The sequence below is a fragment of the Oceanobacillus sp. AG genome (genome assembly GCF_009746545.1).
GTDB classification, from domain to species: Bacteria; Bacillota; Bacilli; order Bacillales; family Amphibacillaceae; genus Oceanobacillus; species Oceanobacillus indicireducens.
This window is the reverse complement of the sequence record NZ_WOWT01000016.1, coordinates 1-57,671: the sequence shown is the minus strand read 5'-3', so window position 1 is coordinate 57,671 and position 57,671 is coordinate 1. Positions and strand designations below refer to the sequence as shown.

The 57,671-nt window shown below is 38.9% G+C and carries 49 protein-coding genes, 3 pseudogenes and 2 riboswitches (1 of these 54 running past the window's edge); of the genes and pseudogenes, 39 read left to right on the top strand and 13 right to left on the bottom strand.

The window, feature by feature from the left end:
- The 5 genes and pseudogenes from GN217_RS10075 to GN217_RS10055 all read left to right on the top strand — a co-directional run.
- Nucleotides 1-159 carry the 3' end of a GntR family transcriptional regulator gene (locus GN217_RS10075; protein ID WP_232334401.1) on the top strand. 567 nt of this gene lie to the left of the window's left edge, so the window shows 159 of its 726 coding nt (coding positions 568-726); its start codon lies beyond the left edge, outside the window; the stop codon is at nucleotides 157-159.
- On the top strand, nucleotides 152-1,729 hold the full coding sequence (gntK, locus tag GN217_RS10070; RefSeq protein ID WP_156856587.1) for a gluconokinase: 1,578 nt from the start codon (nucleotides 152-154) through the stop codon (nucleotides 1,727-1,729). The genes GN217_RS10075 and gntK overlap by 8 nt, the downstream gene beginning before the upstream one ends.
- Nucleotides 1,730-1,758: 29 nt before the next feature.
- The gene (locus tag GN217_RS10065) at nucleotides 1,759-3,108 is read left to right on the top strand and encodes a GntP family permease (protein WP_156856586.1); all 1,350 of its coding nucleotides are present in this window, start codon (nucleotides 1,759-1,761) and stop codon (nucleotides 3,106-3,108) included.
- A 31-nt stretch (nucleotides 3,109-3,139) separates the two neighbouring features.
- Nucleotides 3,140-4,563, top strand: a pseudogene (gene gnd / locus GN217_RS10060) (decarboxylating NADP(+)-dependent phosphogluconate dehydrogenase).
- Between the two features lie 151 nt (nucleotides 4,564-4,714).
- Nucleotides 4,715-5,494: a Cof-type HAD-IIB family hydrolase gene (locus GN217_RS10055; RefSeq protein WP_156856558.1), complete on the top strand. Its 780-nt coding sequence runs from the start codon at nucleotides 4,715-4,717 to the stop codon at nucleotides 5,492-5,494.
- A gap of 145 nt (nucleotides 5,495-5,639) precedes the next feature.
- On the opposite strand, the gene GN217_RS10050 is transcribed toward GN217_RS10055, so the two are convergent.
- The 3 genes from GN217_RS10050 to GN217_RS10040 form a co-directional block, all read right to left on the bottom strand.
- Complete coding sequence (locus tag GN217_RS10050) at nucleotides 5,640-6,971, bottom strand: CitMHS family transporter (protein WP_156856557.1); 1,332 nt, start codon at nucleotides 6,969-6,971, stop codon at nucleotides 5,640-5,642.
- 151 nt (nucleotides 6,972-7,122) lie between these two features.
- The gene (locus GN217_RS10045) at nucleotides 7,123-7,836 is read right to left on the bottom strand and encodes a response regulator (protein WP_156856556.1); all 714 of its coding nucleotides are present in this window, start codon (nucleotides 7,834-7,836) and stop codon (nucleotides 7,123-7,125) included.
- 4 nt (nucleotides 7,837-7,840) lie between these two features.
- The gene (locus GN217_RS10040) at nucleotides 7,841-9,475 is read right to left on the bottom strand and encodes an ATP-binding protein (protein WP_156856585.1); all 1,635 of its coding nucleotides are present in this window, start codon (nucleotides 9,473-9,475) and stop codon (nucleotides 7,841-7,843) included.
- Nucleotides 9,476-9,968: 493 nt separating this feature from the next.
- Here GN217_RS10040 and GN217_RS10035 point away from each other — a divergent pair, with 493 nt between their 5' ends.
- The 7 genes from GN217_RS10035 to GN217_RS10005 all read left to right on the top strand — a co-directional run bounded on the left by GN217_RS10035 (nucleotide 9,969) and on the right by GN217_RS10005 (nucleotide 14,826).
- The gene (locus GN217_RS10035) at nucleotides 9,969-10,925 is read left to right on the top strand and encodes a tRNA dihydrouridine synthase (RefSeq protein ID WP_156856555.1); all 957 of its coding nucleotides are present in this window, start codon (nucleotides 9,969-9,971) and stop codon (nucleotides 10,923-10,925) included.
- A gap of 25 nt (nucleotides 10,926-10,950) precedes the next feature.
- Nucleotides 10,951-11,484, top strand: a complete 534-nt coding sequence (locus GN217_RS10030) for a GNAT family N-acetyltransferase (protein WP_156856584.1) — start codon at nucleotides 10,951-10,953, stop codon at nucleotides 11,482-11,484.
- A gap of 41 nt (nucleotides 11,485-11,525) precedes the next feature.
- The gene (locus GN217_RS10025; protein WP_156856554.1) at nucleotides 11,526-11,924 is read left to right on the top strand and encodes a VOC family protein; all 399 of its coding nucleotides are present in this window, start codon (nucleotides 11,526-11,528) and stop codon (nucleotides 11,922-11,924) included.
- 150 nt (nucleotides 11,925-12,074) lie between these two features.
- Nucleotides 12,075-12,239: a hypothetical protein gene (locus GN217_RS10020; protein ID WP_156856553.1), complete on the top strand. Its 165-nt coding sequence runs from the start codon at nucleotides 12,075-12,077 to the stop codon at nucleotides 12,237-12,239.
- Between the two features lie 155 nt (nucleotides 12,240-12,394).
- Nucleotides 12,395-13,519, top strand: a complete 1,125-nt coding sequence (locus GN217_RS10015) for a YibE/F family protein (RefSeq protein WP_156856552.1) — start codon at nucleotides 12,395-12,397, stop codon at nucleotides 13,517-13,519.
- Nucleotides 13,516-14,298: a YibE/F family protein gene (locus GN217_RS10010; RefSeq protein WP_156856551.1), complete on the top strand. Its 783-nt coding sequence runs from the start codon at nucleotides 13,516-13,518 to the stop codon at nucleotides 14,296-14,298. The genes GN217_RS10015 and GN217_RS10010 overlap by 4 nt, the downstream gene beginning before the upstream one ends.
- A gap of 321 nt (nucleotides 14,299-14,619) precedes the next feature.
- Nucleotides 14,620-14,826, top strand: coding sequence for a bifunctional hydroxymethylpyrimidine kinase/phosphomethylpyrimidine kinase (locus GN217_RS10005; RefSeq protein ID WP_232334400.1), 207 nt, complete (start codon nucleotides 14,620-14,622; stop codon nucleotides 14,824-14,826).
- 108 nt (nucleotides 14,827-14,934) lie between these two features.
- Here GN217_RS10005 and GN217_RS10000 read toward each other — a convergent pair whose 3' ends face one another.
- The gene (locus GN217_RS10000) at nucleotides 14,935-16,521 is read right to left on the bottom strand and encodes an esterase/lipase family protein (RefSeq protein WP_156856549.1); all 1,587 of its coding nucleotides are present in this window, start codon (nucleotides 16,519-16,521) and stop codon (nucleotides 14,935-14,937) included.
- Nucleotides 16,522-16,973: 452 nt separating this feature from the next.
- Between GN217_RS10000 and GN217_RS09995 the strand changes: the two genes are divergently transcribed.
- Nucleotides 16,974-17,144 (top strand): hypothetical protein, encoded by a 171-nt coding sequence (locus GN217_RS09995; protein ID WP_156856548.1) that lies wholly within the window; start codon nucleotides 16,974-16,976, stop codon nucleotides 17,142-17,144.
- A 46-nt stretch (nucleotides 17,145-17,190) separates the two neighbouring features.
- Nucleotides 17,191-17,640: a transposase family protein gene (locus GN217_RS09990; RefSeq protein ID WP_198042630.1), complete on the top strand. Its 450-nt coding sequence runs from the start codon at nucleotides 17,191-17,193 to the stop codon at nucleotides 17,638-17,640.
- 168 nt (nucleotides 17,641-17,808) lie between these two features.
- Here the strand turns inward: GN217_RS09990 and GN217_RS09985 are convergent, their stop codons facing one another.
- The 6 genes from GN217_RS09985 to GN217_RS09960 all read right to left on the bottom strand — a co-directional run bounded on the left by GN217_RS09985 (nucleotide 17,809) and on the right by GN217_RS09960 (nucleotide 25,624).
- Complete coding sequence (locus tag GN217_RS09985; RefSeq protein WP_370459762.1) at nucleotides 17,809-18,507, bottom strand: ECF transporter S component; 699 nt, start codon at nucleotides 18,505-18,507, stop codon at nucleotides 17,809-17,811.
- A complete protein-coding gene (locus GN217_RS09980; RefSeq protein ID WP_156856546.1) occupies nucleotides 18,471-20,123 on the bottom strand; it encodes an ABC transporter ATP-binding protein in 1,653 nt (550 codons plus the stop codon). The genes GN217_RS09985 and GN217_RS09980 overlap by 37 nt, the downstream gene beginning before the upstream one ends.
- Entirely contained in the window at nucleotides 20,105-20,983 is an 879-nt protein-coding gene (locus GN217_RS09975) for an energy-coupling factor transporter transmembrane component T (protein WP_156856545.1), read from the bottom strand. The genes GN217_RS09980 and GN217_RS09975 overlap by 19 nt, the downstream gene beginning before the upstream one ends.
- Nucleotides 20,984-20,997: 14 nt before the next feature.
- Nucleotides 20,998-21,924 carry a DUF4430 domain-containing protein gene (locus GN217_RS09970; RefSeq protein WP_198042629.1) on the bottom strand — a complete coding sequence of 309 codons (927 nt, stop codon included), beginning with the start codon at nucleotides 21,922-21,924 and terminating at the stop codon, nucleotides 20,998-21,000.
- Between the two features lie 143 nt (nucleotides 21,925-22,067).
- Entirely contained in the window at nucleotides 22,068-24,527 is a 2,460-nt protein-coding gene (locus GN217_RS09965) for a DUF4430 domain-containing protein (RefSeq protein ID WP_156856543.1), read from the bottom strand.
- Between the two features lie 145 nt (nucleotides 24,528-24,672).
- A riboswitch (cobalamin riboswitch) is annotated at nucleotides 24,673-24,857 on the bottom strand.
- 305 nt (nucleotides 24,858-25,162) lie between these two features.
- The gene (locus tag GN217_RS09960) at nucleotides 25,163-25,624 is read right to left on the bottom strand and encodes a GNAT family N-acetyltransferase (RefSeq protein ID WP_156856542.1); all 462 of its coding nucleotides are present in this window, start codon (nucleotides 25,622-25,624) and stop codon (nucleotides 25,163-25,165) included.
- A gap of 426 nt (nucleotides 25,625-26,050) precedes the next feature.
- On the opposite strand from GN217_RS09960, the gene GN217_RS09955 reads away from it, so the two are divergent.
- From GN217_RS09955 to GN217_RS09880, 17 genes are all read left to right on the top strand, one after another.
- Nucleotides 26,051-28,324 carry an ATP-binding cassette domain-containing protein gene (locus GN217_RS09955; RefSeq protein WP_156856541.1) on the top strand — a complete coding sequence of 758 codons (2,274 nt, stop codon included), beginning with the start codon at nucleotides 26,051-26,053 and terminating at the stop codon, nucleotides 28,322-28,324.
- A 126-nt stretch (nucleotides 28,325-28,450) separates the two neighbouring features.
- On the top strand, nucleotides 28,451-29,326 hold the full coding sequence (locus GN217_RS09950; RefSeq protein WP_156856540.1) for a YitT family protein: 876 nt from the start codon (nucleotides 28,451-28,453) through the stop codon (nucleotides 29,324-29,326).
- Between the two features lie 279 nt (nucleotides 29,327-29,605).
- Nucleotides 29,606-30,295 (top strand): GTP pyrophosphokinase, encoded by a 690-nt coding sequence (locus GN217_RS09945; RefSeq protein ID WP_198042628.1) that lies wholly within the window; start codon nucleotides 29,606-29,608, stop codon nucleotides 30,293-30,295.
- 399 nt (nucleotides 30,296-30,694) lie between these two features.
- Nucleotides 30,695-31,237 (top strand): NADPH-dependent FMN reductase, encoded by a 543-nt coding sequence (locus GN217_RS09940; RefSeq protein ID WP_156856538.1) that lies wholly within the window; start codon nucleotides 30,695-30,697, stop codon nucleotides 31,235-31,237.
- A gap of 780 nt (nucleotides 31,238-32,017) precedes the next feature.
- A complete protein-coding gene (locus GN217_RS09935; RefSeq protein WP_156856537.1) occupies nucleotides 32,018-32,860 on the top strand; it encodes a Rossmann-like and DUF2520 domain-containing protein in 843 nt (280 codons plus the stop codon).
- Nucleotides 32,857-33,684 carry a 3-methyl-2-oxobutanoate hydroxymethyltransferase gene (gene panB, locus GN217_RS09930; protein ID WP_156856536.1) on the top strand — a complete coding sequence of 276 codons (828 nt, stop codon included), beginning with the start codon at nucleotides 32,857-32,859 and terminating at the stop codon, nucleotides 33,682-33,684. Before GN217_RS09935 ends, panB begins: the two co-directional genes overlap by 4 nt.
- Before the next feature lie 27 nt (nucleotides 33,685-33,711).
- Nucleotides 33,712-34,560: a pantoate--beta-alanine ligase gene (gene panC / locus GN217_RS09925; protein WP_156856535.1), complete on the top strand. Its 849-nt coding sequence runs from the start codon at nucleotides 33,712-33,714 to the stop codon at nucleotides 34,558-34,560.
- A gap of 269 nt (nucleotides 34,561-34,829) precedes the next feature.
- A complete protein-coding gene (locus GN217_RS09920) occupies nucleotides 34,830-35,102 on the top strand; it encodes a hypothetical protein (RefSeq protein ID WP_156856534.1) in 273 nt (90 codons plus the stop codon).
- A 453-nt stretch (nucleotides 35,103-35,555) separates the two neighbouring features.
- Nucleotides 35,556-37,019: an MDR family MFS transporter gene (locus tag GN217_RS09915; RefSeq protein WP_156856533.1), complete on the top strand. Its 1,464-nt coding sequence runs from the start codon at nucleotides 35,556-35,558 to the stop codon at nucleotides 37,017-37,019.
- A 62-nt stretch (nucleotides 37,020-37,081) separates the two neighbouring features.
- A riboswitch (SAM riboswitch) is annotated at nucleotides 37,082-37,185 on the top strand.
- 177 nt (nucleotides 37,186-37,362) lie between these two features.
- The gene (locus GN217_RS09910) at nucleotides 37,363-38,460 is read left to right on the top strand and encodes a 5-methyltetrahydropteroyltriglutamate--homocysteine S-methyltransferase (protein ID WP_156856532.1); all 1,098 of its coding nucleotides are present in this window, start codon (nucleotides 37,363-37,365) and stop codon (nucleotides 38,458-38,460) included.
- 423 nt (nucleotides 38,461-38,883) lie between these two features.
- Nucleotides 38,884-39,540: a class I SAM-dependent DNA methyltransferase gene (locus tag GN217_RS09905; protein WP_156856531.1), complete on the top strand. Its 657-nt coding sequence runs from the start codon at nucleotides 38,884-38,886 to the stop codon at nucleotides 39,538-39,540.
- Between the two features lie 34 nt (nucleotides 39,541-39,574).
- Nucleotides 39,575-40,531 (top strand): PLP-dependent cysteine synthase family protein, encoded by a 957-nt coding sequence (locus tag GN217_RS09900; protein ID WP_156856530.1) that lies wholly within the window; start codon nucleotides 39,575-39,577, stop codon nucleotides 40,529-40,531.
- A gap of 169 nt (nucleotides 40,532-40,700) precedes the next feature.
- Nucleotides 40,701-41,831, top strand: coding sequence for a bifunctional cystathionine gamma-lyase/homocysteine desulfhydrase (locus tag GN217_RS09895; RefSeq protein ID WP_156856529.1), 1,131 nt, complete (start codon nucleotides 40,701-40,703; stop codon nucleotides 41,829-41,831).
- A 234-nt stretch (nucleotides 41,832-42,065) separates the two neighbouring features.
- Nucleotides 42,066-42,437, top strand: a complete 372-nt coding sequence (locus GN217_RS09890; RefSeq protein ID WP_156856528.1) for a hypothetical protein — start codon at nucleotides 42,066-42,068, stop codon at nucleotides 42,435-42,437.
- Nucleotides 42,438-42,453: 16 nt separating this feature from the next.
- The gene (locus GN217_RS18970; RefSeq protein ID WP_232334399.1) at nucleotides 42,454-42,666 is read left to right on the top strand and encodes an RNA polymerase sigma factor; all 213 of its coding nucleotides are present in this window, start codon (nucleotides 42,454-42,456) and stop codon (nucleotides 42,664-42,666) included.
- Complete coding sequence (locus GN217_RS18965; RefSeq protein WP_232334398.1) at nucleotides 42,648-42,944, top strand: RNA polymerase sigma factor; 297 nt, start codon at nucleotides 42,648-42,650, stop codon at nucleotides 42,942-42,944. Before GN217_RS18970 ends, GN217_RS18965 begins: the two co-directional genes overlap by 19 nt.
- Entirely contained in the window at nucleotides 42,941-43,177 is a 237-nt protein-coding gene (locus GN217_RS09880; protein WP_156856527.1) for a hypothetical protein, read from the top strand. Before GN217_RS18965 ends, GN217_RS09880 begins: the two co-directional genes overlap by 4 nt.
- Before the next feature lie 243 nt (nucleotides 43,178-43,420).
- Here GN217_RS09880 and cyoE read toward each other — a convergent pair whose 3' ends face one another.
- Nucleotides 43,421-44,290 carry a heme o synthase gene (cyoE, locus tag GN217_RS09875; protein WP_156856526.1) on the bottom strand — a complete coding sequence of 290 codons (870 nt, stop codon included), beginning with the start codon at nucleotides 44,288-44,290 and terminating at the stop codon, nucleotides 43,421-43,423.
- Between the two features lie 494 nt (nucleotides 44,291-44,784).
- Between cyoE and GN217_RS09870 the strand changes: the two are divergent.
- A pseudogene (locus GN217_RS09870) lies at nucleotides 44,785-46,067 on the top strand (IS4 family transposase).
- 217 nt (nucleotides 46,068-46,284) lie between these two features.
- Nucleotides 46,285-47,496 (top strand): annotated as a pseudogene (locus tag GN217_RS09865) (transposase).
- Between the two features lie 48 nt (nucleotides 47,497-47,544).
- On the opposite strand, the gene GN217_RS09860 reads toward GN217_RS09865, so the two are convergent.
- Together GN217_RS09860 and GN217_RS09855 are read right to left on the bottom strand one after the other, a co-directional pair.
- Nucleotides 47,545-48,249, bottom strand: a complete 705-nt coding sequence (locus GN217_RS09860; RefSeq protein WP_232334403.1) for a thioesterase II family protein — start codon at nucleotides 48,247-48,249, stop codon at nucleotides 47,545-47,547.
- A gap of 1 nt (nucleotide 48,250) precedes the next feature.
- Nucleotides 48,251-48,946 (bottom strand): 4'-phosphopantetheinyl transferase family protein, encoded by a 696-nt coding sequence (locus tag GN217_RS09855; protein WP_156856524.1) that lies wholly within the window; start codon nucleotides 48,944-48,946, stop codon nucleotides 48,251-48,253.
- Between the two features lie 318 nt (nucleotides 48,947-49,264).
- On the opposite strand from GN217_RS09855, the gene GN217_RS09850 reads away from it, so the two are divergent.
- From GN217_RS09850 to GN217_RS09825, 6 genes are all read left to right on the top strand, one after another.
- Nucleotides 49,265-50,749 carry a class I adenylate-forming enzyme family protein gene (locus GN217_RS09850; protein WP_156856523.1) on the top strand — a complete coding sequence of 495 codons (1,485 nt, stop codon included), beginning with the start codon at nucleotides 49,265-49,267 and terminating at the stop codon, nucleotides 50,747-50,749.
- A 61-nt stretch (nucleotides 50,750-50,810) separates the two neighbouring features.
- Nucleotides 50,811-51,542 (top strand): 3-oxoacyl-ACP reductase family protein, encoded by a 732-nt coding sequence (locus GN217_RS09845; protein ID WP_156856522.1) that lies wholly within the window; start codon nucleotides 50,811-50,813, stop codon nucleotides 51,540-51,542.
- Nucleotides 51,543-51,621: 79 nt separating this feature from the next.
- Nucleotides 51,622-51,864, top strand: a complete 243-nt coding sequence (locus GN217_RS09840) for an acyl carrier protein (protein ID WP_156856521.1) — start codon at nucleotides 51,622-51,624, stop codon at nucleotides 51,862-51,864.
- Between the two features lie 23 nt (nucleotides 51,865-51,887).
- The gene (locus GN217_RS09835) at nucleotides 51,888-53,108 is read left to right on the top strand and encodes a beta-ketoacyl-[acyl-carrier-protein] synthase family protein (RefSeq protein ID WP_156856520.1); all 1,221 of its coding nucleotides are present in this window, start codon (nucleotides 51,888-51,890) and stop codon (nucleotides 53,106-53,108) included.
- Nucleotides 53,109-54,287, top strand: coding sequence for a beta-ketoacyl synthase N-terminal-like domain-containing protein (locus GN217_RS09830; protein WP_156856519.1), 1,179 nt, complete (start codon nucleotides 53,109-53,111; stop codon nucleotides 54,285-54,287).
- 60 nt (nucleotides 54,288-54,347) lie between these two features.
- Nucleotides 54,348-57,560: a non-ribosomal peptide synthetase gene (locus tag GN217_RS09825; RefSeq protein ID WP_156856518.1), complete on the top strand. Its 3,213-nt coding sequence runs from the start codon at nucleotides 54,348-54,350 to the stop codon at nucleotides 57,558-57,560.
- The last annotated feature ends 111 nt before the right edge of the window (nucleotides 57,561-57,671 follow it).

Sequence of the window (57,671 nt, the reverse complement as noted above, 5' to 3'; positions counted from 1 at the left end):
CTGGAAAATCATGAACTTATTATTGAAGCGCTGTCCACGAAGGATAGCAAACTGATGGACAAAGCATTTTACAATAATTTCGGTGATGTACAGAACCGGGTGGAAGAACTGTGGACGAATGCGGAAATGATGAAGAAAGCGAGAGATTATGATGGATGAAAATAGATTTATGCTTGGTGTTGATATTGGAACAACGAGCACGAAAGCAGTTTTATTTCGAGAGACTGGAGAAATTATTGCTGAGGAAAATAATGGTTACAAACTGCATACCCCTGATATTTTAACGGCAGAACAAGATCCCGAGGAAATATTCCAAGCCGTTGTATTGTCAATTGCAAATGTCATGCGCCGCTCGAAGATAGACCCGGAAAAACTATCATTTATTTCGTTCAGCAGTGCGATGCACAGCGTTATTGCTATGGATGAAAATGATCGACCGCTGACACCTTGTATCACTTGGGCAGACAATAGAAGTTCTGAATGGGCAGAGAAGATAAAGGAAGAACATGATGGGCATGATATCTATTTAAAAACAGGGACACCGATCCATCCAATGTCTCCACTCAGTAAAATTGCCTGGATAGAACATGAAAAAATAGAGATAGCACGTAAAACGAAGAAATATATCGGAATCAAAGAATACATTTTCCATAAATTCTTCGATGAATATGTCGTTGACTATTCAATAGCCTCAGCTATGGGAATGATGAACCTGAAAACGTTGACATGGGAAGAACGTGCCCTTTCAGTTGCTGGTATAGACGAATCCAAGCTATCGCGTCTCGTTTCGACTCAAGAGATTTTTACAGGTTGTCATCCGGTATTAGCGAAAGAGATGGGAATTTCGGAGTCAACTCGCTTTGTCATCGGTGCAAGTGATGGTGTCCTGTCAAACATTGGTGTGAATGCTATCGGTGAGGGAGAGGTTGCTGTCACGATTGGCACGAGTGGAGCAATCAGAACGGTCATTCCAGAACCGAAAACAGATGCAAAAGGACGTATCTTCTGTTATGCCTTGACAGAGGATCATTGGGTTATCGGTGGTCCAGTCAACAATGGCGGGATGGTGTTGCGCTGGATTCGCGATGAGCTTGCCGCAAGTGAAGTGGAGACTGCCAACCGATTGGGGATTGATGCATACGATGTCTTGACTCGGATTGCTGATGGTGTTGAACCAGGTGCAAATGGGCTCCTGTTCCATCCATTCTTAGCTGGTGAACGAGCGCCACTATGGAGTGCAGATGTTAAGGGGTCCTTTATTGGCCTGACATTGAATCATAAGAAAGAACACATGATACGTGCTGCTTTGGAAGGAGTTATTTTCAATCTATACACTGTATTTTTAGCTTTGACGGAAGTTATGGATACACCGGTCACTTCCATTAAGGCAACTGGCGGGTTTTCCCGTTCAAAAGTATGGCGGCAGATGATGGCCGACATATTTGATCAAGAGGTAATCATTCCGGAAAGTTATGAATCATCCTGTCTTGGAGCATGTTTATTGGGGCTTTACGCTGAAAAGAAAATAAACTCTTTTGATGTTGTCCAAGATCTGATTGGTGCAACTTATAAACATACACCAAACGCAGCTAACGAAGAAGTATATCGTAAACTTATTCCGATATTCATCAATATATCGAGAGTTCTCGAACAAGAATACAAGAATCTTTCGGAGTACCAGAAGAATACACAAAAAAATGACGAAGGTCATTTAAATAAGAAATATTAGGAGTGAATCACATGTCTTTAGCTGGAAATATGTATCCGTTGCTCATTGTTGCTTTGGGAGTTATTGTCCTACTGATCCTTATCATGAAACTGAACTTGAACACATTTATTTCTTTAGTTATCGTTTCCTTCTTGGTGGCTCTTGCTTTAGGTATGCCACTCGGCGATATCGTTGATTCGATTGAAAGTGGGATGGGCGGAACACTTGGCAGCATCGCGTTAATCTTTGGATTCGGTGCTATTCTTGGTAAGCTTGTTGCAGATGCCGGGGGTGCTCAGCGGATCGCGATGACTTTGATCAATCGGTTTGGCGAAAAGAATATCCAGTGGGCTGTAGTGATTGCATCATTCATCATTGGTATTGCTTTATTCTTTGAAGTAGGTCTTGTGTTACTTATTCCTATTGTCTATCAGATTGCAAAGCAGTTAAGAGTTTCCATTCTTTACTTGGGAATACCGATGGCCACTGCCTTGTCGGTTACTCACGGGTTCTTGCCGCCACATCCAGGACCGACGGTGATTGCTCAGCAGTATGATGCAAATATTGGTATGGTGCTGGTGTATGGGTTCATTATTGCGGTTCCTACTGCGATTATAGCAGGTCCATTATTCACTAGAGTAGCAAGAAAGTTAGTCCCGGAAGCTTTTGAAAAAACAGGCGACATCAAGGCTGTCGGTGAGGTTAAGGAATTCAAACTGGAAGATACTCCAGGTTTCGGTGTAAGTGTTATGACAGCTTTATTCCCGGTTATTTTAATGGCATTAGCCACAATTGTCCAGTTATTGGAGGACATTTGGAATATACCAGGCAACGTGTTTATCGATATTATCCACTTGATTGGTGAACCGACGACAGCACTGTTGATTTCAGTTCTGATTGCAGTGTATACGATGGGGGTTGCCCGGCAAATTCCGATGAAGCAGGTTATGGCCTCTGCGGAAGAATCGATCCGTTCCATTGGAATGATGCTCTTAATCATTGGGGGTGGCGGAGTATTTAAGCAAGTATTGATTGACGGCGGAGTTGGTGATGCAGTAGCAGATATCTTTGCAGGCAGCAATTTATCTCCGCTCATATTAGCTTGGCTTATTGCAGCCATCTTAAGAATTGCACTTGGTTCAGCTACAGTCGCGGCATTGACGACAGCTGGATTGGTCATCCCCTTGATGCAAGGGTCTGATGTCAACCTTGCGCTGATGGTTCTCGCAACTGGAGCGGGTAGTGTCATCGCTTCCCATGTAAACGATGCGGGATTCTGGATGTTTAAGGAGTTCTTTGGTTTGACGATGAAAGAGACATTTTCAACTTGGACCTTGCTTGAAACAATCATTTCGGTAGTCGGGTTAGGTTTCATTTTACTATTAAGTATCTTTGTGTAAAATACTTAAATAATGAAAGGACTTGTAAATATTGCGTCATTCAATCGGTATATTTGGTCTAGGAGTATGGGATCAAGCCTCGCAAAAAACATGCTGAATAATGATGAACGTGTTGCGCTTTACAACTATACTCCTGATTTGACGAAGCGATTTATTGAGGATTTCCCTCATCAGAATGCGGCGGCATATAAAGATTTGGAACAATTTATTGATTCATTGGAGAAACCAAGGAAAATATTTCTGATGGTGACAGCAGGAAGTATTACAGATTCAGTCATCAACTCGATTGTCCCTTTACTTGATAAGGGCGATATTATTATGGATGGTGGAAATGCCAACTTTCAAGATTCAACAAGACGGTTCCATTCATTGAAGAAATTAGGTATCAATTTCCTGAGTGTTGGAGTATCTGGCGGAGAGACCGGTGCATTGAATGGACCTGCTCTGATGCCGAGCGGTGAAAAGGATGTATATGATAAAGTGGCGCCGATCCTTGAAAAGATAGCTGCAAAGGTCAATGGTAAACCTTGCTGCTCCTATATCGGGACAGAAGGGTCAGGCCATTACGTGAAAATGGTCCATAATGGCATCGAATATGCCGACATGCAGCTAATATCGGAAGCTTACCAAATTCTGCGGAAAATCATCGGTCTTGATGTCAAAGAGATAGCAGATATATTTGCTGAGTGGAATGAATGGGAATTGAAGAGTTATCTAATAGAAATTACGAGCGATATATTGAATTATGATGATCCGGAAACATCTCAGCCAATTATCGATGTTATACTAGATAAGGCTGGACAGAAAGGCACTGGGAAGTGGACAAGTAAAGATGCGTTAGATATTGGTGTTCCTGCTTCGATTATTACGGAGTCGGTTTTTGCGAGATATCTCTCTTCTTTAAAAGATGAACGTGTGGAAGCGGCAAACTATTTAGCTGGACCGAAAATGGCATTGGAGATTTCGGATAAAGATTATTGGATCAATCTTGTCAAAGAAGCATTATTCATGGGGAAAATCTGTACGTATGCTCAAGGATTTATGCAATACAAGCAAGCCGCTGAACATTATGGATGGGACTTGCAGTTGGACGAAATCGCACTCATTTTCAGGGGAGGCTGTATTATCCAGGCTGAATTCCTCGAGTCAGTAAGTCAGGCATTTCAAGCCGATCCGGAATTGAAAAATATATTGCGGGCGCCTTATTTTCAGGAAAAGGCGAATAATTATGAGGGGGCATTAAGAAAGGTTGTCATGAAAGCGATGGAAAACGGATTGTCCATTCCGTGTCTAAGTTCTTCTTTATCATTTTATGATGGCTATCGTTCTCCAAGGAATGGAGCTGAATTGATTCAGGCACAACGGGATTACTTTGGTGCCCATACGTATAAACGTGTCGATAAAGCAGGCGTTTTCCATACGGAATGGGGAACAGATCCCATGAGCAGGGATTAGAAAACCTTTTGAATTTACGCTTAAACGACCACCAGCTTTAGCAGGTGGTCGTTTAAGAAGAAGTTGATTAAAAGAGGGACAGTTTGAACCTCTTATGACTGAAGTCACGAGTGTTCTTATTTCTAAATACAGGTGAAAGGAGGACGAGAGAGTGACTGAACAAAGCGTAATTTTCTTTGATATAGATGGGACATTGCTTGACCATCACAAAGAGTTGCCAGCCACAGCAAAAGAAGCAATATTTCAATTAAAAGAAAAAGGTCATGTAGTCGCGATTGCTACAGGAAGGGCTCCATTTATGTATGCTGATTTGCGGGAAGAGTTGGGGATTCATTCTTATGTGAGCTATAACGGACAATACGTCGTTTTAGAGGGGGAAGTGATCTATACGAATCCTTTAAATAAGTCTTCTCTGTTAAACTTTACAGAGAAAGCTCTACACAATAATCATCCCGTTGTGTATATGGATCACGAAGATATGCGGGCGAATGTCCCGGAACATCCGTATATTAACGAAAGTATTGCCAGTTTAAAAATTAATCAATTCCCAACGCATGACCCTTATTATTATCAAGATCGTGCGCTGTACCAAACGCTGCTATTTTGTGCAGAAGGAGAGGAAGAACAGTATGAAAGGGAATTTAAAGATTTTGATTTTGTAAGATGGCATCCTGTATCAGTAGACGTCGTTCCGAAGGGCGGATCGAAGGCTATAGGGATTAAAAAAATGGTTGAAAAACTTGGGATCCCGCGCGAAAGACAATACGCCTTTGGAGACGGATTGAACGATTTGGAAATGTTAAGTTCGATTGAAAATAGTGTTGCGATGGGAAATGCAGAAGAAGTGATAAAGTTAGCTGCAAAATATGTTACGCACTCCGTTGATGATGATGGTATCTATCATGGTCTGAAGATGACAGGCTTGTTGTGATTTAGTTACTGAAAAAAATTAGTGAAGTATGCGAACTAAAGATTATGAAGTACAGCATATCTCATTAACAAGAATATATAAGGATACGGATTAAAAAAAACGAAGTCTGCCTAAAGCGAGACTTCGTTTTTAAACTTTACCTGTATTATATAGCAATAACTCCAACCAACACAGCAACAATTAACAACACAATACTAATTCCCCACATCCAGAACAAGGAATAACGGATGTGTTTCCCCATCTCGAGTCCAGCGAGTCCAAGTGCAAGCCAAAGTGCGGGCGAGAAGGGACTGACGAATGTACCGACAATATTTCCAATTATCATGGCGTAGGCTGTAGACAATGAATCAATGCCAAACCCGACAGCCATTTGGTCAGCAACAGGGAGTAACGCAAAATAATAGGCGTCTGTACTTAATAATAAATCGAATGGCACCCCGAAGAAACCAATGATTAAATGTAAATATGGTGCGATGAATGCCGGAATGATTGTTACTAAATCAGCTGCAATCGCGTTAAGCATTTCCGTTTCTGTTAAAATACCAAGAAATGACCCGGCAGCAAGGATAATCGTTGCCATAGTGAGGGCGCTAGGTGCATGTTCCTTTATCCGGTCTGATTGCTGTTTTACATCTGGATAGTTCAGCGGAAGTGCAATACTAAGCCCAATCATGAATGCGAATCCTGCTGGAATAATTCCCCAGACAAGAACACCGATAACAGATAGAAAAAGAATCGCATTAACCCAGATTAACTTTGGTCGTGCGAGTGATCCTTCCACTTTTGACTGATCCGAATCCCCATTCACTTTGTCTACTGCAGCCGCTGCTTCTTCTGCGCTTACCAAGCCATACTTTTTACTGATTATTTGTTGTTCCCTTATACCGAGAAATACTGCAAGAATAACCATTAAAACGATTCCAATTGCCTGAATTAAAATTAAGGGACGCCACAATTCAGTTACATCAACGTTTAATACCGAAGCGGTTCGTCCTAATGGTCCTGCCCAGGGCACCATGTTCATAATACTCGCGCTACCGCCAATCAACAGCAGTAGTAAATATGGATTCATCTTCAAATGTTTATACAATGGGAGCAGGGCAGGAATTGTAATGAGAAATGTGGATGCCCCAGCACCATCGAGATGAGCGATTGCAGCGATAATGACCGTACCGACACTCACGGTAATAACGTTTCCTTTTGTCCATTTAATCAAGGTACGGATTAATGGATCGAATAAACCCGCGTCTTGCATCACACCAAAGAATAGAATCGCAAAAATAAACATAGTGGCAACATTCATGACGGTTAGAATTCCCTTAGAGAAAAAGTCACCAATTTCAGCAAAGCCAAATCCTGCAATCACAGCAGCGATTAATGGTACAAGTACCATCGCTACGACAGGTGTTACCTTGTTGGTAATTAATAATAATACGATAATCAAAATAGTTAAAAATCCAATGATGCTCAAACTCAAATTTTTCTCCCCCTGACCATATGCAAGCTGTCCTTATGCGTTGTAAGCGCTTGCATATTAATGTAGCTTTCCGTAAGATTAGCTTTTTAAAAATTTACCATACAGAAAGAGGGAAAGAAATATTTCTTGCATAAAAAGAATAATTTATATATTACTCATTTTGTTCATAAATTTCACGGAGGAAGTATTTTCGCTCTGGGCGGCCGACCGTTCCATATTTCAACCTCATTTCTATTTGCTTGATACTAACGAGGTATTCTAAGTAACGGCGAGCGGTGGAGCGGCTCATGCCGATTTGCTTACTAAGTTCGACGGCAGTAATTCCCCTTGTAAGTTCTGTTTCTAGTAAGGTTGTAATTTCATTTAACGTAATAGCATCAATCCCTTTAGGTAAGTTCTCGCTATTATGCTTAGGAAGGGACTTAGGTAAAATATAAGTGTCAATCTCATCCTGGCCTAGCACTTCTTTAGATTCAAGAAAACTTCTTCTTTCTTTAAATCTGTTTAATGTCCGCTCGAATCTATCCATATCTACCGGTTTTATAATGTAGTCAAACACCCCGCCCCGCACCGTTTCTTGGATCGTGTTCACTTCATCAGCTGCGGTGACAATGATAATATCCGTATTTCTATATGTACTACGGTTCTCCCAGAACAAATCAAGACCTTCTACGTCAGGAATGTAAATATCTAGTAGCACAATATCGGGAACATTGCTGCTCTCTTTGAGAAAGTTTAATGCTTCCTCGCCGGTCTTGACGGAAGCACGAACGATAAATCCTTCCGTGTTTTCGATAAACTGCTTGTGAATATTTGCAATCCGAAAGTCATCTTCAACAATTAAAACCTGATAGTTCTCTTTCACCTTGTCACTCCTTTCTTTTCGGTATCATGATGACGAAGCAAGCTCCACCCATGTCACCATCTTCCAGGATGATTTCACCGTTGATCCGCTGGATTGCTTGATTGGACAAAGCAAGACCAATCCCGCGATTCGTTCCATTTTTTGTAGAGAAGCCCTGGTCGAAAACTTTTGGAATATGTGAGGCTTTAATACCTGGACCAGAATCTTCTACTTCTATTAGGATGTCCTCACCTATATCTGTAAAAAATACTGATACCTTTCGCTTCTCTGGGGCCTCATTTTTCACCGCTTCAATCGCGTTCTCTATCAAATTACCAAGTACGGTTAACAATACATCCTTTTCTATTTCAGAAAAACGATAGGATAACTCACTATCGGGATGAACACTCAACTTCACCCCAAGCTCATTCGCCTGATTCCATTTCCCTTGTAAAATCGCATGGATAATCGGATCGGTGAAGTGATCGGTTAAAAATTGATCCCATTTATCCCTTGTCTCCCGATTTCTTTTTATAAAGTCAATCGCTTCGTCATACTGCTTCAGCTGCAGCATGCCGAGAATCGTATATAATTTATTGGAGAATTCATGGTTTTGTGCCCGCTGCGCATCGGCATATTGCTTCACCCTTGATAACTCATGAATAACTCCTTCGAGTTCCGTCTTGTCACGGAATGTTAGTACTGTCCCGATTTTCGCGTCTTTTTGATACATTGGTGTTTGGTTCACGAGTAACACATTTTTACCCATTACGACCTCGATGTCGTGCATGCACTTGTTGTCTCTAAGCAAGCTTGGCACATTGAACTCGGGGAAAATAGCTTGAATAGATTTACCGATATAATGATCCTCGGTAAACGGTTCTTGTAATAAATGTAGTGCGGAAATATTCATCATCGTAATGCGAGCCTTATTATCGATAGCAATAATTCCTTCATGTGTCGATTGTAAAATGGCTTCCTTTTCAATCATTAAGTTTGAGATTTCTTCCGGTTCCAGATTGAATAATAGTTTTTTAATATAGGTCGCAATCAGAATTGCTCCAATGATTCCGAGTAAAATAATAATTGAAATCGTAAGCCATAACTCGTAATTTTGCTTTTTGATAATTTCCCGAATGTCATCAATCATAAATCCGACCGAAACAATTCCAATAATCTCACCGTCCTCAGAGTAGACAGGGGTTTTTCCTCGAATGGATTCGCCTAGTGATCCTTCTGCTTCCGATATGTATGATTCTCCATGTAATAAAGCCCGGTCATTATCTTCACCGACCATTTTTTTGCCAATCTTCGCGGAATCGGGGTGGAAGTAGCGGACGCTTTCTGTGTTGCCAATAACAATAAATTCTGCTTCTGTAACGTCTTGAATTGGCATCACAATTTCTTGAATAACCGCTGCAGGATTATCCGATTGAAAAGCCTCTCTTAGTTCGGGAATAGTTGCGATCGTCTTCGCAACACTGAGTGCCCGCTTACCAACCTGATCCTCAGTCGTATTTGAAATAAAGTCATGAAGAAAGAAGGCAAAGACAATAAAGATACTGATAATCAAAATGCTGATTAGCATAATCATCTTTGCTTTCAAATTAAACCGGATCCTTGGCCGATTTTGTTTAGTTTGATGAGGAATTGGATTCATTGTTTTGACTCCATCCATTTTAAATATATTTCTATTAGTTTATCACGTATTAACGGTCTGTAATACCCCCACCTCTAAACAAGAGGGAGAGCCAAAATGTTAAGGTGGGGGATATACAGTCCGTAAATACCTGATTCTGTTTAACTAACATTCAGTGGGGGGGAAGGAAATCTCCACTGAATGAGTTTCACTTTATCATATTAGGAAGTGTGAGAGCTTTTAAGACATGAAAAAGCAACTCCAATGGAAGTTGCCTTTTCATTTAGGAACCGAAAATAGTTTGCAGTTCAATGAACAGATCGTCAAAAATATTTTAGTCTTAATATATAGTTTAATTCAAGAGTCAAATAATGTCTAAAACAACTCGGTTTACTCTAGTTGAAAATAGAGACTTAAACGTGGTATAAGTGTAAAGGTAATGAAGATATTTTTTGATTTTTTACGGACAAGGGAATTATTTTCTCGACTCCGATGATGAAAGGACTTTAATACAATGGATAATTTTTGGCATGAACTACCGAAGCCGTTTTTTATATTGGCACCGATGGAAGATGTGACGGATGTTGTATTCCGTCATGTGGTGAGTGAAGCAGCACGGCCTGACGTGTTTTTCACGGAGTTTACGAACACAGAAAGCTATTGTCACCCAGACGGGAAGCAAAGTGTTCGTGGTCGTTTGACATTTACGGAAGATGAACAGCCGATTGTCGCTCATATATGGGGGAATAAACCGGAACACTTCCGCGAAATGAGTATTGGCATGGCTGAAGCAGGATTCCGCGGAATTGATATCAACATGGGTTGTCCGGTTCCGAACGTTGCAGCAAACGGAAAGGGAGCCGGCCTGATTCGTCATCCGGAAGTTGCTGCCGAAGTAATACAAGCAGTGAAAGCAGGGGGCCTTCCCGTTAGTGTGAAGACACGGCTTGGTTATACGAGAGTTGAAGAGTGGCGTGACTGGCTGACACATATCTTTGAGCAGGATATCGTGAACTTGTCCATTCACTTACGTACTAGAAAAGAAATGAGTAAGGTGGATGCACACTGGGAGATGATTCCAGAGATTAAAAAACTTCGTGATGAAATTGCTCCAAATACACTGCTTACCATCAATGGTGATATTCCCGATCGTCAAACTGGCTTGGAGCTTGTAGAAAGGTATGGTGTGGATGGGGTCATGATTGGGCGCGGAATTTTCAAGAATCCGTTTGCTTTTGAAAAAGAAAAGAAAGATCACAGCCCGGAGGAATTGCTCAATCTGCTAAGGTTGCATCTCGATCTCTTTGATAAGTATTCGGAAATCGAGCCGCGTTCCTTCAAACCGCTCCGTCGTTTCTTTAAAATTTATGTTCGGGAGTTCCGTGGCTCGAGTGAATTAAGGCATGAATTGATGAGTACGGAAACAACAGATGAAGTGCGGGTATTGCTTGATCGCTTTCAATTAAATTGACGCTGGAAAATTGGAGTGTTACATGATGAATTTTACTATAAGGCAGGAAGATGCCGGGGATTACGAATTAACCGAGAAAGTTGTGCAGCGTGCATTTGTTGATGCAGAATATAGTGATAAAAGGGAACATAAGCTAGTCTCAAGAATTAGAAAAAGCAATGCATTTATTCCCGAGTTATCGCTAGTTGCCGTAGATGCAAATGAAGAAATCGTAGGGCATATTTTGTTATCCAAAATAAAAATTAAAAATACTGAACAAAATATAGAATCCCTTGCTCTTGCGCCGGTCTCTGTCTTACCCGATTATCAAAATAGAGGGATAGGAAGACAATTAATTCTTGAAGCTTTGAAGCGAGCGAAAGAGCTTGAATATCAGTCGGTTATTGTCTTGGGTCATCCGGAATACTATCCGAAATTCGGATTTAGGAAGGCATCTGAATTGGAAATAAACGCCCCTTTTGACGTTCCAGATGAAGCGTTTATGGTTATTGAATTAAAGGAGAAGGCACTCCAACGGTTTTCGGGAACCGTTGAATATCCGAACGTGTTCTTGGAATAATTAGACCAAGCCAACAAAAAGTTTCAAGGGGTTGATTATGAATGACGAAAGTTACACCATTTCTCATGTTTCAAGATGGTAAGGCGGAAGAAGCGATGAATTTCTATACATCACTAATCAAGGATTCTGAAATTACAAGTATTACCCGATACGGGGCGAATGAACCCGGTGGTGATGAAGGAACGGTCATGCAGGCAACCTTCACTTTAAAAGAGCAAACGTTCATGTGCATTGACAGCAATATCAAGCATCAATTTACTTTTACCCCATCATTCTCAATTTTCGTTGATTGTGACACAGAAGAGGAGCTTACCAGCCTATATGAAGAGTTACTGGAAGGTGGACAAGCGCTGATGCCACTTGATAATTATGGTTTCAGCCGGAAATTTGGATGGATTAATGACCGGTTTGGAGTTTCTTGGCAAATCAATCTTCCATAAATAGAAAGCCTGATTGCTAATAATCGGGTTTTTTTGGAACGAGAACAGATAAGAACCCGATTAAGAGTGCTTTGATTCAAGTAACGAATTTAGGAATAATTGTTATATACATGAGAAAAACGTGTGTATAAAAGAAGGAGTGAATTGATAATGGGAGAAAATATCGATGTGAGGCTGGAACCAGTTGATGTATCAAGCTTAACGGTAAAAGAAATGGAAGCAGAATTGGAAGGAGGATATGCAGATTATATACAGGGAAATACAAAATTTGCTGCAGAAGTTTTTGCGAAAATTCATAAAGAGTATAAGACGTAATACAAGAATGGGATCAAACAATAGTTATGAAAAATCTAAAAGCATACGACTCGAGTGAGTCCCCAAGATATGAAACCTCCATTTTTTCTTTAAATGAAACATTGCCACCCATAAAGCGAATTTGATATACTTAGTTTCATTCTGGAGGGACTTAAATGAACCTGAAAAATATAACCTATAAACAAGTTATTTTTTATATAAGTCTGGCGGTTCTTTTAATCGGATCGCTTCTATTTGTGAACAATAATTATTCCTTTTACGACCGACCAATAGCTAAAGTAATGGAAGCACATTTGGAAGAATCTAACGACGTAGTTGATGCTTATGGAAACGAGGATCGCTTATTTACACAATCCATTGAAGCAAAATTAAAAAATGGCGCAGAAAAGAACCGTTCCATCCATTTAATCAATGAATATTCGGCGTCCGGAGCCTTTGATCAAGCGTATAAAGAAGGCGACGAATTATTTGTCTGGATAGATGCAGATACTGGAAAAGGTAGAGAATTAACAGGTACGATTCAAGATGTAAAGCGGGATAAGCATATACTCCCGATTGTCTGGATTTTTATCTTTATCTTGCTCCTCATTGGAAAGAGGCAGGGATTCTTCGCCATTATTAGTCTGATACTTAATGCAGCAATTTTATCTTACGCACTGGATATTTATGTAGAGAATTCCAATATTGGCTTACTGATTATTTGTGGCGTCACTGTTGTTTTATTTACGATTACGTCTTTATTGTTGATTAATGGTTTTAATGAAAAGACGTATGCCGCGATTATTGCAACACTGTTAGGAACGTTTATTTCATTTTTCATTACGTACGCTGTCCTTTGGTTGACAGGTGAGAATGGTCTAAGGTATGAAGAAATTGATTTTCTCAGCCGTCCGTACAAGCCAGTTTTCTTGGCAGGATTATTAATCGGATCGCTTGGGGCTGTTATGGATGTTGCGATTACGATGTCGTCGTCTGTCTTTGAAATGTATGAGAATAATCATACGATCGATAATAAGACATTGAAAAAATCTGGTCTGCATATTGGGAGAGATATCATGGGGACGATGACCAATATTTTATTTTTCGCCTATATAAGTGGCTCCATTCCTATGCTTCTCTTGTTTTTGAAAAATGCTTCCTTGTGGGGATTTACCCTTTCAATGAACCTGTCGCTTGAATTAGCTAGGGCACTTGCAGGCGGTATAGGAATCGTTTTGGCCATTCCAATCGGTCTGTATATCTCTATCTTTTTTGTTAACCGGAAGAGGGGACGCGTATGAATGTATTAGTGGTACTATCCGCCATTTTGTTTATCCTAATGGTGCTCATTGGCGGGAGAAAAGGGTTACGGTCATTTATTTCGTTGTTTCTAAACTTTGCGGTTCTGATCCTTACCGTATTTTTCCTGTTGGATCCTGCGATGAACCCAATTATCTTGATTTTAATCGCCTGTGCAATCATCAGTTGTATCAATCTGTTTTACATCAATGAAGTAAATAGCAAGACAAAGACAGCTTTCTTGTCTACGGTAATAACGATTGTTTTCCTAGTTCTGCTTATTTATATCATGACGGATAAATTAATGATCCAAGGGTTTAGTGAAGAGCAGGTAGAGGAGTTGAGTACGTTATTCTCTCTCTATATCGGACTGGATTTTGTGAAGATAGCAGCAGCGATGATTATTGTGAGTACAATCGGAGCGATTACGGATGTCGCTATTTCCATTACTTCACCGATGCAGGAAATATTTGATCAAAATCCAGGCATTACGAAGAAAGATTTATTCATTTCCGGTATACGGATTGGCAGGGATATTTTAGGATCGAATACAAATACATTGTTTTTCGCCTTCTTTGGTGGATATTTGGCGTTGTTATTATGGGTGAAAGACATGGAATACTCGATTGGTGAAATTGCCAATTCGAAAATCTTCACCTCGGAGCTCCTCATTATCTTGAGTGCTGGTATTGGGATAGCGATGATCATTCCGATTGCTTCTTGGATTAATTCGTATTATTTAGTGAAGAAGAGGGAGCAAGATGCGTTGCAGGATGAATAGGGGGTGAAAGGGAAGCAGTGGGTTGATAAAGATGATCTCCTGCCGTTAATAAAAAAGGCGGTCGTATCCTCTGTAATGATTACTTCTTCCAGCTAATGTGATTCTTTCAGTGACACTTCCTGATAGTCCTCCATCACTGTAAGGTAAGAATGCTTGTAGACATTAGAAAATAGTTTTTTAGTTGATGTTAGTTTGTCGAATTTATACAGGATCCAAAATAATGGAAAAGGGAAGGATTGGTAACTCTTCCTTATCCTGATTGCCGGTAAGCGCTCAATCGGTAATATGTATCTTGAGGGAAACAGCGCGTTTTACCAAGCGATGGAATATAACGGGAAGAGCTACTCTGGTACATGGGATTTATTTGCGTCGGCCATTATGGGAAGTATGATGCGCGGGGAAAACCTGGAAAATGCTGTACAACTTACAGTCAAATTCCTCACCGAAGTGATCCACGATTCTTACATGGAAGATGTCTCTGAATTTGAAGGGATTAATTTTGAAAAGTATTTGGTGATGTTGGCCTAGAGAAAGCGATCTACCAAGCGTTAACGAGAAAAAGAATCCAGTAGAATGTGGATTCTTTTTTTCCAAAATATAACCTATCGTTTTACTGATTCATAGACTAAGATCCAATCAATAAGAATAAATCACACTCCGATTAAATGCATGTCCTTCCTTAGTCTTTCCTTCAATAATAATGGTAACCGTATAGATACTGCCTTTCTTATGCTTATCCAAATTTAGGTTATGCGAGAGTGCGTTCCGTCCAGTTGCTTTCCATTTTTTCTGATTATCCGGGTTTTGTGTTTCCACCATATGGTAGTCCACTACCAAACTATCGAGATTAATTTGTTTGGCATCCGCTTGAAGCTCCACCTGCTGCATGACACCATATCCCTTGTTTGCTTTAATTAGTGGTGTGCTTTCGAAGTCAGCAACAAATAAATAGGCGTTTTCTTCAGCATTAGACTGGACAGCTATGGTCCATGCCCCTGCCTCTGGTGCCGGAATTTCCAAAATATATCCGATTGCATCTTTAAAAATACCCTCTGTCATCGGTACCTCTTTTACTTTCGTGTTCACTACTTTTCCGTACGGGGAAACCAGTTCTACGTCTGTCAATGGTTCTGCTGTTAAAAACTGCAGCGTCAAACTCTTAACATTTTTCTCCACGTTTAGCTCAATCTCAGCCTTGTCAACAATAGGACCTCCATCCACCCAGCGGTTTGTTATGGGAGCAGGCATATTTTTCTGATCACTGATTGGTGATTTGCTCTGGGCTGCTGTCAAATGTTCTCCGCTTAGATAATTTTGGAATACCGGGAATGTAGCTCCGGTACGGATAGAGGTGTGATTCCAGTCGCCTACCAGAAGTTCTTGTCCCCCTGGTAAGTTGCTGCTCGCGGCCGTTACGACCCCATCATTTGGCCCATAGCTGGACAAGTAGACACCACCAAACCAATTCGCGGAGAAAGCCGGCCCCCATCCCGTACCTCCAAGCGTGAAATAATTATGCTGATAGGCTTTGGCATTGGCATCTGTCTGCATACGGAAATCCGCCATATAAGCGGTCTGCATGGAGGCTGTTCCCTCGCCTTGCAGACCAATCAGCGCTGCAAGCCAGCCTGCCCCGCTGCTGTATGCAAGATCAGCAAGCTCGGAACCGTGATGGGGACTGGATAACGTAATTACATTTTCCATGTACGGCCCTGCACCATAATACGTGATTGCCGCATGCGTATCCACTCCACCTTTACTGTACGCAACGACAGTGATTGGCTTCCTGTTAAAATGTAGGGAAATCTCCCTGATTTTTGATGCAAGCAATTCTCCATTATTCCACATATCTGCCGACTCGCCTCCAGCATCATGGAGCTGGACAAAAGCCGTCTGATATCCTGCCTGATAAGCAGTATCATACATATTATTGTCTTCCCAAAAAATTTGAGCAACATTATTTAAACCAGGGACAAAAAGCAAAACAGGGGCATTTTCCATCAAGTTATCTGGAGTTTCTCCTCGGTACCATTCGCCAGGAGTCTCCTCATTTCCATTGCCGCCACTTCCTGCAATCGAATTCGAGACGGAACCTTCTATTAAAACTGGGGGTGGAACTTTCATCTGGGCTTGTGCGGTGATAGAAACAGAACCTTCCACGTACATTCCTATTGCTGAGAGGGTCAGGACACAAACGGACAGGACATGCTTGAACCTTTTCATTTTCCACTCTCCTCGTTCATTTTTATGTAAACGCCTAAATAATTGGCGGTTACAAAGAATAACAGTCCAGTGGCAAAGGGGAATTGTCTTTAAATCTAGTAAAGAGGCTCGAACAGTCAAACTTTATTGTAGAAAAGGTAAATTCCGTTAATTATCAAATAGTATAAAATAGATAGGAACAAAAATACAGTGTCTAAACTACTGGATGAGGCAATTTAGATAGGTAATAGGTAATTCAGATTAGGAAAATTAGATGGTAGGCTCGTTGGTCCGCGATTTGACACAAAGGAAGGGAACACGCAAATCTATTTGTTAAGAAAAATTGGGTATTCGGATTATCGTGTGGAATTCGTCCTGTTTAGATTTTAATTTATTTCTTACCTTGTATTACAAGACTAATGAAGTTTTACTATCGGCGTGATTGCTGCAATAATTATCATAGGTGTTTCTATATGGGCAAAATCTTGGACAGTAATTATTATCATGGGATTTTTAATGTTACCCAATTATTTATTGAATCTTACTCGATTGCAAGAGGAAACACAGGTGATTATAAGTGTTATCATCACTTATGGTGGAATTGGGATTTACCTTTGGATATTATCCAAACTGGAGAAAAGTAATTGATAACTAATTATGATTAATCTACCAAACTTTAAGATTCTGGATATGAAGGAAAGTGCACATGATTATAGATTCTTAGTTGAGTCTACTGCTTTATCTCCTTCTCATTGTCCAAAATGTGGTACCGTTGCAAACTTATATAAACATGGTAAGAAACAACAGCTATTTTTCGACCTGCCAATGCACGCAAAACGGGTCGGCATTTATGTCAATCGCCAACGATATAAATGTAGGGAATGTAATGAAACATTTTTTGAAGATTTACCAGATATGGATGTCAATTGTTCTGTTACTAATAGACTAATAAATTGGATTCAAGAAACCAGTCTGGAAAAACATTTACCAGTGTTACGGAGGAAATTGGCGTTGACGAAAAGACTGTACGAAACATCTTTAATGACTACGTTGCTGAACTTGAAGCGCAAACTGATTTTAGAATTCCTAAATGGCTTGGTATTGATGAAGTTCATTTGCTTAAAAATTACCGTTGTGTAATTACTGATGTTTTTATCTGCAGAAAGTTCCACTAATGTTTCTGCCACAGCTTTATACATTAAATCGTAAAGTAACTTTTGGCTATAATAAATTACTACACTTCAAGTGTCTGTCGGTTGTTATCAAAGATTGATAACGACCGACACTTCGTAATCTCGTTTCTACCCTTCATTCTCCCCCATCTTCTTGAAAAACACCATACTTCTCCTTAAATCGGTTCAAAGTCTTGATCCAAATCGTACTGAACAAGAAAAGGAAAAAAACGTTAGATAAAGCGTGGGCTAGATCGAAAAAGAAGCTCTGTGTGTTCAATAAAACAAATGTCTCTAGTGTCAGATCCCCCAATCCACTGAAGAATATCCACATATTCATGACCCAGCCAAATATAAATCCAACGATGAAGCCGTAGATGAGGCGCCAAGCCATGTGTTTCATGAAGAAGGTATTTGCCAGTAAGCCGGCAATGAATCCGGCCATTCCCCAACAAACCATTTGCCACGGGGTCCACGGACCTTGGCCGAGCACCATGTTGGAAATAAGCGCTGCTGAAGCTCCGATGACTAATCCGCTTTGGGGGCCAAGGGCAATCGCAGAAGCAATGATGACAAAGGTCGTCGGCTGGACACTCGGCAGTGCGGCGAAGGGAACCCGCGATACACCTGCAATCGCTGCTAATACTGCGAGCATGACCATTTCTCTGCTTGTCATACTTTTCCTTGAGAAACGAATGATGGTTGGAAGCAGAATCGCGATAATAAAAAGAATACTAATTAATAAATAATGCTGAACAATAAATTTTGGAAAAAAGACTAGTAGTAAAAAGAAAATTGCTACACCGATGATGGTAATGCCTTTTTCATTTGCCAACTTGCTATTGCCTCCTCTACTGTAACTACTGTCGGAACTTGGCTATCCTTTGTAATCCGATTGATCATGGTCGTATAATAATCATTGTTTTTGAAAAAGGCAGTCGTATCTTCAGTAACGATTATCTCCCCTTGGAACAGCATACTGCACCTCGTCACATGCTTTGCTGCAAATTCAACGTCATGGGTGACCATCATAATCGTGACACCTGTATGCTTGACTGTTTGAATAATGGAAGCAAACTCCTCTTTGAAAGCTGGGTCCATTCCTTTTGTCGGCTCATCCAGTAATAAAATTTGTGGATTTCCAATCAAAATGCCGACAAGTGCGGCCCGCTGCAATTCACCACCACTTAAATCATATGGATGCCTGTCAAGTAAAGCTTCCATCTGAAATTCCTTTACTAGTGTTTGTACCTCTGTTTCTGATTTCCCGTGTTTCGTAGCTAGAGCAGTATATTCTTCCTGTAATGTCTCATGTAAAAAGTAGAGCTTTGGATTCTGTGGTAAATAGCCGATCAGCTTCCGATCCATTTGTTTTACCTTCTTACCTTTATATCGGATTCTTCCATGTTGGGCAGTAAGAAGGCCAGCGATAATTTTAAGCAGGGTCGATTTTCCAGTGCCGTTTCCGCCTAATATGGCTAACCATTCTGCCTCTTGAACGGTTAAGGATAAATTATTTAATACCGGTTCTGTATGCTTTGAATAGCTATAGTCGATTTCTTTTAACTCAAGCAAAGGCTTTTCCGGCTTTACCTGTTCTTCCTGTTGTGACTGATTCGACGTAATATCCATTCCCTTTAACCATTGCTTAGCTTCCTTTACATGGAAGGGGATGGCAGGCGTTTTTGGGATGCCTGTAAATGCTAAATACAACTGGGAAGCTTCTGGTAAGTAGGCCGTCATGTTTTCAGCTAATAACGAAAGAGCTTTCCGCGGGCTTTCGGAAAATTTAATTTCTCCCTGTTTCAGCACGACAATTCGGTTAGCTAGGGAAAATAATTCATTTAACCGATGTTCGACAATGATGATCGTAATACCCAATTCATCATTTAACTGCTTTAATAAATACATAAAGTTTTTTGCTGCAATCGGATCGAGCTGTGCAGTCGGTTCGTCTAGTATTAATATTTTCGGATCAAGCAAAAGAACGGAAGCGAGGTTGATTTGTTGTTTTTCTCCACCGGATAGCTCGCTCGTGTCTTGCTGCAATAAATGATTAAAGCCAAAATAATGGACGATTTCCGCTGTTTTCTTACGCATTTCATTGGTTGAAAAACCTAGATTCTCCATACCAAACAGCAATTCGTCCATTACGTTGCTCATGACAATCTGATTCTCCGGGTCTTGAAATACCATCCCGATATCTTTTGCTAATGTGACGGCATCATGTTGCTCGAATGGAATGCCTTGATAGTAAATCTCACCGCTCCGTGTGCCGTGGAGATTCAGCTCCTGCTTCATGAGGCGGATAAGTGTTGATTTTCCGCTTCCGGAAGGCCCGCATAGGACAACAAAATCACCTTCATGAACGGTGAAGTTAATATCTGTTAAAGCTTGCTCGGAGGAGTTTGGATAAGTGAAATTTAAATTTCTCATTTGTAGAAGTTCCATTTGATGACCTCCTTGCCTTCCGTCCAAATCGGTAAACTGATAAGTACAATCCAACTAAGAAGATAGGACCAGCTGTATCCTTGTAACATGATAGATTCCAATACCGGTGTCAGCGTGAGTATCGTTTTATTGCTCTTCCAACCGATTAGGGTCAGCAGGCTAAGTAGAAGAAGAAAAACGAGCACCGCCCAATCCCGAGACTTCCAGAGATAAGCTTCATATTGACTTCTTTTCTGTAAGCCATACCCGCGCGCTGACATCGAATCAGCGGTTTGTACTGCTTCTTCAAGCGAGTAGGTTAATAGAATTTGAATAAATAACATGCCATTTTGTGCTTTCTCTCGTAGTTTTCCATCTTTCATGGAAACACCCTTCATTTCCTGCACGTCCTGAATATCCGCCAATCGTTTGCGAAATAGCGGCATAAAGCGAAGGGCGAGCATAAGAATCAACGCCCATTTCGGAAAGAATTTGGAAAAAAGATAGAGAAACTTATCGGACGTCATGACAATATTAAAGGTTGTGAATAAAGCTAATATCCCTGACAAAGTAAGAGCGATCATGGCACCTTGAATGACCGCTTCCAAGTAAAAGTCCCGTGAAAAGAGTTCAAAGAGCACAATATTCCCTTGCTGGTTAAAAAGAGGTGTGAACACAAAAACGAACAGAGCTAAAAAGATAATCATGTATTTCCATTTATTCAGCTCGACCCCTTTATCAAGGATAAGATTCACAAAAATAATAGAAAGGAGAGCTGCGGTTAAAAAAACCGGATGCTGATTCATCATCAAACCGGCGATAACAATGATGTAGTAGAGCAATAGGACAAATGGGTGAAAGGAACGGAATCCTCTAAGCATGTATCATCCATCCTTTAGTCTTCCAAGTAATTCTTTGTGTATCTCCAGTGCACTTTATACCCGTCAAAAATTTCATAGGCATCAGCACTTCGCGGAATCATAATTCCTTCAACAAAAACATTCCAGCCACTAAGCGGACCTGCATCAAATTCGCCGAGACCACCAATGCTTTTTACATAAGCGCTTGCTCCAGAACCGGTATAATCAACACTAATTCCTTTACTGCTTAATGCACGTAATGTAGCGGCAAGAGCTGTTTCACCGTCCGTGATTTCAACTTCGGTGGGTGCTAGATTTGGTCCGTTTAAGTCACCTGGACTTTCAACCGATACGAATGCTGTCTTTTTTGGAGCAGGTTTTGCTTCTTCTTTCGGTTTTGGGTTGGAGTTAGGTTGTTCATTCTTAGGCTGACTAGGTGTATTAGTATTTGTGCTATCGCTCGATTTAGATGTACCCGTATTTGCAGACTGCTTATTGGAGTTTCCGGCTGAATGGTTGGTATGATCCTTTTGTTGATTGGTATTAGGTGTTGACTCATTTGAATTAGCAGATTTATTCGTTGATTGGTTTGCGTCCGTCTTCGTTGTTGTCGATTCGTTGTCCGTATCCTCGGATGCATCCGCAACTGTACTTTCTTTCTCTTCTTTCTTGGTATTTTCCTCTGATGCTTCACTCTCCTCTGCATCCTCATCATCAGCTTTTTCAGTGTTAGAACGAACTTTGATTAATTCTTTCGTTTCCATAGAGACTGCCGATGTTGGAATAACTGATATCTTTTCCACTTGGATGGCTGCTTGCTGGCCACCACATGCTACAAGTAGAATCATAGAAAAGGTGATAAGGGCTAAACGGAATACCTGCTTCATAACAAACATCCTTTCTTTAAAAGGGTAGAATAATCCACTGGCAGTCAGCGGATTATCCATAGAGTGAAACTTCAATCAGTGGGGGTTTTTCTTCATCCTCATTGATTGTTAGTTGAACGAATCGGGGTGTTAGCGTCCGTTATCTCCCACCTAAACTTTCACGAAGACCCTAAAGTTTTGAGGTGGGAGTTTTACGGACGGTTACACCGGGATAAATATTACTCTGTAACTTTATTTCTGCGCTTAATATACAATAGAGCACCGGCTGCGATTAGGATGAATCCCAATGCTAAGAAATTAAACATATTTGTTGCTGTCATTGGTAGTTTCTTACCTTTTTTATCTTTGTCATTATCTACTAGTGGCGGGGTTGCTCCGTCTTTATCATTGTCGGCAGGATCTTTCTGTCCTGTATCATGTTTAAATACCCCGTATGTGCTAAGGTGATCGGTTGTTAGGGTGACAAATCCGGCTGTCGCATCATAAGTGCTGCCAGATAAAACGTCCCAGCTTTCCGTTTCTTCATTGAAATGGAATGCTTTTATTTGGTTAGCATCGAGGCCTTGCACTGCGTCTGCGTCAACTGCCAAGCCAATGATAATATCATGATCAAACTCGGAAACAATCGTTCCATCCACGGTTAAGGTAAAGTCATAGACAGCACCGATTGCTTCTTTAACACTTTGTTCAGCAAGATTGACTTCAATTGTTTCACCAAGTTCACGTAATTGTTTCACTACAGGAACAGGAATCGTGATGATCGTATCTCCGTTATTAATAACGAGCGGCTTGTCTGCCTGAACAAGGTAGTCGGCAGCTTCAGCTTCTACCTCAACTGTAAAATTAGCTAATTTGTCTGCATGATGTGGTGTTACTACGACAGCATGTTCAGTTTCATATTGGTGCAGGTTGTCTTTTGTTATGATAACTTTATTCGGATCGTCAGATGGATTGTTTTTGTCATTGTCCCCATCGTTATCACCGTCACCCTCGTCATCGCCAGGCTCTTTCGTATCTTCCTTCTTATCAAACTTAAACACTGGACCAGTACCATTCTTGAATTGATCATAAGCAACTAATGCTAATGCCCCTTGGTTGATTGCGAAAACACTTGAAACATCATCTTCCGGTAAATGTTTAAAGCTGCCATCTTCCATTTGGAAGCTGATAAGGTGTTCTAGTAAGTTTCCGCCAGATTTTGTAAAGGCATCGCTTGTTGCGTCAACTCCGACAGCGGATAGGCCGATAATGACCATTGCAGCGGATTCCGCTGAATACCCGCCATTAAACTCTTCATCGTATCCGCCTTTATCCCCTTGTTGTTTGCTCATAGCTTTAACTGCTCGGTCAAGTGCAGCCTTCACGTCCGCATCATCCGCATAAGCGCTTAAAGCAAGCAGGCCCATCCCAGTAATATCCGGGCTTGGTCTTTCACCAAAGAAGGACCAGCCGCCTGCATCCAGCTCCATCTCAAGGAATGCTTCAATGATGCTGTCCCGTGTCCAGTCTGTACCTTCTGGGGTGGGATAATTGAAACTATCAATTGCGAGCAAGCTATAAACGAGTTGGTTACTTAATGGCATTTTTTCATTCAGTAACATCTCAATCAAGTTGATGCCGTTTATATCTGTTGCATCATACCCGGCAGAAGTTAAGATAATAATGTTTTTTGCAATTTCTGTAGCATTCCCTGAGTAATCATCATTGATGGAAGCGGCTACTTCTTCGGCCATGTCATTTGAAACATCAGCACCAGCAGAGTGAAGGGCGGAGAATCCGTACCAGTCCATTTCAGCTGGATTGGACGAGAGATAATTGATTACAGCTTGCAGGGCTTCTGTATAATCTTTATCCGCAACTACCTGTTCTTTATCTTTTTTCTTATCTTTTTCATTTACAGGTGGCTCTTCTGATTTCTCATCTTCTTTATCAGCCGGTTCTTCCGGTTCACACGAGTCATCGACGACAAGTTCAAGCGTGTCGCCATCTTTAACCGTATGACCGAGTAACCCAACTTGCATCATGTCGCCATTCATATAGGTCGACCAGTATTCACAATCTCTTTCTAATGGTTCACCTAAGTAATTCACAAATGTTAAGTATTCGGAATCAACGCTCACATCTACTTTTACATTTTGATTTGCAGCAGCTTTAATTAGAGCGTCATAGGCAGTCGTGTATTGTGGCATGGATACAGTAGTTTCTGTAATAACTGTCTCCCCATTTGCATCTACTGCAGAAACCGCAACATCAAATACTTGAGGTTCGGCTGCAAGGTCTGTAAGAATAAATTGAATATTATCCCCGTTCGTTACTTCAGTTGAACTTGCTCCCATGTCTTGGAATAGGCCATTCACATAAAAGGACCAGAAGTTCGATTCGGGATCAGCAGCTACTCCACCAATACCCGTAATCATCTCGCCAAAGTCAAAGCTGTCCCATTCTAGTTGATCATCTACTTCTCTAATCACATCAAAGGCAGTATCCCCATTTGAAATTTCCACTGCTATAGTGTCTAATACTGCAGAACCATCTTCATCAACAGCAGAGATGGTGACAGCATTCTCCAAGTTTGCTGCATTTACGGTTTGCAGGCCGAATAATCCAGATTGCGAGAGAAATAGAATGGCAGTCATCACCACGATAAACAGTTGCTGTAATCTACTATTTCGAACCATTTGTATACCCCCATCTTACGTATTTTTACCAATAAAAAAACATCTCTACCTTTAGAGATGTTTAACAAAGCAAGCGTTATCAATCATGGATCAATCCATAATACATAACTACTATCAGCCACACCTCCTATCCTCGTAGGTTTATAAATTGGCGCTAAAATAGGCAGGTCTCCTGGCTTATGTTCATCGCTCTCCATTGCCTTCCCATAATAAAACAGTGGCTTATGAATGAAGAACTCGCATTTACAGTGGCGGGACCGCGCCGGATTTTCACCGACTTCCCTTTTCATGATTTTAAAATATAAATCAACCTATTTTTTCGCATATTTAGTTGTTGAAAGGGGAGAAAGTTTCTCCAGATACTATGTATTAACTATGACTTAAGTATAGCAAAAATTATGAGTTTGTCTATGAGAGGAAAGAAAAGGAGGAAACTAACTAGCTTGTTTAATAGACATTAAACAAGCCTTTCTTCATTAACAATTCAACTAGCTGCCGATATAAATAATGTGCCCACGCAATAGCTGCTCAATTTGATAACGATAAAGGTTAGTGAATCCATAGTTAACTAATATTATCAATCAAATGTTTGTTTTAACAAATTCTCATTTATATAGTGCTAGATTCAGGATTTGTTACAGTTTTAATTTCATGCCCTCGTGCGTTGCTCTAAATCCTAATTGTTCATAGAATCGCCGTGCCTCTGTTCTTTTTTTATCAGTCGTAAGCTGGATCAAATGACAGCCGCGTTCTTTTGCTCGTTCGATTGCCCATTGAATTAGCAGCTTGCCCACACCTTGTCCACGTGCGGAAGCAGATATCCTGACACCTTCAATCGTTGCACGCCAGCCTCCTTGGTAAGTGATGGAAGGCGTAAAGGTGATTTGCTGCACTCCGATGATCTCCTTGCCAATACACGCTACAATCAATTCATTATTTGGATCTGAATCAATTGCAAAAAAGGCTTCTCGATAACGATTTGGGAGAGGTTTTTCGTACTTCTCCCGAGAAGCACCAAGTACATCATCCGCAAGCAAGGCGACGATACGTTCCAAATCCTCTACGGTTGCTTTCCTAAAACTAATGTCAGATTCCATTCTCATTTCCCCCCCAGTTTATTGAGAAATTCCTATATAATATTTATTTTCACTATAAGTATATAGAAATAGCCTAATTACTCAACTTTAAAGATTGAAAAATTGGCCTTTCATCACTATTCATGAGTTTCGTATCTGGGATAAATTCATCGATGTATTCATCATCGCCGTTTTTTAATTGGTAATCCATCGGGATCTCTTTTACATTTTTTAAAAAAGAGGGATTTTCAAATACTAATTGAAAACTTAACCTGACTTTATTGGCATCTGAAAAGTGCTTATCTAGCGTTATCCTAATTTCATGCACTTATCAGAATCAGGGGCTTTTTTTATTACAAAAATACTGCTCATCATATTTTTTACCTATACTATTAGAGTGTGATAATATTAGCATTGGTTAACGGTTAAAGGAGCGAGGGCGATAACATGTCAGCAAATAAAGATGAAATCATATTACGAGGATTAAAAGAAAATAACTTGAAAAATATAGATTTGAATCTGCCAAAAGAGAAGATCATCGTTTTCACAGGCCTTTCCGGTTCAGGAAAAAGCTCAGTCGTCTTTGATACATTAGCTACCGAGAGCAGAAGACAGATGACATTGAATTATCCTCACTATGTCCGGAATCAAATGCCGAAGTTTGAGCGTCCCCAAGCTGATCTTATGCAGAATTTAAGCCCGGTTGTTGTCGTGGAACAGCGGCAATCAGGAGGAAATTCACGTTCAACGGTCGGCACGTATATGGATATCCATCCATTGATTCGCTTATTGTTCTCTAGGATTGGTGAGCCAGCAATTGGCTCTGCGACAGACTTTTCTAGTCAAAGTGCGTTCGGCGGTTGTCCGGAATGTAGCGGCTTCGGCGAGGTCATTGCACCAGATTTGAGAAAAATTGTGGATGAAGAGAAGTCACTCCGGGAATACGCAGTAAAATTTAAACCTTTATCTCCTTCTGGCTGGCAAGGTAGATGGATGATGACATGCGGTTTATTTGATCCGGATAAACCAATCAAAGATTACCCGGAAGACAAGCGTCGACTGTTATTATATGGCCCGCCAGAGGGGGAGAAAGTGAATGCACCCTTTCATACAAAACATGGACCACAACCCCATGATTGGGACGGAATCCTGCCCCGTTTTACACGGCTTTACATTAACAGGGATATTTCCAAATTGAAAGGAATCACCCAAGATGATGTCCTCGCGATGTCGACACGTTCCCTCTGTCCAACCTGCCAAGGGTCAGGACTGAATCCAAAAGTGTTGGAAAGCCGTATCAATGGCTTAAATATCGCGGAGTATGACCACTTGGAACTGACAGACGTTCTAAAAGAATTACAGAAAATAACCGACCCGCTCGGAGAATCAATCGCCCAGCAGGCTATTCCCCATGTGACCCAACTTGTTGAAATGGGGCTAGGCTATTTGAGTCTATCAAGAAAAATGGGCACATTGTCTGGTGGTGAAGCGCAAAGGGTAAAAATCGCCCGGCATTTAGGAAGCAGTCTCAACAATATTACATATATTTTCGATGAGCCGAGCGCAGGGCTTCATCCGGAAGAAGTGGAAATGTTGCTTAACATGTTGCACCATATTAAAGCCCAGCATAATTCCGTTATCGTGATCGAACATGATGTATCGGTGATCAAGGCAGCAGATGAAATTATTGAGATGGGACCAGGAGCTGGGATCCATGGTGGAAAAATCATTTACCAGGGCAAGTTGGAAGGGTTGGAAAATTCAGGAGCAGCAACAAGTTTAAATGAAAAAATAAAAATCAATCAAAATCCCAGGAAGCAAAATGAATTTTTCACCATAAACAAAGCGACGAACAATAATTTGAAAAATATAAGCGTAAGCCTTCCGAAGTATACGTTAGTCTCCGTCTGTGGTGTCTCCGGTTCTGGTAAAAGTTCTCTTTTGACGGAAGCATTTACAGAACAGTACCCTGAAACAATTACGGTTGGGCAAGGAAGTATCGGCATTTCTAACCGTTCAACCTTAGCAACCTACATGGGGATCATGGATGATATCCGTGCCATATTTGCGAAAGAAACGGGGCAGCCAGCAGGATTGTTTAGTTTCAACTCGTTAGGTGCCTGTCCCGTTTGTAAAGGCAAAGGGGCTGTCATGCCTGACGTGGCATTCGCGGATCCAGTAACGATTTCTTGTGAAGCGTGTGGCGGGACGAGGTATTCAGATGAAGCTTTATCTTACCGCTACCAAGGTAACAATATCGTGGAAATATTAGAGCTAACGATAGACGAGGCGCTCGACTTTTTTAGAATGCCGAAAATCATCAAGCGCGTGAATACGTTAAAAGATGTCGGGTTAGGGTATCTAACCTTAGGACAGACGACAAGTTCACTAAGCGGAGGCGAAGTCCAGCGATTGAAACTGGCAAGCCATTTACAAAAAGAGGGGCAAATTTATTTATTGGATGAACCTTCTTTAGGACTTCATACGAAAGATAATAATAAACTTCTTGATGTATTCCAGAAGCTTGTGAACAGAGGGAATTCTGTTATCATCATTGAACACAATCTAGACTTTATCGCGGCAAGTGATTGGGTAATTGAGATGGGTCCAGGCGGAGGAAAAGAAGGCGGTCAGATTATATTTGAAGGAACACCGGAAGCAATGTTGAAAGCTCGGACTGTGACAGCGAAATGGTTGCGGGCTGGTATTGGAGAAAGATGAATAAAAAGTGGTGTTCATGGGAAAGTGATGAATATCACTTTTTATTTCACTTTACCTACTTCGGATAAAGAATTGATAAACGAACAAAATAGAATCAAACATCTAACTGTGGAAAGAGGAAATTAAATGAGTACAGCCGCGAAGCAACAAAGAATTACAAAAATAAAAAAGATATTACGGGCATTGGCAGTTGTTATTGGAGCTTTTATCACAGCATATGGACTAGAGTCGGTACTCATCCCTAACAACGTGTCTGACGGAGGAGTGACAGGTTTAAGTATCGTTGCTTCTCAATTATTCGGTTTGCCTCTAGGCATTTTACTTGCTGTATTGAATATCCCATTCATTTACTTAGGATATAAACAAATAGGAAAAAGCTTTGCCATTTATTCTGTTCTTGGCATCGCCTCTCTCGCATACGGGACAAGCATTATGCACCATATACCAATTATTGTTCAAGGGGATACATTATTAATAACCGTTGTAGGTGGTATTATCATCGGTTTCGGTATCGGCCTGGCATTACGAAATGGTGGAGCATTAGATGGGATTGATATGTTAGCAGTATTACTTTCCCGGAAATTACCATTTGGCACAAGTGACCTTATCTTATTTTTAAATTTATTTGTATTTGTGATTGTTTCTTTCGTTTTTGGTTTACAAGGGGCTTTCTTATCAGCAATTGCATATTACATTGCATCTAGAGTAATTCCCATTGTTGAAGAAGGCTTAAGCGGTTCTAAAACATATAAAATCATCACGAGTCAACCAGACATAATGGCGGAAACGATCCGTGACCGTTTAGGTCGGATGGCAACTTATAATCTCGTTGAAGGCAGTTATACAAATGGAAAATTCAAAGAAATCACTTGTATTATTAATCGCTTAGAGGATAGTAAAATGAAGGAAATCATTTCTGAAATTGACGAAAATGCTTTTGTCGTTGTGTATGATGTAGCAGAAGTGAAAGGTGGGACATTTAAGAAAAAAGATATTCATTAGTAAAGGAAAGGTATTGCAGCAGGAGCAGTTGTTACGAAGGATGTTGCGGAAAATGCGGTGGTTGCAGGAGTTCCGGCAAAATTTATAAAGGAAGTTGAAGGAGTAAAACAGGAGTGAACTACCACTCCTGTTTTTAACATCTTTAATTCGGGTTATTTCTAACAATCCTGCTATAATATAAATATATTCATCTATAGTGCATTCTAGAAAGAAAGGAATTTTTATATGATTAATAACCTGGAAGCCTTAAAAAAGGTTAGAAGTGAATTAACCCGATTTATGATGACTTACCAGTTCGGCTTGTCCGAAATGAATACGAAATTGACCATCCTCCAGGAGGAATTCCAACATATCCACGACTACAATCCGATTGAACATATTAAAACACGTATTAAATCTCCTGAGAGTATCATGAAGAAGATGTATCGGAAGAATATTCCTATATCAACGGAATCGATAAAGCATAATATTATGGATATCGCTGGAATCCGTGTTGTCTGTTCCTTCATTTCCGATATTTATCGGATCAGTGAAATGATAGAAAATCAAAAAGACGTTACAGTCATTGAAAAGAAGGATTATATTAAGAACGCGAAACCAAACGGTTATAAAAGCCTACATTTAATTGTCTCGGTGCCTGTATTCATGTCTGACCGGATTGAAGATGTCTATGTAGAAATTCAAATCCGGACTGTCGCCATGGATTTCTGGGCAAGCTTGGAACATAAGATATACTATAAATATGATAGTCTCGTTCCAGAACGGTTAACGAAAGAACTGACGGAAGCAGCTATGGTAGCTAATGACTTGGATGAAAAGATGGAGCAACTGCATAACGAAGTCAGTCATATTAAAGATCAGAACAGTCGAGAGCAGGACCTCAATTTTTTAGATTTGAATGAGGATAGATTATATTTGCCGATAAATTTTTTACGGGATTTCATTAGGGATGCCGAAGAGGAGAAATAGGTAATTTTTAAGGGTGCGTGGAGGGATAATTGCCTGGGTGCGAAGGTTTAGGTTTTTTATCGTTCAAAGGATGAGACGCTACTGCTAAACATCTGAAATCCAGTCATCTTCGAGCTTTCGGTTAATTAAAAGGTCTTTAACCGCTCGAAAGAATACCAACTTGGATTTTTCGTTCGATTACAAGGTCTCTAATTGCTTGAAAGTGTATCATCTCCATAAATTAGGTCGATTAAAGAGCTTCTAAATGCCCGAGGACGTACCGGCCTAAGCATCTTCAGGCGATTAGAGTGCATCTAATCCATCGAAGCCCAGTGCCGTCCCATTTTTCAGATGATTAGAGACATACTTATAGACACTCAAGCACGATCTCTGAATCAAAGAGGAAAAGAGGTAGATAGAATGAAGCTAGTAGGAGTTTCGGGCGCGCTCGCAGGCGGGAAAACAGCAGTTGCGGTTGAAGCAGTGTTAGCTGCTGCCCGAGTGCATGACCCGACGATCAAAACGGAATTAATTGATTTACGGGAATATGACATTGAATTCGCAGCGGGTCTTCCTTTATCTGCATACAATGAAGATACATGGAATGTGGTGAAAAAGATTCAAGCTGCAGATTTTCTCGTGTTTGGTACACCGATCTATCAGGCATCCCTTTCCGGTGCGCTAAAGAATTTGCTCGATCACTTGCCTGAATATGCGTTTCGTAATAAAGTGACCGGGATGGTTGCGACCGGTTGGACGAATCGGCATTTTCTTGTTTTAGAATATCATTTAGGCTCGATACTTTCTTATTTCAAAGGACTGATTCCAACTGGGAACGTGTTTATTCATAATGAAGCTTATGATATTGAGAGTGATGAACTAATCGATGATCGGATTTACGAACGAATTGGGCAGCTTGCGGAAGAGATGATTTATTTGCAGCGAGGGATTATGAATAGATAAGTATTCAAATGATCAGAGCAGTTTAAGTCATTTTTATAGGAGTCAATGATGTATTTAGGGATTGATAGCGAAGAAACATTCATCAAACGTACTTTAATGGGTGCGATGGAGAAATTTCTGAAATGGGAAAGCGGTAGAAGTTTTGATTCATATTGAACACAGGTTGCGGCGCTTGCTCTAAAACTCGAACTGAAAAAATAGCAAATGACGGTAAAATAATTAATAAATGAAGTTATCGGTCTAAAAGAGCCTACAGGTACTTTAAAAGAAGAAATCTCTGATATAAAAATTGATTTACATGAATAAATTTCTAATAAGAATCTAGACTTCATGTTCTCAGGCTGTCAAGAAATCTTGACAGCCTATTTTATATCAAATAGATGGTAATGACTGTCATCTATTTAGATAAGGATAATTGTATAGGCTTTTATTATCATTTTTTAATCTCTGCTATGAACGATAATTTCCAAAAGAATAAAAAATTCATGTATAGAGTCATTATTAATAAATATATGGCCTACTATTTCATATTCAGAAGATCGGGGAACTCCTTTTTAGTTTCTAAAAGACTATCATCTCTGCATCTCCCCGTAAATCTAATCTCCTCTGCTTTTTCAAGGCTATTAGAAAGAAAGGATATATGATGAAAAATCTATCTTTATTATCTGTGATAAAGTCTAAGTATTTCAATGTTTCCCCCATTTATAGTTGCTTATTTAGGTCATTATTCGCTATCATATAGGAAATACCACAAGACAGAATTTTGCTAGGGGGGTGCTTATGAAGATTGGATTTATTGGAGCAGGGAAAGTAGGAGTCTCCCTCGGAAAGTACTTAACTGAGCACAAAGTAAAAGTGACAGGATATTACAGCAGAACCCTCAAGTCATCGATAGAAGCAGCTGAATTTACAAATACTAGAGTCTATGAAGATGTTAGATTTTTAGTCGAAAATAGTGATGCTATTTTTATAACTGTACCAGATGGCGCTATATCTAAGGTATGGGACGAATTGAAAGTGCTTCCAATAAAAGATAAGATCATTAGTCATTTTAGTGGTTCTTTAAGTTCGGAGGTTTTTTCGGATAGTAGTCGTTACAGTGCATTCGGTTATTCGATCCATCCCCTTTTTGCAATTAATGATAAGTATCATTCTTATAAAGAGCTGTCGAAAGCAGTTTTTACCATCGAGGGGCATGAGAAGTACTTGAACGATCTGACTGGTTTAGTTGAAAGCTTCGGGAACGAGGTAAGCGTGATTCAAGCTGCGGACAAAACTCGGTACCACGCATCTGCAGCTATGGTCAGTAATCTTTATGTCGGTCTCGTAGCCTTAGGTGAGAAAATGCTTGTTGACTGTGGTTTTACACCAGACAAAGCGCACCGGGCACTCGCACCACTTATTCAAGGAAATACGGAAAATATTCTTTCCTACGGGACAACGGATGCACTGACAGGACCGATTGAGAGAAATGATCTTGGTACCATTTTAAATCATTTGCAAGTCTTACATCCACAGGAAAAGGAAGTTTATAAAGCTCTATCAGGATTGGCTCTAGAGGTAGCGGAGGAGAAACATAAAGACAGGGACTATAAAAAAATCAAAGGGGTTATCAAAGAATGAAAAATACAGTGACGTCATTTCAGCAACAAAAAAATGCAGGCGATAAAATTACGATGCTTACGTGCTACGACTATTCGGTGGCAAAGTTGATGGATCAAGCTGAAATTAATATGTTATTGGTTGGGGATTCGCTTGGACAAGTTATGCTTGGATATGAAAATACACTGCCTGTTACAATAGATGATATGATTTACCATACAAGGGCTGTTGCTAGAGGAGCAAGCAAGGCTTTTGTTTTAGCAGATTTACCATTCATGTCTTATCAAATTTCCGTTCAGGATGCTGTATTGAATGCAGGCAGATTAATAAAAGAAGGCAGGGCGCATGGTGTAAAATTGGAAGGCGGTACAAAGGTTTGCCCACAGATTAAAGCCATTGTAGAAGCATCCATTCCAGTTTGCGGGCATATCGGTCTAACCCCACAATCTGTTAATGAATTTGGCGGATTTAAGGTGCAAGGGAAAACCGAGGCTGCTGCTAGACAGTTAATCGCGGATGCTAAAGCAGTAGAGGCGGCGGGAGCATTTATGATCGTGTTAGAAGGCGTGCCTGCAAAACTAGCAGAAATCGTCACCAAGGAAATAAATATTCCAACAATCGGAATAGGCGCGGGCCCGGGGTGCGACGGACAAGTGCTTGTATATCAAGATATGCTGGCAATCTTTTCGGATTTCACGCCAAAGTTTGTCAAACAGTTTGCACAAGTAGGGGAAATCATGCAACAAGCATTCCGGGATTATATAACCGAAGTCAAAGAAGGATCGTTTCCTGCTAAAGAGCATACCTATACTGTTTCCGATGAGGTCATTGATAAATTATATTAAGGAAGAAAATTAAAGGGGTTAAGTATAATGCAGATTGTATCAACCATTAAGGATGTTAAAGCTGTTGTGAAAAAGTGGAAAGAAGAAGGGCATACAATTGGCTTTGTACCGACGATGGGATTTTTGCACGAGGGACATGGAAGTCTTATTACTGCTGCAAGAGAAGCAAATGAAAAGGTTGTAGTTAGTATTTTCGTAAATCCAATGCAGTTTGGGCCAAATGAGGATTTTGATAGTTATCCCCATGACTTGGAGAGAGATAGTAAGATTTGTGAAAATCTAGGAGTGGACCTTATTTTCCACCCAACACCAGAAGAGATGTATCCGCAAGATTTTTTTACGTATGTTGATATGTCTGTACTAACCGAAGAACTCTGTGGATTAAACCGTGAAGGTCATTTTCGCGGGGTATGTACGGTTGTCAACAAGTTATTTAATATTACACAGCCAGACCGTGCTTATTTCGGAGAGAAGGATGCACAACAATTGGCCATCATCAAACAAATGGTAAAGGATTTATGTATGAATGTTGAGGTCATTGATTGTCCGACTGTTCGTGAAGAAGATGGTTTGGCGAAGAGTTCTCGTAATACATATCTTTCTCCTGAAGATAGAGGGGCAGCATTGATTGTAAGTGATACTATTTCCCTTGGCGAAAGCTTGGTAAAAGAAGGGGAAACAAATGCAGAGAAATTGATTGCTGCAATGGAAACGCATCTCAAAACAGAACCAAAGGCTAAAATTGAATATGTGAAGGTAGTTGATGGGGAGACGCTGCAGCCAATTTCAACTATTAGACCGGGAGTTTTAGTTGCTATAGCGGTGCATATTGGAAAAACAAGACTGATTGATAATTTTAGTGTTCGTAAGTTATAGACTTAAATTGAAAATGTACAATAAAAGAAAGGACATAACGTATAGATGATTAATCGTTATGCCCTTTTTTAACCAGCTCAACAGTTAATTAATACGTAAATCGAGAGTAACGGGACTGCGAACCCCAAGGAGAAAGCTGCACGTACGCTGAATAAAAGTAATTACGAATTTACTTTTTTATTTCCAGGTGTGTTGAGTTAATAACAATCAAATCCTTTGGTTAAGCTAGTATTAATAATAGCTTAACTAAAGGACTCTGAGGTGATGATATGTTACTGTCAGGAGAGATTATATCTGGAGAATTTGACGGCAATGCGAATGAGTTTTCTATACAAAAAGTAAAACACTTCACGACACAAACAACGATAAATGAAAAACAGTTAAAAAGTCTTTATCATTATCTGAAAAAACATCAAGATGATGCAGAAGGCCATGTCATTACGCTATATGACCAATTGCCTATCCGATTGAATCGGGAAGAAATAAGCCTACTTGCGGGTGACCTTGAAAAAGTGCAGGAAATGTATCTTGACACATTCTGAATGACCGCTTATAATGAAGAAGATTTTTAATAAGAGGGAGTATTATTGAGAAAATGAGACAACATCCTAACTTTGAACCGATAATTGAATATGGTCAAAGCCTCTGATTTGCGTTGCAGAGTGATTGGGATACGTCTGTCCTTTATTCATAATCATAATGTCAAATTATGAAAAAAGTTATATACCATACAATGAACTCTACGGATAATTCAATTCAGGTGGTGGAAAGGCGGCTCTGTTCTGTCTTTCCTTTTTAGTTTTAGTGAATGAGACCCCCCAATGTTTTTAAGGAGTACCCCTACTTTTGACCACAGGCAGCTGCTTGTGATTTTTTATTTTGAACAAACAATTGAAGGAGGAAGTTTTTTGCAAACTTTATTATTTTTTTGATGGTAAAAAGTGAGTGAAATGCATAGATATACTATATTTTAAAAAGAAATTAGAGGTAAAATAATGAGCAAAACAAAAGAAAAAACATATGAATTTTTATCAGAAGATCCGAATGTCAAAACGTTGCCGCTTATGGCGGCTTTGATTATTGGAGCGTTTTTCGCGATATTGAATGAAACACTCCTAAATATTGCGCTTACGACATTAATGGCAGAGTTCGGTATTACGTTACCAACTGTACAGTGGGTTGCAACAGGTTTTATGTTAATGATGGGAATCGTGATTCCAGTTTCTCCGTTATTTATGCAATGGTTTACGACAAGGCAGCTATTCATTGGAACGATGACGGTCTTTACAATTGGTACAGCGATTGCGGCAATCGCACCGACGTTCTCCGTATTGCTTGCTGGCCGTTTGATTCAAGCAGTTGGTACTGGAATGTTAATGCCGATTATATTTAATGTCTTTTTACTTGTGTATCCTCCGCATAAAAGAGGAAAAATCATGGGAATTGTTGGGTTAGTTATTATGTTCGCACCTGCAATCGGACCAACACTTTCGGGAGTTATTGTTGATTACTTGGGTTGGAGATTCTTATTTATTACTGTTCTCCCATTCGCTATATTTTCAATCCTGTTTGCCCTGAAATACTTGGTGAATGTGTCGGAAGTAACGAAGCCGAAGATCGATTGGATTTCCATTGTCTTTTCAACAATAGGTTTTGGTGCAACGATTTACGGATTCAGCTCGGTTGGAGAAAGTGAAGCAGGGTTTTTATCACGTGATGTTTTAACGGCAATTATTGTCGGGGTAATTGGAATCATCCTTTTTGCCCTCAGACAATTTAAACTGGAAGAGCCGATAATGGACTTGCGCGTGTTCAAATTGCCGATGTTCACGCATGCAGTAATCATGTTCATTATTATTGTCATGACAATGTTTGCCTCAGAACTCATCTTACCAGTGTTCATGCAAGGACCAATGGCTCTCGCGCCAGCCGTGGCTGGGATGTTGCTCTTGCCAGGAAGTATTTTAAACGGGATTATGAGCCCATTTATGGGTGCGTTATTTGATAAAGTTGGCCCGCGGGTGATGATGATACCTGCGACAATTGTGCTTGCTGGGACGATGTTTATGTTCAGTCAAATGACAGCTGATACTCCGCCTTGGGTTATTATCGTTGGCTTCATGCTCATTATGCTTAGCGTATCTGCAACGATGATGCCGGCTGAAACAAATGGGCTGAATCAGCTGCCGAAGCGATTATATCCGCACGGTACGGCTGTGATGTCCACGCTGCAGCCGTTGAGCGGGGCAATTGGAGTTTCGGTATTTATCAGTATTTTAAATTCGAAACAGGCCAGTTATCTCGCAGGTGTTGCGGATCCTGCGTCTCAACAATCAATAACGCAAGCGATGGTTGTTGCAGTGGAGCATGTCTACTTTATTATCTTTATCATTACGATCATCGCAGTAATTCTATCCTTCGTTGTCTACCGCGCTCGGCCGGTTGAAGAAAATGTTTAAAAAAGGTTGACAATTATCTAAAAGCTATGTAGAGTATAGCTAATAACTTAATAAAGCAAATTTTCTTATCAAGAGAAGTGGAGGGACTGGCCCTGTGAAGCTTCAGCAACAGACATGAATATGTACTGTGCTAATTCCAGTAGCGTCATATGCTTGAAGATAAGAAGAGTAGACACGATACTAGAATCCTCTTCTTATTTTCAAGAAGGGGATTTTCTTATTTTTGCAGATATGAAAGTAGAAATCCTTTCTTCCCGCATAAATGCAACTAGAGCATTCGCCGTAAAAGCTTGGTGAAGACAGAGTCTTCTAATCAAAATATATAATGAAAAGGGGAAATACAATGACGACACTTACGAAAGCGCCATTTCGAGCAGATCATGTTGGAAGTTTATTAAGACCCGAAAGCATTAAGCAAGCAAGAGCAGATTTTCAGGCCGAAAAGAAGTCAGCGGATGAATTATATGCGATTGAAACAGAAGAGATTACCCGAATTGTTGATAAGCAGATTGAAGTTGGCTTAGAGGTTGTAACGGATGGAGAATTCCGCCGTAGATTCTGGCACACTGATTTCCTTGAGCATTTAAATGGCATAGAGGGCTATGTTCCAGAGCATGGTTATCGATTTAAAGGGATAGAAACAGAAAAGTACACAATTCGCAACAACGGAAAAGTGTCATTCAATCCGAACCATCCATTTATTGAGGACTTTAAGGTCTTTAATAAAATTGTTGATGGTCGTGCAGTCGCAAAACAAACGATTCCAAGTCCGAATCAGCTATTCCACCCCGGCATGATGGATGAAACGGTTTATTCTGATATTGAAGATTATGCGAAAGATGTTATTCAAGCATACCGTGATGCGATTCAAGCGTTTTACGATGCAGGTGTCCGTTACTTGCAATTGGATGACGTATACATTGCAGGACTCTCTTCTCCTGAGAAGGAATTCCCTGAAGATGGCTACTCGAGAGAGCAATACATCGACTTGGCCCTCCGCGTAATCAATGGAGTGTTGGATGGTAAACCAGCGGATTTAACTGTCACAACGCACTTATGCCGTGGAAATTACCAGTCTGCATACATGTTCAGTGGTAGTTATGATTTGATTGCACCAACCTTACTCGCGAAGGAAAAAGTGGATGGATTTTTCCTGGAATATGATGACGAACGTTCTGGGGATTTCAAAGCTTTAGCCCATATTCCTAAGGGTGGGCCACAAGTGGTCCTTGGATTAGTTACTTCGAAGTCAGGTGAACTGGAAGATAAGGAAAAGCTTAAAGATCGAATAAAAGAAGCGACACAATACATTCCCAAGGAGCAAATTTGCTTAAGCCCACAATGCGGATTTTCATCAACCCATCACGGAAATAAGTTAACGGAAGAACAGCAATGGGAGAAATTACGCTTTATCGTTGAGTTATCAAAGGAAATTTGGTGATACCAAAATGAGATAATCTTAAGCATTTGGACGGTACACCTGTTATTTAACAAGCAGAAGACTCTCGTGTTTTATACACATTAACGGTCTGTAATACCCCCACTTCTAAACGGGGAAGCCCAACATGTGAAGGTGGGGGGATATACAGTCCGTAAATCCCTGATTCTGTTCAACTAACATTCAGTGGGGAGGGAAGGAACAAGGGGAGGAAACCCCTACTGAATGAAGTTTCACTTTAAGAATTATTTAATAGTGAATGAAAAAGGTCAAAAAAGCAAATTTCGAGCAGTATGTAGCTGCTGGAAGTTTGCTTTTTTTATTGGTGGACATTACGTTTGGATTTTAATCGTAAGAGTTGTAACAATTATTATACTTTGTTAATATCATAATACCAAGTAAATTTATATGAATGGTGTGGTTGGATTGGGAGAGCAGTTTAATCGTTTATTTGACGAGTGGGCAGCGAGTTACGATGATACGGTTCAGGGGGCTGATATGGAATATCGAGAAGTATTCAGAAATTATGAAATAATTCTTCAGAAGATTAGTGATCGTGTGCATGGTTTTGTCATTGAGTTTGGCGTAGGAACAGGTAATTTAACAAAAAAGCTTATGGAAAAAGGGTTAGAAGTGGTTGGGATTGAGCCTTCAGACAATATGCGGAAAATTGCCCAGCAAAAACTTCCTAACACGAAAATTATGAAAGGCAATTTTCTATCCTTTCCCAGACAAAATAAAAAGGTAGACGCAATTGTGAGTAGCTATGCATTTCATCACTTGACGGATAAGGAAAAGGAGCAAGCGATTAAACTCTACACAAATATATTAGACACGCAAGGGAAAATTATCTTCGGTGATACGATCTTCGAGAATGATAAAAAGAAAAATGAAGCCTATCTACAGGCGAAAAAGAAGGGTTATCATCGATTAGCAGAGGATTTGAATACGGAATATTACACGACCATCCCTAAGATGGAACAGATACTTCATCAGTATGGGTTTACAACAAGTTTTGAACAAATCAATGATTATGTATGGATTATGGAAGCGCAATTGAATAGAGAAGCAAAGCTCGCATAAGAAAAATGTCCATATGAGGCAGGTGGTGGAAAGAATGAATATCATACAAAACCTCAGCCAGTTGGTTGGGAACACGCCAATGTTTGAAATCACTGCATATGATTTACCAAAAGATGTAAGGCTGTTTGCGAAATTGGAGTTCCAGAATATTGGTGGGAGCATCAAGGATCGGCTCGGATTTTATCTCATTCAAAAAGCTATCGAAAAAGGGGAATTACAAAAGGGAGACACCGTGATTGAGCCGACCGCGGGTAATACGGGGATTGGCTTGGCACTTGCTGCAATCCATTATCAATTACATGCTATTTTCGTTACTCCTGAAAAATTTAGTCAGGAGAAACAGGCCCTTATGCGGGCATTAGGCGCTGAAGTAATCAATACACCGACAGAGTTTGGGATGGCCTATGCAATAGAAAAGGCGCAACAACTTGCAAGCGTTCGTCCGGGCGCCTATATTCCTAATCAATTTTATAATGAAGATAATCCAAACACCTATTATGATACACTTGGGCCGGAAATTATAGCTGACTTAGATGGAAGAGTTGATATTTTTATTGCTGGTGCCGGTTCGGGTGGGACGTTTACTGGCGTGGCACGTTATCTAAAAGAAAAGCAGCCACAAGTAAAGACAGTAATTGTGGAACCTCAAGGATCCATTTTAAATGGGGGTGACCCGGGTCCCTATAAAATAGAGGGAATAGGAGTAGAATTCATACCAGACATTATGGACCGGAGTCTATTTGACAAAATTTATACGGTTACCGACGAACAAGCATTTGCCCGATTAGCTGAGATAGCAAAATATGAAGGATTACTCGTTGGCAGTTCTTCCGGTGCTGTAGTAGAAGCTGCTTTAAAAGAAGCAGAAATCGCGGAGCCTGGAACAAATATCGTAACTATTTTTCCGGACAGTAGTGAACGCTACTTGAGTACGGGAATCTATCGCGGGGAAAACGTCCGTAACACTTCCGCATCAAAAGGAAGAGGTTAATCAAATTTATTTAGGCGGACGCTACCACCCTGATTCACGAAAGCGAATTCAGTGGGAGAAGGGCCGTCGACTAAATACGCGACGTCTTGTCGCAATGTCGACACTAGCACGTCCAGTGCATCGAAACCCCCACTGAATGAAGTTTCATTCTAAGGAGGGATAGAATAAGATGAGAAAGAAAACGCAATTAATTCACGGTGGAGCAGCTATTGATAAAAATGTTGGCGCGATGTCGCCGCCGATTTATCAGGCAAGCACATTTAAGCAAAATGGTGTCGGTAATTTTACTTATGAATATTCACGGACGGGAAACCCTACGCGAGAGGCTTTAGAAACACTTATTGCTGATCTGGAAAAAGGGAAGCGTGGCTTTGCTTTTGCTTCTGGAATGGCTGCAATTGCAGCGGTAATGGATCTATTTCAATCGGGAGATCATATCCTGATTACTGATGATGTATATGGCGGAACTTATCGCTACATGACAAAGATCTTAAATAACCGGAACATCGATGTAACCTTCACAGATTCAAGTAATTTGGACGAAGTTAAAGAAAACATTCGCCCGGAGACAAAAGCTATTTTTATAGAAACACCGACAAATCCATTGTTGAAAATAACGGATATTGAAGCGTTAGCGGATATTGCAAAAGGAAATAACTTAACATTAATTGTTGATAATACATTCCATACGCCATATTGGCAATCGCCAATTGATCATGGAGCAAACATTGTCATCCATAGTGCAACGAAATATTTAGGAGGCCATAGCGATCTTGTAGCGGGTCTAGTAGTAGTAGACGACGAAGAGCTTGGTGAAGCAGTACATTTTATTCAAAATGCGACCGGTGGTGTTCTAGCTCCTCATGATAGTTGGTTGCTGATTCGAGGAATCCGAACATTAGGAGTTAGAATGGAAGAAATCGAAAGTAATACGAGTGAAATTGTTGAATTTCTTGTAAACCATCCACAAGTTGGAAACGTGTACTATCCAGGTTTACCAGAGCATCCGAACCGTGAAATTCATGCCAAGCAATCAGGTGGTTTCGGCGGGATGGTATCCTTTACGGTAGACAATGAAGAAAAAGCAATGGAAGTTCTTAATAAAGTAAGATATTTCACTCTTGCTGAGAGTCTGGGAGCTGTCGAAAGCCTTATTTCACTTCCAGCAAAGATGACACACGCCTCTATCCCGAGAGAGCGAAGAATTGAATTAGGGATAGAAGATGGTTTGATTCGTCTTTCAGTTGGTTTAGAAGATGTAAAGGATTTAATGGAGGATCTGCAACAAGCGTTAGATTAGATGTAACGTTTGCAAAAAGCTCATTATTAAATGGATAGTGAGCTTTTTTGAGTGAATTAATAGATAATGCATTTCGAATTAAGCTTAGATTAAAATTGAGGGAGAATTTATTATCACGCATTAACGGTTTGTAATACCCCATCGAATGAAGTTTCACTTTATCATCATTCACTGAACCTTTTTATCCCTAACATTGTATAAGAAAGTAAAGGAAGAAAAGGAGTTTGATAATCGATGGCGTTAGGCTGGTTAATAAGCAGTGTTGTAGCAGCAGTTCTAGGAACGGTTTTTGTTATAATCATTGCTACAATGAATAAAAAGGTAGTTCGAAACAAATTGGGTAATATTGATTTTAAAAAATCGGATATTTATTTCCAGTGGACGAGATGGGATTATGTGATTATTATCGCTGCAGCTTATACATTCTTATATATAACAGGCTTATTCGTATTTTTGCTACGTGGCGATAATATAGATAGCCCTTGGATACAATTTTTTATTCATCAAACCTTTGTGTTTTCTCTAATCACATTTACTTGGTTCGTCACGAGAATTGCATATGTCTTTAAAGGAATTAAAGAGCGGTGGTCCGATGAATTTGAATAAGGAAATAGATTCTTGTATGGAGAAGCAAGATCCGTATTCGGCAGAAGCACTTTTTGCGACTTATAAAACTGCGATCTATCAATTCGTCTATAGATATTGTCAAGATGAGCAAATGAGTTTCGATCTTGTACAAGATACCTTTGTCCGGTTTTCCAAATATCGGGGACGCTTTGATGAGAGAAAATCGAGCATAAAACCTATTTATTCCGAATGGCTTATCAGCTTATGATCAACCGCTTGAACAAACGTAACCGAATGAAGAAATTATTGCCGTTCTTGTTTATACAAAATCAAACAGATAACGTCTCGACGGCAGAAAGATTAACGATACAAGCGGCAATTCAACAATTACCATCTGAACAGCGGGCAGTTATTTTACTAACCTACTATCACGATTTAACCCAAAAGGATATTTCCGAGATTCTTGGAATCCCTTTAGGAACAGTAAAATCACGTCTACATGTTTCGTTGACGAAATTAAGGGAAATGTTGGAGGTAGGAGAATGAGTAAAAATGAATTTCCAGATGAACTTAAAAGTAAATTGGATGAGTTCCATGTGGAAGTACCGGATATTCCGTTAAAGAGGAGTAAATGGGAACGTCTTGCTAACTGGATTCATGCGCCGGCCAAGAACCCGCTTGATGTGCTTCGGATTAAAGGGGATTCTATCATAAAGCTTGTTTTGTACCCAATGGTTCTCATATTTTTTATTTGTTTAGCACCGCTTCTATTGATTTGAGTAGGAAGCGTTAAAGAGAAAAAGAAAAGTAACTGTCAGCAAATGCATAATATGCATTTGCTGACAGTTACTTTTATAAATATGTTATATGTGAAGAGAAAAAGAATATTTATTCTATGGTTCAAAATTGACTTAATTGGCTACTCTTGTATGCGTTATTATATAAATTATTAGTTTTACTTCGGGTCTACTATAGGCCCAGTGTCAACAACCAGCTGGATTACAAGCATACATAATAGGATATTATAATTGGAAAATGGTACCCATGAGAGAGTAGATTATTACAGTTGTAAATAAAATAGTCATATGTAATAGAGAATAGGTGAACATTATCTTTGCCCATTGTTTTGAATCCATCTTTTTATAACCGAAAACGCTTAAAATTAACCATGTTACATTTAGAAGAAGGGCTACCGAGGTAAGCCCAAGGCTTAAAGTCCAAAAAAGAAAGCTTGTTGCAATTAAAAAAATTAAATAGATATTAGTTTGTATATATGTTCTTTTAACCCCTTTGATAACAGGGAGCATAGGAACCTTTGCGGCCTTGTATTCTTCATGCTTTCGTATAGCTATGGAATAAAAATGTGGCATTTGCCAAATAACAGTAATTACAAAAAGCCCTAGAATAGCGGGATGACTAATATCTGGATACATGGCTGCCCATCCAATGAGGGGGGGCATAGCTCCTGAAATACTTCCGATCTCAGTATTATAAATCGTCCTTCGTTTACTTAACATTGTATAGGGAACGATATATAAAAACAATCCTAGAAACCCAAGAATTGCTGCTAGACGAGTTGCTAAGGAAAGTATTAAAATTCCAGAAGTAGACATAAAAACTCCGAGCCACAAAACTGCTTTCGGTGTTATTTCTCCAGTGACCGTCGGTCTGTTTTTAGTTCGTTTCATAATAGAATCTATATCACGATCATATAAGTTATTAAAAGCACCAGCTGCCCCTATAACTAAAACAGTTCCTATTAAAGCAAATAACATTTCTGGAAGTTTTTCAAGTAAGCTAAATTGATATGTATATATAGCCAGTGTTAATCCCGCAAACATCGGAATTAAATTAGATTTAATAATGCCAGATTTGATGGTACTTCCTAATATATTTGTTAAACGCTTTTTTTTTCTATTTGGATGTCTTTCGTTTGCATTATGCCTTCCCTTTCTTTATTACTAATTAGAATAAAAATTAGGTACTATATTCAGTTCATAAAAGTAAATTAAATATATGTAAATATATAAATCTACTTATATATCACATGGTATATTAATTTTAGGTATTGTCAAGAGAAGTAGGGAAAGTGATTATTGATAGATTAATTAATCCTAGAAGAACAAAGCAGTATAAAAATGCATTTTGAATCAGCAATTATAACGAAAATTTTCTTTTTAAGAGATAGCGCTTTAAATAGATTGTTATTTTTAGATATTAATATCTCAACTTTCGCACATGAAAATTCAGCCTGACTTCCTGTCGCAGTAGCTATTGTTAAGCTCAAAAATGCCCCTTGACAAAATAGTTAAAACAAGAAAAACACCTCCACATTTGTATAGTTAATTTGCAGAAAAACTACCAAATAGAAGAGGTATCTCCTACTATGATAGAACAAAACAAGCAAAATGAGCAACTACCAAATGAAATAAAATCTGTATTTAATGAGTTAAATGTCATTAAACATTTATATACAGCTGGGATTAACAAATCCAAAGGCTTTTCTACGTCATACCTATTCATACTTGTATTTAGTCTTGTTTTTAATGGAAAAAATCTGTTTCAGTACCTGGAAAGTTAGAGAGGTGAGGATTCTCCCAAAAGAGACTCTGTTCATCGCTTCTTAAATAATCCAAAATTTTCTTGGCATCAATTCTTGCTTTCATTAAGTGCTAGCGTAATCCATAAAGTAACTACACTCACGTCATCCTCACATGTGAAAGCGTTTATCATTGACGACTCTAAATACGACCGTAACCGTAGTAAAAAAAGTGGAATTACTTGCACGTTGTAAAAACCATTCTTCCAATCAACCCCGTTATTATAAAGGGTTTCGTATGCTTACTTTAGGTTGGTCTGATGGTATATCATTCCTGTTAACTTCGCATTACTCAGCTCGGTTAAAGCCCAAATTAACGGGATTATAGTAAAGATTGACGAGAGAACATCCGGATATAAAAGACGTTTAGATGCATTTGAGAAAGGCCCAGAGCAAGTCGTTAAAATGATTGATCGTGCACTTCAAAAGGGAATTCATGCACCTTATGTGTTAATGGACTCTTGGTTCATTCATCAAGACCTTGTAACCAAGCTTACCGAGCGTGGACTGGATCTAATAGGAATGGTTAAAGCGACAAAACAAAACTATATTGTTGGAAACAGAAGGGTATCCCTCAAAGAATTGTATTTTCATGCTATTCCTGTACAGGGGTGAAATGGGATTATTCGTTCAATCCATACCCATCTTTCTAATGGCCTTTCCGTTAAGGTGAACACTGATCAAAACAAAAACAATGGCTAGCAATCTTAAGTACAGATTGCACATTTACAGAAAAAGAGATTGTTTAAAATTATCCCATGCGCTGGGACATTGAGGTTTTTTTCAAGTGTACCAAGAGTCTTTTACGTCTTCAAAAGGAAGTACAAGGCCAGTGTTTTGATTCCATAATTAGTCATACGACTATTGTCTTTACTCGTTATATCACTTTAGCTTGGCAACATCGATGTAGTACCGATGATAGAACAATTGGCGGATTGTTTTATGAACTTTGCGATGAAGTCAGCGAACTAGATTGGGCAATTGCTTTACAACAGCTAGCAGGACAATGGGTTGCAGGCTTGTCCAGATACATCAAGGATTACCTGCCTAATTTGTGCTGCGAAAGTTGAGTTAATATCAACAACGAAGCATTATTCTAATGGATCGGAGACTATACTTGGAAACTTATAAATAATTTACTGTTTATTTATTGAGGTGAATGAATTTCATAATTCGTAGCCATTGTGTGTCCCAATGCATTTAAGACGTCAAAAAAGAAGCACCTTCCCAAATCTTGTATAATGGTAATAAAGACAAAACCATAAAAAGACTAGAGGAGTGCTTCTTATGACCATTATACGACAATCAAGCTTATTTGGCATCCAAGAATTATACGACATGGAGCCTACCCAAAAGTATGAAGCGATTATTTCGACGATAGATGTGGACGCTATCTATCATGTAGTAACTAAGAAATCGCGCCTTGGCGCACCTGAAGAGCTAAATTATGTCGCCATGATTATTTCCTCTGTTTTGTGAGATATGTAGAACGAATCCCAACCATAAAAGATCTGACTTCAAGCCATTGATGAGGGCTTTATCACAGACGATACAGCTGCCATTGATGCCACTCACTTTGAAGCTCGTGATCAAGCGCCACCGAAAGAAGAAAAGCCAAAGTCCGAGCCGAAAAAATGTGGGCGCAAAACAAAAGAAGAGCGTGAACAATGGCCAAAAGACCAAGCCGAAAAAGAAGCAACTATGCCTTTATATGAAAAGAAAATAGAAGCACAATTAGATGTTCTTTTAGCTAAGTTACGTTCAGAAGTTCCCATAGACCCAAAATGGGGCGTAAAGAAGAACTCGGAAGGAAAAAATGTTTTTTGGTTTGGCTACAAAGCTCACTTAATTGTTGGCACATCCAGTCAATATATTTTGGATTCCCTCTTTTCATCAGGCAATCTAAATGATGGGAAGGCTGCGATCCCGTTGCTTAAGGGCGTTCATGAACGCCCTTTCTGGGCTGAATTTACGTCATCAGACGGCAGATGCAGGCTATGACTTTAAACCGATTTACGAGGAAGTCCACCGGATGGACCAACTATCCGTGATTGCATATACAAGCGCAATGAAGGGGAAGCGATTGGCTTTGACAAACACTTTGTCCCAACCTGTTTTCGTGGGCATTCGTACCGTTATGATAGCTTAGATGCCAAATATGAAACACTAAAATACACGAGCCCAAAAGAATGCAGGGAATGCCCTTTAGCGAATGAGGGTATCTGTCAAAAGGTTTATAAAATGAAAATAACGAAAGACCTCAGGAAGTATACTGCTCCAGCCCGCGGGTCCTTGGCATGGAAAAACATTTACAAACGTCCTACGGCTGTAGAACGTGTGAACGCGTATCTTAAGGAATGGTTTCAGTTAGACAATGTTCGTTATCGTACCGGAGAACGTGCAAAAATCCACTTTGACATGGTCACACTCGTTTATAATGCTTCAAAACTCGCTGCAGATCGAATTAATGCGGAATTATATCAGCAACAAACTGCATGATTTCTGTTTTAAAAATGCAAATCAGAAATTCGGTACGTCTTTGTATTTTTAAAAAGAGCAATTATGAAATTGATTCAGGTTATTAATAATTATATTTTTTAACAACTCTGTATTATTATGTAAAAAGAAGTGATTCCCTTTTATTTTATAGAACTTAACATTCTTTTCACATAATTCTTTCCAAACATTATTATAGTCTTGGGTAAGTGTATCTTCAGTACCCTGGATAATCGTCATATTGCAATCTATTTTCTTATTTTTAGATTTATGTTTGTATTCTTCAACAATTCTAAAATCACTCTTTAATGTAGGTAGAAAGAAATTTAGTACATCTCTATGTGCAAGCAATTCGCTTGGTATACCTCCGAGTTCAATGACCCGTTCTAAGAACCTATCATCATCTAAGTGAGATATATCGGTACTTTTTCTTAACATTGGGGGATTTATCCCACTTAAGAAAAGGTGTTCAGGAGGGCTAACATAACTGCTGTTAAGTTTGTAAAATAATTCATAAGCTATATAACCACCCATACTATGTCCAAATATCGCGTATTTGTTATTGCCGCTACTTATTTTAATCATATTGTACATATCATCTATTGCTTCGCTAAAATCGGTATAACTAAATTCATTAAATCTTGTACCACGTCCTTTATACTCTATGGGTATAAACTTAATACTATGTGTATTTTTGTTCCACTCTCTAAAAACGGTTTTTGAAGAGCCAGCATATCCTAAACAGAAGACTTTAATGTTAATTACCTCCCAATAACAATTTTTTTAATTCTACTTGATTATACTTTTGGATTTTTAGATCCTTAATCTCCTTAGTTGAACAAACAGATAAGTGATAATTATTTTGTATAACCACATTATGAAAGTAAAACTTTTCATTATCGCAATCTTTATGTAATAAAATTATCTCATTATCATCTTGTAATGAAAAATAAAAAGAGTTTAAAGGGGTATGTAATCCAGTGCCTATTGCTTTGAGGTAACTCTCTTTTAAAGTCCATATTTTAAAAAAACTTTCTTTAACATTAGGAGAAGTACTAATGTAGTTATATTCCTGTTTCGTAAAAAAACTCATTGCCAATTCTTCGTAATCTAAGTCGATATTTTTTTCTATATCAATACCAATATTTCTGTCTGATATAGCAATCGCAATAAATTCATTGGAATGAGAGATATTAAAAGACAACCAGCTGTTTTTCGAAAGAAGGGGCTTACCATACTTCCCATATGAGATTTCTAGTTCTGACAATTTGCAATTTAATTCTCTTGAAAGAAGATACTTTAAAAATACATTACCTAAAAGAGAACGAACTTTATCATTCTTATTAAATAACCTAGATATCTTTTTTCTTGTCTTTATATCTAATATTGGATAAAGATTTTCAAAATCTTTGAGTTCAACACAGGAGTCAATATGAATTAGATAGACTTTCATTTTACGTTCTCCTAAATTTTTAAATATTATATTTTATATACATTGTATAATATTTTCAGATAAAAATACAAATTATTTAATTATGCAAAACCAAAGAAAATGCATTAATTTTACATACAGAATATTCCGGTGATGGTCTTTTTTGTTGAAATTTTATTAAAATAGTGTTATTATGAAATTTATAGAATAATTCGATTTCACCCCCCCTAGAAAAGTATGGTTTTCGTTTCTTGTCATACATTAGTCGTTAATTAGTAAATCAAATACATCACCTTAAAAATGCCTTTTAATATAACACAAAGGAAGTGACTCTTGCTAATGTTATTTGAATCCATTGAAAGCGTATCAAAGGTAAATCCTCACTCACCGGCAATACTAACCCATCAAAGAATAATCACCTATGAAGAATTCGTATTAGAAGTAAATAAGATTATAAATCAATTAAAAAAATCTGGTTTGACGCCACAAACCCCAATAGCTATCGTACTTGAGCAAAGCGAAGTTGTCTGGGCAACAGTGGTTGCTGCGAGTTACTTGAATATTTCTGTAATGTTAGTTGATCCCAATTTAAAAGACACAGAAATGGAACAAATAATGAATATGTACCAAACCTGCTATGAATTGCACCAGACAAGTTCCTCGAAAGCAGAAGAATTCAGAGGACAGAACATTCAAAAGTTAAATTGTTTTGGAAATGAATATTTACTAGCATACACTGGATTGACTGCAAGTTGTTGGAATGAATACATAGCCCCTAATAATAAACAAAGTTACATCGTTCTACTAACTTCTGGTTCTACGAAAGTGCCATCTGGCGTTGTAAAAACAGTAGATAGTATTGTTGGAGATGGGTTGAGAATCGGAAGTTCTCTTGGTATGCTTTCCTCTGATCGCGTCCTTTGTGCTGCTCCAGTTTATCATGCATTTGGATTAATATGTGGGTGCTTTGCAACTTTCTTAAGTGGGGCAAGTGTGTCTTACCTCGGGGCGCACGTTCTTCCTTCAACTCTGGAAAATAAGACCCGACAATTATCATATACTGTAATGATGGCATTGCCTTTTCATTATAATTTTTTAGTTCAACATGTTGATCAACCTTTTAATGAGATCCGTTTTGCTTTATCGTCCACGTCACCTTTATCGAAGGAACTCTTGCAATCTTGTAGAGAAAAATTGAATTTAAATATTCATAATATATATGGTTCATCCGAAGCGGGAGCTATATCTATTCAACAGAGTCGTAATGCAGAAGATTCATCTAATAATGTTGGACAACTTTTAAAAGGCGTAGAAATTAAGTTTGATAAAAATAATGTCATTGAGGTGAATGGCAGGAGAGTAAGTGAATTACTTATAAACAGTTCATCTCTTGCTGTTGGTTATTTGAAGATAGAAGATGTAGACATCGGTTCTTACATATTAGAAGACGGTTGGTGGAGAACTGGAGATTTAGCGTATCTAAATGAAGTTAATGAGTTAAATCTAGCGGGACGAGTGAATATAACGATAAACGTAAATGGGAAAAAGGTTAATCCTTATGAAGTTGAGGACGTTTTAAATAATCATCCAGCGATAACGGAGTCTGTGGTAGTAGGAAACCCTGATAATAAAAGAGGAGAGATACCCGTTGCTTTTGTAGTAACAAATAAAACTGTATCTGAGGAAGATATTCTTCAATTTTGCAACCAAAGATTATCAGCTTATAAGATACCAAGAAAAATTGTGGTCAGAGATGCTTTACCAAAAACTTCTGCAGGTAAAGTACGTAGGAGGGAGGTTCAGCGGTTCAGCAAAAACTATTAATATGCATTTGTTAACTTAATTATTGTGAAATAGTTTGGGGGATTTTTTTAGGAGGTATTTAATGTTAAAAGATAAAACCTTTTTAGTAACAGGTGGAACTCGTGGAATTGGAAAAGCTACTGTTAAAACCCTTATTGAATTAGGAGCAAATGTCGCCTTTACATACAATACAAATAAAGGACTAGCTGAAGAAATTTGTGCTGAGTTTGATGATGAAAATAAAATTTTTGCAGTTCAAGCAGATGCTCGAAATTTCGCTCAAGCAAAAGAAGCAATCAAAAAGGTTAAAGAACGGTTCAATAAATTGCATGGGATAGTGATCAATGCAGGTGTTGCTAAAAATAAACCATTTTATTTAATGAAAGAAGAAGATTGGGAAAGTATAATACAAACTAATTTGAATGGAACATTTAATTATGCACGAGCTGCAATTTTTGATTTTATTAAACAAAATCATGGAAGAATTGTTTGTGTTAGTTCAGTAAGTGCGTTTAAAGGTTTTGAAGGACAAACAAACTACTCTGCTACAAAGTCGGGGCAAATTGGTTTTGTTAAAACATTGGCAAAGGAAGTAGCGCCTTATGATGTAACAGTAAATGCAGTTGCTCCGGGAAGAATAGAAACAGATATGTGGGATTCAATAACTGAAAGTGACAAAGACAAACTCTTAAAGGACATTCCTTTAGGCAGAGCTGGAAATCCTTCCGAAGTTGCTGAAGCGATTTGTTTTTTATTGGGTTCTAATTATATAACTGGTAGTATTCTTACAATCGATGGAGGGCTTTCGCTTTAAATGTGCCATATTACTTAAATGCTAGATTCCCTCCTGTTCAAAGAAACACTATTAAAAAATAAATTATGGAGGTTTTCAAATGATTGCCCAAGACACTAAAGAAGTATTAAGAAATATTATATCCGAGGTAATTGAGGAAGAAACTTTTGGAGATGATGCGAATTTTCTTGAAGAATTAGGTGTAGATTCAATGATGATAATAGAAATTTTAGTTCGAGTAGAAAAAACCTTTAAAATCACGATAACGGAAGATTATATTCCAAAGTTTACTGATATAAATGCAATGTATAGTGCTGTTCAAGAACTTATAGAAAACAAATAAAATTTATATAGAAGGAGATTAGAATGAAAAATCGTATAGCGGTCACCGGATTAGGTGTTCTCTCTCCAATTGGTTCTGGTAAAGAAAACTTTTGGAATGCTTTAATAAATGGTGAGGTGGGTACAAGCGAGATTACATCTTTTGATACATCGTTATTTAATATTAATCGTGGAGGGGAGGTCACCGATCTGGATCCAACCTCTTTTATACAAGAGTTAAATCCAGAAGTAATGGGAAGGACCTCACAATTAGCCGTGGCTTCCTCGCGTATGGCGTGGAGTGATGCTGGTATATTACCCAATACTTATTCGAAACATCGTATCGGCGTATGTATGGGGAGTTCGCTTGGTAATAGCTCTACCTTAGAACATATTAATGATATACAGAAAAATAATGAAGAAATTAATCCGCAATCTAATTACATATTGAACACTTCATTAACTAATGTTGCTAACTCTGTTTCTGTTGAATTAGGACTCGAAGGCCCTAGCCTGACTATCTCGACCGCTTGTGCCTCTGGCAATAATGCGATAAGTTATGGTGCAGATTTAATTCAAGATGGCGAAGTAGATGCAATTATTGTAGGTGGAGCAGATGGTATATCGAGATTTTGTTATACCGTCTTTCATAGACTTGGAGCAATGACTCAAGATCTTTGTCAGCCGTTTACCAAAGATCGAACCGGTATGATTGTTAGTGAAGGGTCAGCAAGTTTAGTGCTAGAAGACATGGAAAAAGCAAAGCAACGAGGGGCTACAATGTATGCTGAACTGGCAGGGTACGGTCTATCCGGTGATGCATACCATATTACAGCACCTCATCCAGAAGGGGCGGGAGCAGCGTTAGCAATGGAAAGGGCAATAAAAAATGCTTATGTAGATAAGAAAGATGTTTCTTATATTAATGCTCATGGAACTGGCACTAAAGCAAATGATATCAGTGAGTCTTTGGCAATCTATTCCGTTTTTGGGGAACGAGCTGATTTAATTCCAGTTAGTTCTATTAAATCGATGCTTGGTCATTCTATGGGAGCTTCAAGTGCAATTGAAGCAGTTGCCTCTACTTTAGCAATATTTCATTCAATCGTACCTCCAACAATGAATGTTACAGAACTTGATCCGGAATGCGTAAAAAATGTAGTGCCTAACAAAGCTATTTATCAACCCGTCAATGTTGCAATAAGTAATGCCTTTGCTTTCGGAGGTAACATTTCTACGATTGTTTTGAAAGGAGTATCTGATTAGATGTATCAAGATAAAGAACGTATTGTTGTTACTGGTATGGGTACTGTTTCTGCCTTCGGTGTAGATAATAAAGCATTATGGACTGCTATTCAGAATGATGCTACACCTCTAGTTCAAACCAGTTTAAATCTAATAGAAAATCCTAGTGTTGTTCGGGTAAATCATTTAGAACCTGCTGAATTTCTAGGAAAAAAAGGGTTGAAATTTATGCAACCGTCATCATTATATTTGTCAGTAGCTTCTATAATAGCACTTAAAAATGCCAACATTGATATAAAAACGACTACATCAGACAGAATGGGTATTGTTGTCAGTACTAATTATAGTGGATTGAAAATGAGTTCTCAGTTTGATAAAACATCAATCACTGAGGGACCAAAGTTTGTGAGTCCTATGCAGGCTCCTAATACAGTAGTCAATTCACCAGCTTCTCATTTAGCTATACGCATTCAATCTAGAGCGTTTAATACAACCATAGCTTCCGGATTTTGCGCTGGGTTAGATGCACTGGGCTATGCAGCCAATATGCTGAAAAAGAATAATGCTGATACAGTCGTTGTTGGTGGAACAGAAGAGTGGAATGAAGAGATAGAAAGGTATTATAAAGTGGCAGGGTTATTGTCCGATGAAAATTCAGAAGATAATGGAGAATCTTTTAATCCTGGCAGTAAAGGTGTTGTTCCTGGTGAAGGTTCAGCAGCTGTTGTATTGGAACGGTATGAAAATGCAGTTAAACGCGGAGCTACAATTTTAGGCGAACTTGTATCTTGGCACTCTAGTTTCACTCCGACCGATAGGAATGAAACTAGAATAAAAGGGAGTATTAGGTGCATGAATACGACACTGCAAAAGGGTAATGAATACAATGAAAATATAGATTTAATTATCTCTGGAGCTAACGGACTGCGAAAACTAGACAATGTAGAAATTAATGCACTAAATGAAATTTTTCCTAAGAAACCAATACTCGCTATAAAAAATACAATAGGGGAAACAAGTGGTGCATCGGGGGTGTTTCAGTTAGTTTCATCGATAAATGCAATAAATAGTAAAAAAAATCAACAAAATTCATTATTAAATAAGTCTCATTATGGATTAAATGATATTAAAAAAGTTTTATTAACTGGGAATAATTTATCTGGGAGTACAAGTTCGGTTCTTGTTAGGGAATTGGCGTAAGCTCTCAATTCTAAAAATTAAAAATAAATTACCTCTCCAGTGTTTTTATTTACGATAAAAATGGAAAAAATCTTTTTGTTCAATGCTCGGCCAAAAAAATTAAAGGAGATAAAAATGAATTTAGTAGAATTTCAATCGTATCCCTTAACTGATGCACAGCAAAGAATATGGAACACAGAGATACTGTACCCCAATACCGCATTATGTCTTCTTTCAGGAATAATAAAGATTAAAGCTCCTATTAATAAAGATTTGTTAGAGAAGTCTATTAATAATGTAATTAAGGAAAACGATTCATTGCGAATCAAGTTGTTCCAGGAAGGTAATGAAACAAAACAATGCATAGAAGAATATAAATATCGGGAGATAGAATTTATAGACTTTAATGATCCCAAAGGTCGGTTTAACTCTTACAACCAATTAAAAGCATATAATATAGAACCTATGGAACTAATTAATTCGGATCTATTCGATTTTTTGATTTTTAAAGCTAGTAATGAGGAATACGGTTACACTGCAAAAATTCACCATATTATTTCTGACGGTGTGTCTATGGAGAATTTGTTTGAACAAATTCTTGATAATTATGTGCATTTAGAACAGAGTACCGTAATTGAAAACAGTCGAAAACCCTCCTATATTGAACACATACATGAGGAAGCGGAATATAAAGAGTCTGAACGCTATAAAACAGATCGAAGTTACTGGTTAGAAACATTTCGAAATTTGCCAGATGATATAGAAACTAATCTCTATAATCCTCTTACAATAAGTACATCAGCAAATCGAAAGACCCTTTTAATAGAAGGTAATAACTTACAAAGGATCAAGAAATTTTGTAAAGAGTCTAAGGTTAATCTTTTTACATTTTTTCAAGCAATTCTATATATATACTTATATAAGACCACGAATAGTCAGGATATAGTGATTGGAACAAATTATTCGAACAGGCTAACGAAAAAAGAAAAAGATACAATGGGAATGTTTACGAGTACGGTAGCATCACGGATGTTTTTAGATCCAAATGAAAAAATAACATCCTTTCTAAAGCGGTTATTTATAGAATCATCAAAAAATATGCGCCATCAAAAGTATCCCTATAATGAGTTAATCCAAGATATAAGAAAAATAAATCAAATGCCAAATTTACATCGCCTTTTCGGAATAGCAATGGAATACAGGCCTTTTAAACCTTTTGAGTTAAATGGAATAGAAGTTGAATTTGAAGACCAGTTTTGTGGGGTTGAAGCAAATGATTTAACTCTTCATTTAGTCGAAAAGTTAGATAATGGTAATCTAATTATTAATTTTGACTATAGAACATTTATATTTAATGACCATGAAATAACAAGATTTATTGAACACTTCCGGCAAATTGCAAAATATATAATAGAACATGAAAATGAGGAGATTAAATGTATTTCCTTAATATCGGAAGGTGAAAAAAATGTAATTCTTGAAAAATTCAACGATACAACAATTAATTACCCTAGGGATAAGGTGATTCATGAATTGTTTGAAGAACAAGTGGAGCGTATGCCTAACCAAATAGCGTTAGTGTATGAGGGGCAGAAACTAACGTATAGAGAACTGAATAAAGAGGCAAATCAGTTAGCCCGAACGCTAAAAATAGAGGGAGTAGGACCTGATCAGTTGGTGGGCATTATGGTAGAACGCTCTCCGGACTTGATTGTTGGGATACTTGGTATTCTCAAGGCAGGCGGAGCCTATCTACCAATTGATCCCGACTATCCAGAGGAACGGATTCAATATATGTTAGAGGACTCAGGTGCAGAAATAATATTAAGTCAGAGTCACTTGCATCGCCATATACCACAAGGGAGAAAAGTGTTATTTTTAGACCATCAATCTAGTTATCATCAAGATGGAACCAACCTCGGAAAATCAGTGGAACCAACTCATTTGACATATGTGCTTTATACATCAGGCTCAACGGGTAAACCGAAAGGTGTTATGGTAGAACATCGCAGCGTTGTACGTTTGGTCAAACAGACAGACTACGTAATATTAAACGAAGAGACACGTATACTTCAGACCGGAAACATTGTCTTCGACGCTTCTACATTTGAAATTTGGGGTTCACTTTTAAATGGTGGTCAGCTGTATTTGACGCAAAATGAACAGATATTAGATGTTGTTAGTTTAAAGCAATTAATTGAGCGCTTTAGTATTAACACCATGTGGTTAACATCGCCTTTGTTTAACCAACTTACAGAACAAGATATTCATTTGTTTGAGCATTTAGAGACATTAATTATTGGCGGCGATGTACTGTCAGTATCTTATGTCAATAAGATAAAACGCAATTATCCAAGGTTAAAATTGATTAATGGCTATGGCCCAACGGAAAATACTACATTTTCTACTACATTCGCCATATACGGTGAACAGGTAGGTTCAGTTCCGATTGGAAGACCTATCGCCAACTCCAAGGCTTATATAGTGGATCGTTCTATGAATTTACAGCCTATAGGAGTATGGGGAGAATTAGTAGTCGCAGGCGACGGAGTGGCCCGAGGATACTTAAACCGTCCTGACTTAACGGCTGAAAAGTTTCTGGAAAGTCCATTTGTCCCAGGAGGTCGTATGTATCGAACAGGTGATTTGGCACGCTGGTTACCGGATGGGAATATCGAATACTTAGGAAGGGTTGACCATCAAATAAAAATACGTGGCTACCGCATTGAAATTGAGGAAGTTGAAACAGCCTTATTAAACATACAAGAGGTACAGGAGGCCATTGTCATTGCGAATGAGGACGGAAATGGTGATAAAGCACTTTGTGCCTATTTCGTTGCAGAGCGTTCTTATCCAATAAGTGAGATAAAAGAACAACTGTCAGAACAGTTGCCTAACTATATGATTCCGTCTTATTTTGTGCAGTTGGAACAGATGCCTTTAACACCAAATGGGAAAATAGACCGTAATTCTCTTCCTGAACCAGAAGGGGAACTTCAAACGGGTAATGAGTATGTATTTCCTCGTAATCCAATAGAGGAAAAATTAGCCAATATTTGGCAGGAAATCCTTGATACAGAACGAGTTGGAGTTAAAGATGACTTCTTTGATATCGGTGGCCATTCTCTCAGAGCAACAAATTTAGTGGCAAAGATTAACAAAGAGCTGAAGGTCGAAATATCACTTAGGGAAATATTTAGTAATCCAACGATAGAGCGATTAGCGAAGATTATTAAAAATAGTAAATATGAGGGTTATGACTATATCCCAATTGTAGATGTGTTTTGCAAGTAAAAAGTACACAACATTGCAATGAAAATATACATAAGCTTGCCAACCGATTTTTGTTCAGTTATTTCTTGATAATGCATGGGTGATTCTGAAGCTATCACCAGTAAAGTTTAA

Bases quoted from the DNA above. Each gene is read 5' to 3' on its own strand.
- gntK (WP_156856587.1), top strand. From the start codon at position 152: ATGGATGAAAATAGATTTATGCTTGGTGTTGATATTGGAACAACGAGC.
- GN217_RS10065 (WP_156856586.1), top strand. From the start codon at position 1,759: ATGTATCCGTTGCTCATTGTTGCTTTGGGAGTTATTGTCCTACTGATC.
- GN217_RS10040 (WP_156856585.1), bottom strand. From the start codon at position 9,475: ATGAATCCAATTCCTCATCAAACTAAACAAAATCGGCCAAGGATCCGG.
- GN217_RS10035 (WP_156856555.1), top strand. From the start codon at position 9,969: ATGGATAATTTTTGGCATGAACTACCGAAGCCGTTTTTTATATTGGCA.
- GN217_RS10030 (WP_156856584.1), top strand. From the start codon at position 10,951: ATGAATTTTACTATAAGGCAGGAAGATGCCGGGGATTACGAATTAACC.
- GN217_RS10025 (WP_156856554.1), top strand. From the start codon at position 11,526: ATGACGAAAGTTACACCATTTCTCATGTTTCAAGATGGTAAGGCGGAA.
- GN217_RS10020 (WP_156856553.1), top strand. From the start codon at position 12,075: ATGGGAGAAAATATCGATGTGAGGCTGGAACCAGTTGATGTATCAAGC.
- GN217_RS10015 (WP_156856552.1), top strand. From the start codon at position 12,395: ATGAACCTGAAAAATATAACCTATAAACAAGTTATTTTTTATATAAGT.
- GN217_RS10010 (WP_156856551.1), top strand. From the start codon at position 13,516: ATGAATGTATTAGTGGTACTATCCGCCATTTTGTTTATCCTAATGGTG.
- GN217_RS10005 (WP_232334400.1), top strand. From the start codon at position 14,620: ATGGAATATAACGGGAAGAGCTACTCTGGTACATGGGATTTATTTGCG.
- GN217_RS10000 (WP_156856549.1), bottom strand. From the start codon at position 16,521: ATGAAAAGGTTCAAGCATGTCCTGTCCGTTTGTGTCCTGACCCTCTCA.
- GN217_RS09995 (WP_156856548.1), top strand. From the start codon at position 16,974: ATGGGCAAAATCTTGGACAGTAATTATTATCATGGGATTTTTAATGTT.
- GN217_RS09990 (WP_198042630.1), top strand. From the start codon at position 17,191: ATGAAGGAAAGTGCACATGATTATAGATTCTTAGTTGAGTCTACTGCT.
- GN217_RS09980 (WP_156856546.1), bottom strand. From the start codon at position 20,123: ATGGAACTTCTACAAATGAGAAATTTAAATTTCACTTATCCAAACTCC.
- GN217_RS09975 (WP_156856545.1), bottom strand. From the start codon at position 20,983: ATGCTTAGAGGATTCCGTTCCTTTCACCCATTTGTCCTATTGCTCTAC.
- GN217_RS09965 (WP_156856543.1), bottom strand. From the start codon at position 24,527: ATGGTTCGAAATAGTAGATTACAGCAACTGTTTATCGTGGTGATGACT.
- GN217_RS09960 (WP_156856542.1), bottom strand. From the start codon at position 25,624: ATGGAATCTGACATTAGTTTTAGGAAAGCAACCGTAGAGGATTTGGAA.
- GN217_RS09955 (WP_156856541.1), top strand. From the start codon at position 26,051: ATGTCAGCAAATAAAGATGAAATCATATTACGAGGATTAAAAGAAAAT.
- GN217_RS09950 (WP_156856540.1), top strand. From the start codon at position 28,451: ATGAGTACAGCCGCGAAGCAACAAAGAATTACAAAAATAAAAAAGATA.
- GN217_RS09945 (WP_198042628.1), top strand. From the start codon at position 29,606: ATGATGACTTACCAGTTCGGCTTGTCCGAAATGAATACGAAATTGACC.
- GN217_RS09940 (WP_156856538.1), top strand. From the start codon at position 30,695: ATGAAGCTAGTAGGAGTTTCGGGCGCGCTCGCAGGCGGGAAAACAGCA.
- GN217_RS09935 (WP_156856537.1), top strand. From the start codon at position 32,018: ATGAAGATTGGATTTATTGGAGCAGGGAAAGTAGGAGTCTCCCTCGGA.
- panB (WP_156856536.1), top strand. From the start codon at position 32,857: ATGAAAAATACAGTGACGTCATTTCAGCAACAAAAAAATGCAGGCGAT.
- panC (WP_156856535.1), top strand. From the start codon at position 33,712: ATGCAGATTGTATCAACCATTAAGGATGTTAAAGCTGTTGTGAAAAAG.
- GN217_RS09920 (WP_156856534.1), top strand. From the start codon at position 34,830: ATGTTACTGTCAGGAGAGATTATATCTGGAGAATTTGACGGCAATGCG.
- GN217_RS09915 (WP_156856533.1), top strand. From the start codon at position 35,556: ATGAGCAAAACAAAAGAAAAAACATATGAATTTTTATCAGAAGATCCG.
- GN217_RS09910 (WP_156856532.1), top strand. From the start codon at position 37,363: ATGACGACACTTACGAAAGCGCCATTTCGAGCAGATCATGTTGGAAGT.
- GN217_RS09900 (WP_156856530.1), top strand. From the start codon at position 39,575: ATGAATATCATACAAAACCTCAGCCAGTTGGTTGGGAACACGCCAATG.
- GN217_RS09895 (WP_156856529.1), top strand. From the start codon at position 40,701: ATGAGAAAGAAAACGCAATTAATTCACGGTGGAGCAGCTATTGATAAA.
- GN217_RS09890 (WP_156856528.1), top strand. From the start codon at position 42,066: ATGGCGTTAGGCTGGTTAATAAGCAGTGTTGTAGCAGCAGTTCTAGGA.
- GN217_RS18970 (WP_232334399.1), top strand. From the start codon at position 42,454: ATGGAGAAGCAAGATCCGTATTCGGCAGAAGCACTTTTTGCGACTTAT.
- GN217_RS18965 (WP_232334398.1), top strand. From the start codon at position 42,648: ATGGCTTATCAGCTTATGATCAACCGCTTGAACAAACGTAACCGAATG.
- GN217_RS09880 (WP_156856527.1), top strand. From the start codon at position 42,941: ATGAGTAAAAATGAATTTCCAGATGAACTTAAAAGTAAATTGGATGAG.
- GN217_RS09855 (WP_156856524.1), bottom strand. From the start codon at position 48,946: ATGAAAGTCTATCTAATTCATATTGACTCCTGTGTTGAACTCAAAGAT.
- GN217_RS09850 (WP_156856523.1), top strand. From the start codon at position 49,265: ATGTTATTTGAATCCATTGAAAGCGTATCAAAGGTAAATCCTCACTCA.
- GN217_RS09845 (WP_156856522.1), top strand. From the start codon at position 50,811: ATGTTAAAAGATAAAACCTTTTTAGTAACAGGTGGAACTCGTGGAATT.
- GN217_RS09840 (WP_156856521.1), top strand. From the start codon at position 51,622: ATGATTGCCCAAGACACTAAAGAAGTATTAAGAAATATTATATCCGAG.
- GN217_RS09835 (WP_156856520.1), top strand. From the start codon at position 51,888: ATGAAAAATCGTATAGCGGTCACCGGATTAGGTGTTCTCTCTCCAATT.
- GN217_RS09830 (WP_156856519.1), top strand. From the start codon at position 53,109: ATGTATCAAGATAAAGAACGTATTGTTGTTACTGGTATGGGTACTGTT.
- GN217_RS09825 (WP_156856518.1), top strand. From the start codon at position 54,348: ATGGAAAAAATCTTTTTGTTCAATGCTCGGCCAAAAAAATTAAAGGAG.